This is a genomic window from Gilliamella sp. BG1 (assembly GCF_046635625.1).
Taxonomy (GTDB): Bacteria; Pseudomonadota; Gammaproteobacteria; order Enterobacterales; family Orbaceae; genus Gilliamella; species Gilliamella bombi.
In genome coordinates this window covers 57,672-115,342 of the sequence record NZ_JBIDFG010000009.1, presented here as the reverse complement: position 1 = coordinate 115,342, position 57,671 = coordinate 57,672, and the positions used below count along the sequence as shown (strand labels likewise).

The 57,671-nt window shown below is 32.0% G+C and carries 58 protein-coding genes and 3 pseudogenes (2 of these 61 cut by a window edge); 32 read left to right on the top strand and 29 right to left on the bottom strand.

Features of this window, described 5'->3' with window-relative positions; genetic code table 11:
- Positions 1 to 729, bottom strand: the 5' portion of a protein-coding gene (gene rlmC, locus ACGH80_RS06430; RefSeq protein ID WP_411630712.1) for a 23S rRNA (uracil(747)-C(5))-methyltransferase RlmC. The gene continues 414 nt to the left of window position 1, outside the view; 729 of the gene's 1,143 nt are visible here — the first part of the coding sequence; it begins with the start codon at positions 727 to 729; its stop codon lies off the left edge, out of view.
- Positions 730 to 950: 221 nt separating this feature from the next.
- Here rlmC and map point away from each other — a divergent pair, with 221 nt between their 5' ends.
- Positions 951 to 1,739 carry a type I methionyl aminopeptidase gene (gene map, locus ACGH80_RS06425; RefSeq protein ID WP_411630710.1) on the top strand — a complete coding sequence of 263 codons (789 nt, stop codon included), beginning with the start codon at positions 951 to 953 and terminating at the stop codon, positions 1,737 to 1,739.
- A gap of 62 nt (positions 1,740 to 1,801) precedes the next feature.
- Here map and ACGH80_RS06420 read toward each other — a convergent pair whose 3' ends face one another.
- Positions 1,802 to 2,671, bottom strand: a complete 870-nt coding sequence (locus tag ACGH80_RS06420) for a co-chaperone YbbN (RefSeq protein ID WP_411630709.1) — start codon at positions 2,669 to 2,671, stop codon at positions 1,802 to 1,804.
- A gap of 27 nt (positions 2,672 to 2,698) precedes the next feature.
- Positions 2,699 to 3,469, bottom strand: a complete 771-nt coding sequence (locus ACGH80_RS06415; protein WP_411630708.1) for an SDR family oxidoreductase — start codon at positions 3,467 to 3,469, stop codon at positions 2,699 to 2,701.
- 98 nt (positions 3,470 to 3,567) lie between these two features.
- Between ACGH80_RS06415 and ACGH80_RS06410 the strand changes: the two genes are divergently transcribed.
- Positions 3,568 to 4,260: a 5'-methylthioadenosine/adenosylhomocysteine nucleosidase gene (locus tag ACGH80_RS06410; protein WP_065607417.1), complete on the top strand. Its 693-nt coding sequence runs from the start codon at positions 3,568 to 3,570 to the stop codon at positions 4,258 to 4,260.
- A 26-nt stretch (positions 4,261 to 4,286) separates the two neighbouring features.
- Here ACGH80_RS06410 and rnd read toward each other — a convergent pair whose 3' ends face one another.
- Positions 4,287 to 5,369 (bottom strand): ribonuclease D, encoded by a 1,083-nt coding sequence (rnd, locus tag ACGH80_RS06405; RefSeq protein ID WP_411630707.1) that lies wholly within the window; start codon positions 5,367 to 5,369, stop codon positions 4,287 to 4,289.
- A 28-nt stretch (positions 5,370 to 5,397) separates the two neighbouring features.
- Positions 5,398 to 6,543: a metallophosphoesterase gene (locus ACGH80_RS06400; protein ID WP_411630706.1), complete on the bottom strand. Its 1,146-nt coding sequence runs from the start codon at positions 6,541 to 6,543 to the stop codon at positions 5,398 to 5,400.
- Between the two features lie 72 nt (positions 6,544 to 6,615).
- Here ACGH80_RS06400 and cmoA point away from each other — a divergent pair, with 72 nt between their 5' ends.
- From cmoA to argE, 4 genes are all read left to right on the top strand, one after another.
- Positions 6,616 to 7,347, top strand: a complete 732-nt coding sequence (gene cmoA, locus ACGH80_RS06395) for a carboxy-S-adenosyl-L-methionine synthase CmoA (protein WP_065561420.1) — start codon at positions 6,616 to 6,618, stop codon at positions 7,345 to 7,347.
- Positions 7,348 to 7,384: 37 nt separating this feature from the next.
- Entirely contained in the window at positions 7,385 to 8,353 is a 969-nt protein-coding gene (gene cmoB / locus ACGH80_RS06390) for a tRNA 5-methoxyuridine(34)/uridine 5-oxyacetic acid(34) synthase CmoB (RefSeq protein ID WP_174798179.1), read from the top strand.
- A gap of 232 nt (positions 8,354 to 8,585) precedes the next feature.
- Positions 8,586 to 14,591: an alpha-2-macroglobulin family protein gene (locus ACGH80_RS06385; RefSeq protein ID WP_411630705.1), complete on the top strand. Its 6,006-nt coding sequence runs from the start codon at positions 8,586 to 8,588 to the stop codon at positions 14,589 to 14,591.
- Between the two features lie 239 nt (positions 14,592 to 14,830).
- Complete coding sequence (gene argE / locus ACGH80_RS06380) at positions 14,831 to 15,994, top strand: acetylornithine deacetylase (protein WP_208610420.1); 1,164 nt, start codon at positions 14,831 to 14,833, stop codon at positions 15,992 to 15,994.
- A 57-nt stretch (positions 15,995 to 16,051) separates the two neighbouring features.
- On the opposite strand, the gene rnz is transcribed toward argE, so the two are convergent.
- Positions 16,052 to 16,969, bottom strand: coding sequence for a ribonuclease Z (gene rnz / locus ACGH80_RS06375; RefSeq protein WP_065610792.1), 918 nt, complete (start codon positions 16,967 to 16,969; stop codon positions 16,052 to 16,054).
- Positions 16,970 to 16,975: 6 nt separating this feature from the next.
- A complete protein-coding gene (locus tag ACGH80_RS06370) occupies positions 16,976 to 17,203 on the bottom strand; it encodes a YccJ family protein (RefSeq protein ID WP_034910542.1) in 228 nt (75 codons plus the stop codon).
- A 73-nt stretch (positions 17,204 to 17,276) separates the two neighbouring features.
- On the opposite strand from ACGH80_RS06370, the gene yaaA reads away from it, so the two are divergent.
- Together yaaA and ACGH80_RS06360 are read left to right on the top strand one after the other, a co-directional pair.
- Complete coding sequence (yaaA, locus tag ACGH80_RS06365; protein ID WP_085164083.1) at positions 17,277 to 18,050, top strand: peroxide stress protein YaaA; 774 nt, start codon at positions 17,277 to 17,279, stop codon at positions 18,048 to 18,050.
- 7 nt (positions 18,051 to 18,057) lie between these two features.
- On the top strand, positions 18,058 to 19,014 hold the full coding sequence (locus ACGH80_RS06360; RefSeq protein ID WP_034910537.1) for an AEC family transporter: 957 nt from the start codon (positions 18,058 to 18,060) through the stop codon (positions 19,012 to 19,014).
- 13 nt (positions 19,015 to 19,027) lie between these two features.
- Here ACGH80_RS06360 and ACGH80_RS06355 read toward each other — a convergent pair whose 3' ends face one another.
- The 5 genes and pseudogenes from ACGH80_RS06355 to ACGH80_RS06335 all read right to left on the bottom strand — a co-directional run bounded on the left by ACGH80_RS06355 (position 19,028) and on the right by ACGH80_RS06335 (position 23,678).
- Entirely contained in the window at positions 19,028 to 19,939 is a 912-nt protein-coding gene (locus tag ACGH80_RS06355) for a carboxylate/amino acid/amine transporter (protein WP_411630704.1), read from the bottom strand.
- 158 nt (positions 19,940 to 20,097) lie between these two features.
- On the bottom strand, positions 20,098 to 20,880 hold the full coding sequence (locus ACGH80_RS06350) for a helix-turn-helix domain-containing protein (RefSeq protein ID WP_411630703.1): 783 nt from the start codon (positions 20,878 to 20,880) through the stop codon (positions 20,098 to 20,100).
- A 25-nt stretch (positions 20,881 to 20,905) separates the two neighbouring features.
- On the bottom strand, positions 20,906 to 21,460 hold the full coding sequence (locus tag ACGH80_RS06345; RefSeq protein WP_411630702.1) for a YbhB/YbcL family Raf kinase inhibitor-like protein: 555 nt from the start codon (positions 21,458 to 21,460) through the stop codon (positions 20,906 to 20,908).
- 101 nt (positions 21,461 to 21,561) lie between these two features.
- A pseudogene (locus ACGH80_RS06340) lies at positions 21,562 to 21,648 on the bottom strand (riboflavin synthase); the annotation flags it as partial.
- 269 nt (positions 21,649 to 21,917) lie between these two features.
- Positions 21,918 to 23,678: a hypothetical protein gene (locus ACGH80_RS06335; protein ID WP_296300903.1), complete on the bottom strand. Its 1,761-nt coding sequence runs from the start codon at positions 23,676 to 23,678 to the stop codon at positions 21,918 to 21,920.
- Between the two features lie 746 nt (positions 23,679 to 24,424).
- On the opposite strand from ACGH80_RS06335, the gene ACGH80_RS06330 reads away from it, so the two are divergent.
- On the top strand, positions 24,425 to 26,017 hold the full coding sequence (locus ACGH80_RS06330; protein ID WP_174798174.1) for an ABC-F family ATPase: 1,593 nt from the start codon (positions 24,425 to 24,427) through the stop codon (positions 26,015 to 26,017).
- Positions 26,018 to 26,119: 102 nt separating this feature from the next.
- Here ACGH80_RS06330 and ACGH80_RS06325 read toward each other — a convergent pair whose 3' ends face one another.
- The 4 genes from ACGH80_RS06325 to rhlE form a co-directional block, all read right to left on the bottom strand.
- Positions 26,120 to 27,553 carry a hypothetical protein gene (locus ACGH80_RS06325; RefSeq protein WP_296300905.1) on the bottom strand — a complete coding sequence of 478 codons (1,434 nt, stop codon included), beginning with the start codon at positions 27,551 to 27,553 and terminating at the stop codon, positions 26,120 to 26,122.
- 594 nt (positions 27,554 to 28,147) lie between these two features.
- On the bottom strand, positions 28,148 to 28,456 hold the full coding sequence (locus tag ACGH80_RS06320) for a hypothetical protein (protein WP_085164088.1): 309 nt from the start codon (positions 28,454 to 28,456) through the stop codon (positions 28,148 to 28,150).
- Between the two features lie 85 nt (positions 28,457 to 28,541).
- Positions 28,542 to 28,877: a YggL family protein gene (locus ACGH80_RS06315; protein WP_085164089.1), complete on the bottom strand. Its 336-nt coding sequence runs from the start codon at positions 28,875 to 28,877 to the stop codon at positions 28,542 to 28,544.
- 16 nt (positions 28,878 to 28,893) lie between these two features.
- Positions 28,894 to 30,210 carry an ATP-dependent RNA helicase RhlE gene (gene rhlE, locus ACGH80_RS06310; RefSeq protein WP_296300907.1) on the bottom strand — a complete coding sequence of 439 codons (1,317 nt, stop codon included), beginning with the start codon at positions 30,208 to 30,210 and terminating at the stop codon, positions 28,894 to 28,896.
- Positions 30,211 to 30,510: 300 nt separating this feature from the next.
- On the opposite strand from rhlE, the gene nikA reads away from it, so the two are divergent.
- From nikA to ACGH80_RS06280, 6 genes are read left to right on the top strand one after another with little or no spacing between them, the layout of a single operon-like run.
- A complete protein-coding gene (gene nikA / locus ACGH80_RS06305) occupies positions 30,511 to 32,076 on the top strand; it encodes a nickel ABC transporter substrate-binding protein (protein ID WP_296300908.1) in 1,566 nt (521 codons plus the stop codon).
- A 22-nt stretch (positions 32,077 to 32,098) separates the two neighbouring features.
- Positions 32,099 to 33,043, top strand: a complete 945-nt coding sequence (opp1B, locus tag ACGH80_RS06300) for a nickel/cobalt ABC transporter permease (RefSeq protein WP_296300909.1) — start codon at positions 32,099 to 32,101, stop codon at positions 33,041 to 33,043.
- Positions 33,040 to 33,870 (top strand): nickel/cobalt ABC transporter permease, encoded by an 831-nt coding sequence (gene opp1C, locus ACGH80_RS06295; protein WP_296300910.1) that lies wholly within the window; start codon positions 33,040 to 33,042, stop codon positions 33,868 to 33,870. The genes opp1B and opp1C overlap by 4 nt, the downstream gene beginning before the upstream one ends.
- Positions 33,867 to 34,721: an ABC transporter ATP-binding protein gene (locus ACGH80_RS06290; RefSeq protein WP_296300912.1), complete on the top strand. Its 855-nt coding sequence runs from the start codon at positions 33,867 to 33,869 to the stop codon at positions 34,719 to 34,721. Before opp1C ends, ACGH80_RS06290 begins: the two co-directional genes overlap by 4 nt.
- Entirely contained in the window at positions 34,722 to 35,501 is a 780-nt protein-coding gene (locus tag ACGH80_RS06285) for an ABC transporter ATP-binding protein (protein ID WP_085164094.1), read from the top strand.
- 3 nt (positions 35,502 to 35,504) lie between these two features.
- On the top strand, positions 35,505 to 36,830 hold the full coding sequence (locus ACGH80_RS06280; protein WP_296300914.1) for an MATE family efflux transporter: 1,326 nt from the start codon (positions 35,505 to 35,507) through the stop codon (positions 36,828 to 36,830).
- Between the two features lie 155 nt (positions 36,831 to 36,985).
- Here the strand turns inward: ACGH80_RS06280 and ACGH80_RS06275 are convergent, their stop codons facing one another.
- The 3 genes from ACGH80_RS06275 to ACGH80_RS06265 all read right to left on the bottom strand — a co-directional run bounded on the left by ACGH80_RS06275 (position 36,986) and on the right by ACGH80_RS06265 (position 38,397).
- On the bottom strand, positions 36,986 to 37,303 hold the full coding sequence (locus ACGH80_RS06275; RefSeq protein WP_296300915.1) for an MmcQ/YjbR family DNA-binding protein: 318 nt from the start codon (positions 37,301 to 37,303) through the stop codon (positions 36,986 to 36,988).
- A 189-nt stretch (positions 37,304 to 37,492) separates the two neighbouring features.
- The gene (locus ACGH80_RS06270; RefSeq protein WP_065589791.1) at positions 37,493 to 37,924 is read right to left on the bottom strand and encodes a hypothetical protein; all 432 of its coding nucleotides are present in this window, start codon (positions 37,922 to 37,924) and stop codon (positions 37,493 to 37,495) included.
- 266 nt (positions 37,925 to 38,190) lie between these two features.
- Positions 38,191 to 38,397 carry a hypothetical protein gene (locus ACGH80_RS06265; protein ID WP_034910630.1) on the bottom strand — a complete coding sequence of 69 codons (207 nt, stop codon included), beginning with the start codon at positions 38,395 to 38,397 and terminating at the stop codon, positions 38,191 to 38,193.
- Between the two features lie 316 nt (positions 38,398 to 38,713).
- Between ACGH80_RS06265 and ACGH80_RS06260 the strand changes: the two are divergent.
- Together ACGH80_RS06260 and ACGH80_RS06255 are read left to right on the top strand one after the other, a co-directional pair.
- Positions 38,714 to 39,085: pseudogene (locus ACGH80_RS06260) on the top strand (DDE-type integrase/transposase/recombinase); the annotation flags it as partial.
- A 112-nt stretch (positions 39,086 to 39,197) separates the two neighbouring features.
- Complete coding sequence (locus ACGH80_RS06255) at positions 39,198 to 39,446, top strand: hypothetical protein (protein WP_174798168.1); 249 nt, start codon at positions 39,198 to 39,200, stop codon at positions 39,444 to 39,446.
- Between the two features lie 260 nt (positions 39,447 to 39,706).
- Here the strand turns inward: ACGH80_RS06255 and ACGH80_RS06250 are convergent, their stop codons facing one another.
- Complete coding sequence (locus ACGH80_RS06250) at positions 39,707 to 39,937, bottom strand: hypothetical protein (RefSeq protein WP_411578554.1); 231 nt, start codon at positions 39,935 to 39,937, stop codon at positions 39,707 to 39,709.
- 102 nt (positions 39,938 to 40,039) lie between these two features.
- Here ACGH80_RS06250 and ACGH80_RS06245 point away from each other — a divergent pair, with 102 nt between their 5' ends.
- The 4 genes from ACGH80_RS06245 (at position 40,040) to ACGH80_RS06230 (ending at position 42,946) form a co-directional block, all read left to right on the top strand.
- The gene (locus ACGH80_RS06245) at positions 40,040 to 40,360 is read left to right on the top strand and encodes a hypothetical protein (protein ID WP_411630701.1); all 321 of its coding nucleotides are present in this window, start codon (positions 40,040 to 40,042) and stop codon (positions 40,358 to 40,360) included.
- Between the two features lie 580 nt (positions 40,361 to 40,940).
- Positions 40,941 to 41,354: a hypothetical protein gene (locus ACGH80_RS06240; RefSeq protein ID WP_034915862.1), complete on the top strand. Its 414-nt coding sequence runs from the start codon at positions 40,941 to 40,943 to the stop codon at positions 41,352 to 41,354.
- A gap of 217 nt (positions 41,355 to 41,571) precedes the next feature.
- The gene (locus ACGH80_RS06235; protein ID WP_411578553.1) at positions 41,572 to 41,949 is read left to right on the top strand and encodes a DUF805 domain-containing protein; all 378 of its coding nucleotides are present in this window, start codon (positions 41,572 to 41,574) and stop codon (positions 41,947 to 41,949) included.
- A gap of 559 nt (positions 41,950 to 42,508) precedes the next feature.
- Positions 42,509 to 42,946, top strand: coding sequence for a hypothetical protein (locus tag ACGH80_RS06230; protein ID WP_034915509.1), 438 nt, complete (start codon positions 42,509 to 42,511; stop codon positions 42,944 to 42,946).
- Positions 42,947 to 43,188: 242 nt separating this feature from the next.
- Here the strand turns inward: ACGH80_RS06230 and ACGH80_RS06225 are convergent, their stop codons facing one another.
- Both ACGH80_RS06225 and ACGH80_RS06220 read right to left on the bottom strand, forming a co-directional pair.
- On the bottom strand, positions 43,189 to 43,770 hold the full coding sequence (locus ACGH80_RS06225) for a hypothetical protein (RefSeq protein WP_411578552.1): 582 nt from the start codon (positions 43,768 to 43,770) through the stop codon (positions 43,189 to 43,191).
- A 129-nt stretch (positions 43,771 to 43,899) separates the two neighbouring features.
- Positions 43,900 to 44,529, bottom strand: a complete 630-nt coding sequence (locus ACGH80_RS06220; protein ID WP_411630700.1) for a TetR/AcrR family transcriptional regulator — start codon at positions 44,527 to 44,529, stop codon at positions 43,900 to 43,902.
- A gap of 178 nt (positions 44,530 to 44,707) precedes the next feature.
- On the opposite strand from ACGH80_RS06220, the gene ACGH80_RS06215 reads away from it, so the two are divergent.
- The 6 genes from ACGH80_RS06215 (at position 44,708) to ACGH80_RS06190 (ending at position 49,619) form a co-directional block, all read left to right on the top strand.
- On the top strand, positions 44,708 to 45,916 hold the full coding sequence (locus ACGH80_RS06215; protein WP_085164729.1) for a Tm-1-like ATP-binding domain-containing protein: 1,209 nt from the start codon (positions 44,708 to 44,710) through the stop codon (positions 45,914 to 45,916).
- Between the two features lie 16 nt (positions 45,917 to 45,932).
- A complete protein-coding gene (locus ACGH80_RS06210) occupies positions 45,933 to 46,763 on the top strand; it encodes a phosphoenolpyruvate hydrolase family protein (protein WP_085164731.1) in 831 nt (276 codons plus the stop codon).
- 404 nt (positions 46,764 to 47,167) lie between these two features.
- Positions 47,168 to 47,905: a hypothetical protein gene (locus ACGH80_RS06205; protein ID WP_411630699.1), complete on the top strand. Its 738-nt coding sequence runs from the start codon at positions 47,168 to 47,170 to the stop codon at positions 47,903 to 47,905.
- 445 nt (positions 47,906 to 48,350) lie between these two features.
- Positions 48,351 to 48,860, top strand: a complete 510-nt coding sequence (locus tag ACGH80_RS06200; RefSeq protein WP_296302540.1) for a hypothetical protein — start codon at positions 48,351 to 48,353, stop codon at positions 48,858 to 48,860.
- Positions 48,861 to 48,923: 63 nt separating this feature from the next.
- Entirely contained in the window at positions 48,924 to 49,325 is a 402-nt protein-coding gene (locus ACGH80_RS06195) for a hypothetical protein (protein ID WP_411630698.1), read from the top strand.
- 9 nt (positions 49,326 to 49,334) lie between these two features.
- Positions 49,335 to 49,619 carry a hypothetical protein gene (locus ACGH80_RS06190; RefSeq protein ID WP_065589784.1) on the top strand — a complete coding sequence of 95 codons (285 nt, stop codon included), beginning with the start codon at positions 49,335 to 49,337 and terminating at the stop codon, positions 49,617 to 49,619.
- 139 nt (positions 49,620 to 49,758) lie between these two features.
- Here ACGH80_RS06190 and ACGH80_RS06185 read toward each other — a convergent pair whose 3' ends face one another.
- Both ACGH80_RS06185 and ACGH80_RS06180 read right to left on the bottom strand, forming a co-directional pair.
- Positions 49,759 to 50,649 carry a DUF4261 domain-containing protein gene (locus ACGH80_RS06185; protein ID WP_411630697.1) on the bottom strand — a complete coding sequence of 297 codons (891 nt, stop codon included), beginning with the start codon at positions 50,647 to 50,649 and terminating at the stop codon, positions 49,759 to 49,761.
- 92 nt (positions 50,650 to 50,741) lie between these two features.
- Entirely contained in the window at positions 50,742 to 51,623 is an 882-nt protein-coding gene (locus ACGH80_RS06180; RefSeq protein ID WP_411630696.1) for a DUF4261 domain-containing protein, read from the bottom strand.
- A gap of 178 nt (positions 51,624 to 51,801) precedes the next feature.
- Between ACGH80_RS06180 and ACGH80_RS06175 the strand changes: the two are divergent.
- The 5 genes and pseudogenes from ACGH80_RS06175 (at position 51,802) to ACGH80_RS06155 (ending at position 53,917) form a co-directional block, all read left to right on the top strand.
- A pseudogene (locus ACGH80_RS06175) lies at positions 51,802 to 52,191 on the top strand (DoxX family protein).
- A 194-nt stretch (positions 52,192 to 52,385) separates the two neighbouring features.
- Positions 52,386 to 52,604, top strand: a complete 219-nt coding sequence (locus ACGH80_RS06170; RefSeq protein ID WP_065589781.1) for a hypothetical protein — start codon at positions 52,386 to 52,388, stop codon at positions 52,602 to 52,604.
- A 151-nt stretch (positions 52,605 to 52,755) separates the two neighbouring features.
- Positions 52,756 to 53,112 (top strand): hypothetical protein, encoded by a 357-nt coding sequence (locus tag ACGH80_RS06165; RefSeq protein WP_065589780.1) that lies wholly within the window; start codon positions 52,756 to 52,758, stop codon positions 53,110 to 53,112.
- Between the two features lie 22 nt (positions 53,113 to 53,134).
- Entirely contained in the window at positions 53,135 to 53,362 is a 228-nt protein-coding gene (locus ACGH80_RS06160; protein ID WP_065589828.1) for a hypothetical protein, read from the top strand.
- A 222-nt stretch (positions 53,363 to 53,584) separates the two neighbouring features.
- Positions 53,585 to 53,917: a hypothetical protein gene (locus ACGH80_RS06155; protein WP_085164743.1), complete on the top strand. Its 333-nt coding sequence runs from the start codon at positions 53,585 to 53,587 to the stop codon at positions 53,915 to 53,917.
- A gap of 18 nt (positions 53,918 to 53,935) precedes the next feature.
- Here the strand turns inward: ACGH80_RS06155 and ACGH80_RS06150 are convergent, their stop codons facing one another.
- The 5 genes from ACGH80_RS06150 to ACGH80_RS06130 all read right to left on the bottom strand — a co-directional run.
- On the bottom strand, positions 53,936 to 54,553 hold the full coding sequence (locus ACGH80_RS06150; RefSeq protein WP_174795983.1) for a hypothetical protein: 618 nt from the start codon (positions 54,551 to 54,553) through the stop codon (positions 53,936 to 53,938).
- Between the two features lie 174 nt (positions 54,554 to 54,727).
- Positions 54,728 to 55,087 carry a hypothetical protein gene (locus tag ACGH80_RS06145; protein WP_085164747.1) on the bottom strand — a complete coding sequence of 120 codons (360 nt, stop codon included), beginning with the start codon at positions 55,085 to 55,087 and terminating at the stop codon, positions 54,728 to 54,730.
- A gap of 172 nt (positions 55,088 to 55,259) precedes the next feature.
- Positions 55,260 to 56,381, bottom strand: a complete 1,122-nt coding sequence (locus ACGH80_RS06140) for a hypothetical protein (protein WP_411592341.1) — start codon at positions 56,379 to 56,381, stop codon at positions 55,260 to 55,262.
- A 63-nt stretch (positions 56,382 to 56,444) separates the two neighbouring features.
- Positions 56,445 to 56,837, bottom strand: a complete 393-nt coding sequence (locus ACGH80_RS06135) for a DUF2750 domain-containing protein (RefSeq protein WP_085164754.1) — start codon at positions 56,835 to 56,837, stop codon at positions 56,445 to 56,447.
- A 278-nt stretch (positions 56,838 to 57,115) separates the two neighbouring features.
- On the bottom strand, positions 57,116 to 57,671 hold the 3' portion of the coding sequence (locus ACGH80_RS06130; protein WP_411630695.1) for a hypothetical protein. The gene runs 326 nt beyond the window's last position; 556 of the gene's 882 nt are visible here — the last part of the coding sequence; its start codon lies off the right edge, out of view; its stop codon occupies positions 57,116 to 57,118.

Sequence of the window (57,671 nt, the reverse complement as noted above, 5' to 3'; positions counted from 1 at the left end):
ACAAAACATATCCCAAATAGAATGAATAGGTAAATCTGTGACCCAGTCACTTGCTGTTTTATAAAGGCTGCTGGCAACATATGGATTTGTTTGAAAAAAGCTTTTAGGTTTAATAAAAAGAGGAGTGTTATTTAAAGTTATCGGAAGAAATGAATTATCAGTTAAGACTATTTCTTCTTCACCTTCTAAAATAGCCGCATGATTTGGTTGAATATTTATCGAGATTACGTCTAAGTTTTGAATTTTGTCTTGTAATTGTTTAATAGAATCATTTATTTTAGCAACAAACTTGTGTGATTTTAAAACAAATCGCAACATAAAGTTGCTCGTACTCTCAATTTTACTTTCAGTAATTATAACAAATTTCAACTCCCCTTTACGCTTATTAATATTATAAGGAATAAGCCCTTGTTTACGAATGAAAGTTCGAACAAGTTTTAAGATATTTTGCATACTGTTTGAGTAAAGAGGACAATCGCATAAATCAACGGCCTCATTCCCCGTTTGTATACCTAAAACGGACTTTTCGACACTACCTAACACTGCCATCTTTGCTTTATTACGAAAAGCGGTTTCATGACTAGCAAAAGGTTCTTCAACCTTGTTTGGTTTAAATTGGATTAATTTTTGTAATAACTTATTTTGTTTTTCTGCCAGTTGTACATGATAAGGATGTTCAATCCATTGACAAGATAAACACTTTTTTTGTTGGTAAAAGCGACATTGCATTGCGATTAAAGCCTTTTTTATAATGGGTATAATTATATACAGAATATCGAACGAATATAATAATAGTTTTGAATTTTATACTAAAACATATATTTTCCTGAAACTTTTTTACAAAAAAATTATAGGAATATAAGAAAAAGGTATAATTAATTCTCTGGTATAATTTGACGAAATAGTGCTGTATGATAGGATATTGTCATTAATATTAAAGGAAAAAATTAATGTCTATAAAGTTAAAAACCCCTGCTGAAATTGAAAAAATGCGTATAGCAGGCAAACTCGCTGCTGAAGTTTTAGAAATGATAGAGCCTTATGTTAAACCTGGTATTACTACAGGTGAACTAGACAAGATCTGTTATGAACATATCGTCAATGTCCAAAAGGCTATTCCGGCTAATATTGGTTATCATGGTTATCAACACACCAGTTGTATTTCAATTAATGATGTGGTTTGTCATGGTATTCCAAGTTTTGACAAAAAGTTAAAAGATGGCGATATTCTAAATATTGATGTGACAGTTATTAAAGATGGCTATCATGGCGATACCTCTAAAATGTACATTGCTGGTAAGCCAACTATCACAGGTGAAAAATTATGCCAAGTTACACAAGAGAGCCTTTACGAGGCGATTAAAATTATCAAACCTGGCATTCGTTTAAAGGAAATTGGTAAAACGATTCAAAAATATGTCGATAGATTTGGTTTTTCTTCAGTCCGAGAATATTGTGGTCATGGTATTGGTGAAGTCTATCATGACGAACCTCAAGTTTTACATTATGATGCTGATGACGGCGGTGTAATTTTAAAACCAGGAATGACCTTTACCATTGAACCAATGATAAATACGGGTGATTGGCGTACTCGTACCATGAAAGATGGCTGGACGGTTAAAACCAAAGATCATGGACTTTCGGCTCAGTATGAACACACTATCTTGGTTACTGAAAATGGTGTTGAAGTCTTAACATTACGTAGTAACGAAGATTTTCCCCGCATTATTGAACACTAAATAAAGTGGATTCAACAATAGTTTATTGTTGAATCCTTTCGCTTTATTAAATTTCATAAATCTTAATATAATAAAGTATACAATTTACGTCGATAACTACTAGCTAACGGATTACTTGTTCCTAATGCCGCCAATAAATCGAGTAATGTTTTCTTCACTTGCCCGTCACCAGCATTAATATCTTTTGTCAATGGTTTGAATAACAACTCTAATGCTTCCTCATGACGCCCTACATGCATTAATTGGGAAGACAATTGAATCATTAGTTCAACGTTATCAGGATGTTGAGCAAATTCTGCCTGTAATTGTTGTAATTCTGGAGAATTAGCAGCTTGTTCAAGTAATTCAATTTCGGCTTGTAATCCATGATAGCTTGAATCTTGATCTTGTAGCGGAATAGTTGCCAGCACTTCTTTTGCTTCACTTAGCTGTTTAAGTTCAATTTGTGATTTTATTAGCATTAATGCAATATCGGTTCTTGGTTTACCCAAATGATCGGTTAGTGATTTCCAGGTTTGCCGTAACAGTGGTAATGCTTCTTCATATTTAGCCTCATGAAATAAATTTTGAGCTTCAATTAATTTAAGCTCATCTTCATTTGGTAGCACTTTTTCTAAAAAAGTTTTAATGGTTTCTTCGGATTGAGGACCTTGAAAGCCATCAACAGGTTGACCATTTTGAAATAAATAAACAGTTGGAATGGCCCGCAAACCAAATTGAGCAGCCAGCATTTGCTCTTCATCGCAATTAACACTTGCCAAAATAAATTGACCATGATGTTCATTAGCTAATTTAGTTAAAGTTTGAGTCATTGCTTCATAATTGGGACTTCTTGATGACCAAAAATAAAACAACACAGGGGATTGAGAAGATCTTTTTATAATCTCTTGAATATTTTGTTCACTAACATCAAAAATAAATTGATTTTGCATATTATGTCCTAAGAATACTTTGATTCATTATTTATTTTTTAAAATTCTATCCATTAATCTATCAGGAAGCAAACGTTTAGCAATAGCCGCTATTTTTGTTACTTTTGTTACCCTGTAACGTATTTTGGGTTTTTTATGTTCAAGTGCATGGAATAAGTAAGGCAACACAGCCTCAGGCGGTAACGTAAATCGTTTGGCAATAGGTGGATTTTTTACAATATTTTCTTTTTCTATTTGATTAACATTATTTGAAAAATACGTTTTTAATGGCCCAGGTTCAATTAAACTAACTTTGATATTGGTATTAGCTAATTCTAATCTTAGTACATCAGACCATGCTTCTAAAGCATATTTACTTGCTGAATAAGCTCCTCTACCAGGAGTGGCAACAATGCCAACAATTGAGCTGGTTTGAATAATACGTCCTTCATTTTCTGTAAGCATTGCAGGAAGTAGTAACTGAGTTAACTGATGTACAGCAAAGAAATTGGTTGAGAATTGAGACTCTAACTGCTCTCGGCTAATTGTTGCTAATCGCCCATATACTCCAAAGCCGGCATTATTAAATAATGCATATAATTGTCCGCCTGTCATAGTTAACACTTCTTTAGCGGCTAAATTAACAGAATCAGGATCATCTAAATCAAGTAATACGGTTTCAAATCCTTGTTCAATTAATTTTTGCTGGTCAGACTTTTTGCGACAAGACGCAATAACGCGATAACCACGTTTTTTTAATGCAATGGCTGAAATAAGTCCTATTCCACTTGAACAGCCTGTAATAAAAATTGTTTTCAATTTTTATCTCCGTTTTATTCATATATTGTCAAGCTAATCTTCTGCAATTATGATATCACACTTAAATAGAAGTTACCCAAACTAAGCCAGAGGATCGTATGAAAATCGCTATTATTGCTGCAATGGAAGAAGAAGTTGCCATATTAAAAAGTAAAATTACCCATTATCAAGTTGAACGCCATTTAGGTTGTGATTTTCACCTTGGTCAAATTGCCGGTTGTGAAATAGTTCTACTTCAATCAGGCATTGGTAAAGTAGCCGCAGCTTCAGGCACAACATTATTATTAAATAATTACAAGGTTGATGCCGTTATTAATACGGGTTCAGCTGGAGGACTTTCAACCGAACTCAATATTGGTGACATTATCGTATCAAAAGACGTATTTTATCATGATGTCGATTTAACCGCTTTTGGTTATAAACCAGGGCAAATGTCCGGTTGCCCAGTTGTATTTGAAGCAAGCCAACAATATCAATCATTAGCCAAATCATGTATAAAAAAACAAGGTGTTAATGCAGTTGAAGGCTCAATTGGTAGTGGTGATGCATTTATTAATGGTAAAGATACATTAGAACGAATCAAACAAACCTTTCCAAATGCCATAGCGGTAGAAATGGAAGCCGCAGCAATTGGGCATGTCTGCTGGCTATTTAAGGTACCGTTTGTAGTGGTAAGAGCAATCTCAGATAATGGTGATAATGAATCTGCAATGGATTTTCAGTCATTTTTAAAACTTGCAGCGACACAATCGTCCTTAATTGTTGAATCAATGTTAAGCGAGCTAGCCTAAACTCTTTTCAAAATAGCATACTGATGTCACAAACAATATTCATTAAACAAAGGTTGACGCCAACCAGTTAGTATTTCTGGTACGTCACCTTTTTTATCAATTTTCCATTTAATATATTGATTAATTAATCGCCGTGAAAGTAACAAATCTTGATTAAGCCCTGTTTTTGATGAAATGATTTGAGCCGCTTTTTTTAATTCATCCGAGATCTTCTTGAAATCGGGATAAGTATTAATTCTACGAATAAGTGGTACCTCGGGTATCGGTTCAGATAAAATATCGAGAATTTTTTGCCCATATAAACGAATTTCTTTACCTTTCATCCCTAATTTATCAAGTTCAGCTAATGAAGACGGTAAATAACGTGCTATTTTCCACAAAACTTCTTCGCGTATAACAAAATTTAAAGCGATATCTTGCTCTTTGGACAAATTATATCGCCAACTTGCTAATTTATACAATTGACCTAGACTTTTCCCTTTCAATTGCCAACTATTTTTAATATTTAGATAAGCGTTGTTTGGATCTATCACTGTACATTTACGAACCACCGCCATTTGGCACTCTTGATAAGCGGCTTGCAAATAATCATTTTCGGTTAATTGTGATTTTAGAATGTTTACCAATGGAAAAAGATATAACACATCATTAATAGCGTACTCACACTGTTTTTCGGTTAATGGTCGTTTTAACCAGTCTGTTCGAGTTTCACTTTTATCTAGCTCTACTTCTAAATATTTTTTTACTAAACTGGCATAACCAGAACTTAACGGATTATCTAAAAAAGAAGCCAATATTTGGCTATCAATAATAGGAGTCGGCACCATTCCAAAGTAATAAAGGAAAACCTCGATATCTTCACTGCACGAGTGGAAATACTTTTCAATTTTAGGATTTTTTAAGATCGTTAAAAAATCTTGCCAATCACTAATAGTGATTGGATCAATTAATGCAGCATGTTTTCCATCAAAGACCTGCAATAGCCCTAAATGTGGATAAAATGTACACGTACGTACAAATTCTGTATCTAATGCAATCGCTGAGCTTTTTTCGATTTTTGAACAAAACTCAGCTAGCTGATCATTATTAACAATAAGTTGATAAGACAAAGTAAAATTCCTATTTAGATAAATCTATTTATTGTGTACTTTTTTTAAATACAACATCAATCACCACAATTTCAGAGCGAGTCATTAAGCGAATAGGTGGTCCCCAAAAACCATATCCACTACTTACTATGCTAGTAAAGTTATTATCTTCATTTTGATACAAACCATAAGCGTTTTTATACATTAATTTTTCAATAAGGTTAATTGGAAATATTTGCCCAGCATGAGTATGCCCAGAAATCATTAAATCAACACCTAACTTTGCTGGTTCAGTAAGATCTTTGGGTTGGTGATCTAATAAAATAACGGGTGTATTTTTATCTGCAAACATCATCAAATCAGCTAATTTGGATCTTTTCACATCATAAAGCACAGAAGAAAAATCATCTCGCCCAATTAATGTAATTCCTATATCATCAAGATATACAATATCATCTTTTAAAACCTTCATTTTTGCTTGCTTAAAAGCATTAATAATATTCTCTTCACTATTATTTTGATTTCTAATATTTAAATATTCGTGGTTTCCAAAAATAACGTAGGTACCATGTTTCGATTTTAACTGCTGAAATTGCTTATCAAAACCTAGTTCTGTAAAGGGCGCCAAACGTTTATCTAATGTATCACCTGTAATTACAATAAAATCTGCATTTAATTGATTTACTTTATCTATCATTTGCTGAATAAATCCACTCGAAGTTAATTCATTAATATGAATATCACTAAGCTGCACAATACGCAGATTTTCAACATGAGCAGGTTTATCTATTTTTACTTGATAATAAACGGTTTTCGGACTAATTGCCATTTCATGGCTGTAATAAAATAGTGAAAAAACTAAACTTACATAAACAATTCTAAGCAGTAAGTTAGGCTTTAATTTTTTTTTGCAGAGCAAATAGATCGCATCAAAAAGCAATAAAATAAAAATACTACACAAAAATCCAGCAAAAATAATATTAAAAATCAGAGATAGCTTATTAAAAATACCATCTAATGCCCTAGAAAGCACCAGTGATAATCCAGCAATTGCAACAATTAACCAATAGATGATTTTAGAATAACCAGTAAAATGAAAATTGAACCAAAATGCCCATCGTTTACCTAAATAAGCAATCATTAAAATACTGATCACTATCATCATAAATAAAATAGAAAAATAAATAAAACTCATAATTATCTGAACAATTGAAGACGAATAATGATATGATAACAAAATTATTTTTTTTCGTACCAATAACTTTTTATGGATATTAAAAAAGACCAATTATTCATCACACCTATTGAAAAATTGGGGGATTGGACTTTTGATGAGAAAGTTGCCGAAGTTTTTCCTGATATGGTGCAGCGATCTGTTCCTGGTTATTCTAATATTATCTCGATGATCGGCATGCTAGCTGGAAGATTTGTACAACCTAATTCAATGATTTATGATTTAGGTTGTTCATTAGGCGCTGCTACATTATCTATTCGACGCAATGTCAATCAAGAAAATTGCCATATTATTGCGGTTGATAATTCTCAGCCAATGGTTGAACGTTGTAAGCGGCATATTGAATCCTACAAATCAAGCACACCTGTAGACGTAATTTGTGATGATATTTGCCATATTAACATGCAAAACGCATCAATGGTTGTACTCAACTTCACCTTACAATTTTTAACTCCTGAAAATCGTCAACGTGTTTTAAATAATATCTATAATGCGTTAAAACCAAATGGCATTTTAGTCCTATCTGAAAAATTTAGTTTTAGTGATACCTGCATTGATGAATTACTATTTAATATGCATCATGATTTTAAACGTGCTAACGGCTATAGTGAGCTTGAAATCAGTCAAAAACGTAACATGCTGGAAAACGTCATGCTAACAGATACTATCGAAACACATAAACAGCGACTATCTAAAGCTGGTTTTAAACACATTGACACTTGGTTCCAATGTTTTAATTTTGGATCTATTATTGCCATAAAATAACAGATTAATTTAAGCGTAATTGATAAAGGATAACAGAATGATTGATTTTGGTGATTTTTACCAGATTATCGCAAAAAATAGACTTAGTAGTTGGCTTGAAGTATTACCTGCACAACTCGCAAATTGGCAAAAACAAAACATAGATAGTCGCTTTAATCAATGGCTAAACAGTATTAAACATTTACCATCCATCTCACCTTATCAAATTGATTTATTACATAGTGTCACAGCGAAATCAAAAGAGCCTCTTTCTACGGGTGAACAGCAGAGGATAACACAATTATTAAAAAATATGATGCCATGGCGCAAAGGTCCTTTTCACTTGTATGGAATTGATATTGATACAGAATGGCGTTCAGATTGGAAATGGGAACGCTTAATTAATCATATTGATTGTTTAGAAGATAAAATTGTTTTAGATGTGGGTTGTAACAGTGGTTATCATTTATGGCGAATGATTGGCGCTGGAGCAAAACTTGCTGTCGGAATTGATCCTATGGCGCTTTATCTATGCCAATTTGAGGCTATTCGTAAACTACTAGGTAACGATCAGCGAGCACATTTATTACCACTTGGAATTGAACATCTCCCTAAACTTAATGCTTTTGATACCGTATTTTCAATGGGGGTTTTATATCATCGCCGCTCGCCACTTGACCATTTATTCCAATTGAAGGATCAATTGGTTGAAGGTGGACAACTAGTACTTGAAACTTTGGTTATTGATGGAGAATTACATCAAGCGTTAATGCCAGGTGATCGTTATGCACAAATGCGTAATGTCTATTTTATACCTTCTACTCCTACAATGATTAATTGGCTGGAAAAATGTGGGTATTCAGATGTAAGAATGGTTGATATATCATTAACTAATTTTGATGAACAACGCAAAACTGAATGGATGACATCAGATTCTCTGGCCAACTTTTTAGATCCAGATGATTCAACCAAAACAATTGAAGGCTACCCTGCCCCAATGCGAGCTGTTTTTATCGCAAAAAAATAATAATATAATAAAAAAAGCGTTATTAGCTTTATGAATTAAGGTTCCGCTACAGGTTGCCTTGAAATGTAAAAAATCATAGTATCTTAAGTTATATTTGGTTTATTTTTTAATTGACTAACATCTATCACTAAAAGACAAAAAAAGTGTTGTCAAAAACTTTCAGGTAACTATGTGTTTAAATATAATTATTTTATATAACTCATTAATTTTTTTTAGAAATAGGAAATAAACAATGGAGTTGTTCAAATTTATTTTGCTGTTACCTTTTAATATACTGCAAAAGGCTTGGGAAATAATTAGTACCTTTCTTATTTTTTTATTTATTTTAATAAAAGGAATTTTTTGGCTATTTAGCCCAATTATTGGCGATATTAAATGGTCAACACCAAGTTGGTTACCTGATGCAAAAAGATTTTACTATGCGACAGGTTCTGTATTAAAAAAAATAAAAACTATAATTAGCGCAAGTATTATTTTAGGATTTATTGCTTATTTTTCAGGAAATTATGCCTATCATTGGTATTTAAACCGCCCAAAACCGATTGAATCTGCTCCTATAACGATTGAACCTGCTCCTATAACGATAAATCGTTATGGAACTTATTTACATTCACCAGATACAAGTAATGATATATTATCGATCAAATTTACCGGCCCTAGCCATTCACCAGCACCATTAGATCTAATCGGTAAAGGCGAAATAACCGAAGGTGTTAACATTTTACCAAAAATTGAAGGCAAATGGACATGGTCGGATGGTTCAACAATAAAGTTCATGCCAAAAGATAAAACATGGCCACTTGGAACTAATTATACTGTAGTATTAGATCCCTCAAAATTATTCGCTGAAAATTGTGAACTAATAAGAACTAATAAAACATTTACCTTTACTACTCCTAGCTTCAAGTATGATTTCAAAAATTATGGAGAAGTTTATATAAATCCTACCGAACCCGATATGAGGAATATTATAAATACAATTCAATTTAGTCATCCTGTTGATAGAAAAAGTTTTGAGGAAAATATTATTTTATCGCTTTATAAAGGTGATGTATTTCTAAAGAAGATAGGTTTTACAGTTACTTATGGTGATAACGACAAAATTGCCTACGTAAAAAGTGAACAAATTCCTTTGCTTGATAAAAAGGGTTTTTTATTAATAGCAATTAATAATAAATTTACTTCAACTTTAGGAGGGAATCCATCAGATTTATATATATCTAACACAGTAGATGTGCCTGATAAATATCATCTAAACATTACTAAATCTGAGCTTACATTGGTTGAAAAAAGTAATGAAAAGATACAACAAGTATTAGTTTTATCATTAAGTCATGCGGTTAAATCTGATGATTTATCGAAATCAGTTAAAGTTTGGAAATTACCTAAAAATCCAGAAAGTCCATATAAAGAACGATATTACAGCAGATATTCTAGTAGTTATGAAACAAAACTCAACATAACATCAGAAATACTTAAAAAAGCAACGCCTCTATCAATAAAACCAATTGATACTGAACTTGCTTATCAAAACCAAATTAGTTTTGAATTTAACACAGAACAAAATTCTGAGTTATATATTGAAGTTAATCAACCTTTATCTTCTCAAGAGGGGTATTTTTTAAAACAAGATTATCAGACAATATTAACAGTTCCTAGTTACCCAACTTATCTTGATTTTGCTGCGCCTGGGTCATTATTATCTCTATCAGGCGAGAAAAAACTACCTATAGTATCGCGTAATGTAGAGCAGATGAAGTTAGAAATAGATCGCGTTATCCCTTCACAGCTTCAACATTTGGTAGCTTTTAATCAAAGTTACGAATTTAGCGATATGAATTTTGGCGAATTGGATAATGATCATTTTATTGAAAAATACAGCATAACTAAAGACGTTACAGGTGCTCCTGAAGAAGTTAAATACACAAATGTCGATTTAACTCGTTACTTAACTGCTAACACAAATGGGAATAAGAATCGTGGTGTCTTTTTGTTAAGACTTTATGGAAAAGATAAAAAAGATACTAAATATGAGTTCATGGCTTCACGCTTTATTGTCGTTACGGATTTAGGAATTATCGCCAAAAAGTCACTTGATCAATCCAATGATCTCTTTATTCAATCAATAAGTTCAGGTGCCCCCATTAGCGGTGCTAAAGTTTCAGTTCTAGGCATGAATGGAATTACTATTACGTCTAAAACTACAGATGATAATGGTCATGTTCGTTTTGCTCCATTGTCTGAATATTATCAAGGCATCAAGCCTCTTTTATATGTTGTTGAAAAAGACCGTGACCTATCATTTTTACCAATCAAAAGTTATGAAAGAAATTTAAATCTATCTCGTTTTGATATTGGTGGCATTCGTGAAACCCTTGATGGTGGGGCGTTACGATCTCACATCTTTTCAGATCGAGGTGTTTATCGCCCTGGCGACACATTCCATATAGGTACCATAGTTAGAGCTCAAAAATGGACTAATTCCTTAGAAGGTATCACCGTAGAAGCAGAAATTTACGATCCAAAATCCAATCTAGCACTCAAAAAATCGATTGTACTAAATAAATCAGGTTTTAATGAACTTAGCTATAAAACTAACTATGAATCCCCTACTGGCGATTGGTATATTAATTTATATTTAAAAAATGATGATGAAGAATCGCGAATCCTATTAGGCTCAAGTTCGGTTGTAGTTCGTGAATTTGAACCAGATAAAACTGCTGTTTCTCTTAAGTTGTTGCCAGAAATAAAAGATGGTTGGTTAAAACCTGAAAATATCCAAGCTGAGATTAAAGCCAAAAACCTAATCGGTACTGATGCAACTAATCGTCGAGTCACAAATACATTAATTCTTGAACCATCAACACCTTATTTCAAAAAATATGAAGATTACTATTTCTACCAAAATATTTCTGGTGAAAGAAATAGTTTTAAAGTTGAATTAGATGAAAAAACAACAGATGAAAACGGTATAGTAAAACTCAATCTCAATGACAATATACAAAGCTTTGAAGGAAACTACACGCTAAGAATGTTAACCGATGTTTTTGAGCCTGATAGTGGACGAAGCGTTGCGACAACTGCAAGCACCTTTATTTCACCAAATGATTATTTAGTCGGAGCTAAAGCGGATGGCAATTTAAGATATATTAACAGGGATTCAGTTCGTCATATTGATTTTATAGCGATAAATCCGACTTTAGAAAAAATAGAGTTATCTGATCTAAAACTTGTTTTAATTGAAGAAAAATATCTATCGGTATTAGTTAGACAATCTTCAGGAGTTTATAAATATGAATCACGCCGTAAAGAATCGGTTCTATCTGAACAACCATTTAAGATTAATCAAGATAAAACTAGGTATCAATTAGATAGTAAAAATCCTGGTAATTATATTATTCAAATCAAAAATAATGATGACAAATTACTTTACCAAGGTAAATACTCTATTGTAGGTAAAGCGAATGTTACTCGTAATTTAGACCGTAATGCAGAGCTTTCATTAAAAATTAAAGACGCACAATATAATCCAGGTGATGAAATAGAAGTCTCAATCACAGCTCCTTATGTAGGTAGTGGTATTATTACTATTGAGCGCGACAAAGTGTATGCTTGGAAGTGGTTCCACACAGATACAACAAGCTCAATACAAAAAATAACCCTACCAAAAGACATTGGTGGTAATGGTTATATTAATGTCCAATTTATTCGTGATCCAAATTCAGATGAAATTTTTATGAGTCCACTTAGTTACGGTGTTATACCTTTCAAAATTTCAAATGATCAATTTAACGATAAAATCGTATTACAAGCACCATCACTAATAAAACCAGGAGATACACTACCAATTACTATACACACAAATACGCCACAAAAAGCAGTTGTATTTGCCGTAGACGAAGGAATTTTGCAAGTCTCAAATTATAAACTGAAAGATCCATTAAATAGCTTCTTACGCAAAAAAGCACTATCTGTAAGAACGTCGCAAATTTTAGATCTTATATTGCCAGAATTTCGTCATTTAATAACAGCTTCAGCCCCTGGTGGTGATGGTGATAATGATGATGTCTTATCAAATCATTTAAATCCATTTAAACGGAAAATAGATGAACCAGTAGCTTATTGGTCAGGTATTATCGATGTCGATGGCGATAAAACCATTGAATATAAAGTGCCTGATTATTTTAATGGCAAAATTCGTATCATGGCAGTATCAGTTGGTGACAAAACAATGGGACATACTCAAATGTCAACAACAGTACATAATGATATTGTTTTACAACCTAATGTCCCATATTTTGCTGCACCAAATGATGAGTTTGAAGTTTCACTAAACGTAACTAATCTTATTGAAAATATTGGTGATAAAGTAATTCCTATTAATGTTAAAGTTTCAACCACTCCTAATCTATCAATCACGAGTGATAATAAAAAAACCATCGAATTGGCTAATGGCAAAGATGGGGTTTTAAAATTTAACTTTAAAGCAACAGATCAGCTTGGTAATGGCGATCTTCACTTTTCCGCCAACTATAATGATATAACAATTACTCGTGATATTAGCCTTTCAATACGGCCATTAACTGAATACAGATTAATCACAAGAATGGGAAGAATGGCTGATCATAAACAAACGTTTACTGATTTTAGAGACATGTATAATAATTTAAGTAAACGTGAAGCTGCTGCAGCTTATTCACCATTCATACTAAGTAAAGGCCTAAGTACCTATTTGCAGGATTACCCTCATTATTGCTCTGAACAGATTGTTAGTCGCGCGATTCCTATTTTGATCGCTAGTAAATATAAGGAATTTGATCTGGCCTCAAAAGAAGGAATAGCTCCATTATCAGAATTATTCCAAGTGCTGCAATCTCGCCAAAATAGTGAAGGTGCAATTGGTTTATGGTACTCAACTTATAATGTTGATCCATTTATTACATTATATGCAGTAAACTTTATGCTTGAAGCAAAAGAAATGGGCTATCAAGTTCCCCAAAAAATGCTTGATAATGCTAATAAATATTTGCAAACAATTGCTGAATCTAGTGATACTAGTACTTATGGTTTAAGAGTACGTGCTTATGCTATCTATTTATTAACAAGGCAAAATCAAGTTACAACAAGCTATTTAGCCTCTACCATTAGCAATCTTAATCGAAAAGATGATTCATGGAAAAAAGATATAACAGCAATGTATTTAGCTTCATCATATAAAATGTTAAAGATGGATAAAGAAGCAAATAAATTAATCAAACCTGTTTGGCAACAATTAGAAGCTGCATATGATCGTGCTTGGTGGCTAAACAACTATTATGATCCACTGGTCGTTAATGCAGGAAAAATCTATTTAATTAGTAAACATTTTCCTGAAAAAGCAAAAGATATTCCTGCACAAGCATTAGAAAATATGGTTATCATGCTAAATAAACAAAAATATACTACTCAATCAGCAGCAATGACAATATTGGCTTTAAGTAGTTATTCGCAGAGCATTGAACAATCAAATTTATCTAAAGATACTCTTGAAATTAATGCAATATCAAAGGATGCAGAAAAACAAAGAATTATTGCAAATTTAAGTGGAATTTTAGCTAAAGGCAAGTTTAATGATCAAGATGCACAATTAAGCATAACTAATAAATCAAGCTTACCTGTTTGGTATATGCTGTCTGAACAAGGTTATGACAAAGATATCCCTAAAGAGCCAATTAAAAGGGGGCTTGAAGTATATCGTGAATTTACTGATCTTGATGGCAAACCTGTTGAACAAGTCAAACTTGGCGATAAAATTAACGTAACAGTTAGAATCCGAGCACTAGCAGATGAAGGTGCAACTAATATTGCCATTGTTGATTTACTACCAGGTGGTTTTGAAGTAGTACAACAACCAATAAATTCTCAGGAAAAAGATTATGACGAATATATTCAAGATAATGAAGAATATGATGACTATGAAGAAGATGATTATGATGAAAATTATGGCTGGATTTCACCAATTAGTATAAAAACAGGAAAATACACTTGGTATCCTGAATATACAGATGTACGTGAAGATCGTGTTATTATTTATGGTTCAACTTATAATAATAAAATACAAGAATTCACCTATCAAATAAAAGCAACTAATGTAGGAATCTATAGCATTCCACCTGCATTTGGTGAAGCAATGTATGATCGTGATATTCAAGCCGTATCAAAAGGTGGGCAAAAGATAAGAATCATCCCACAACAATAGTTGTTTTTACAGTTAATCAATCACTGAAACGGGCTTATAGCCCGTTTTTATCAAAGATAACGATAATAATAAAAAACATATTCTAAACCTTGCTTTTAATATTCAAACGATTAAATTAATTTTATGCTTAATATAAAACAGAAAATGAAACAATAAGGTTATTGATAGGCAAATGAAAAGGTAAATGCTATGCTTATAGCATTATAAAATAATATATTTTCGTTTAACATTTAAAGGTAATTTTTATGGCCCTACCGTCTTTTTTAACAATATATAACGAACTAATTTCAATACCAACAATTAGTAACGTTACTAACAAGAAATTAGATTATTCTAACAAAGCACTCATCGACAAGTTAGCCTGTTGGTTTGAAGATTTAGGTTTTGCTATTGATATCCAACCTGTTCCTAATACTCGTCATAAATATAATATGTTAGCTACTTATTCAAATACCGAAAATAAAACCCAAGGTGGTTTATTGCTAAGTGGACACAGTGACACTGTTCCGTTTGATGATGGGCAATGGAGTAAAGATCCCTTTAAATTAACGGAAGAAAATAATAAGTTATATGGACTTGGCACCGCTGATATGAAAGGCTTTTTTGCCTTTATTTTAGATGCGCTGCGTGATATTGATCTTAAAAAGTTAACTAAACCCATTTATATCCTTGCCACCGCCGATGAAGAAACTTCAATGGCTGGTGCCGCATTTTTTGCGAAGAATACTAAATTACAACCCGACTGTACTATTATTGGCGAACCAACATCGTTAATCCCCATCAGAGCACATAAAGGATTTATCTCTAATTCCATTAAAGTCATTGGTAAATCAGGGCATTCTAGCGATCCCGATAAAGGTATTAACGCTATCGAAGTGATGAATTTAGTCATTGAACGCTTGTTAGTACTAAAACAAAAATTTAAAGAACAATATCATAATGACGGGTTTAGCGTTCCTTACCCTACTCTAAATTTAGGTGTTATTCACGGGGGGGATGCGGCCAACCGTATTTGCGGTTGTTGTGAGCTAGTGATTGATATTCGTGTATTGCCCGATAACGATGTTGATTCACTTTATCATGCGCTTTGTGAAGCACTGCAACCCGTTATGGATAAATATCCAAATCGAATTGCTATAGAATACGAAGTTGCCCCAATTCCGGGCTATGAGTGTAAAAAAGATCATCCAGCATTACAACACATTGAAAAATTAGTCGGTCATAGTGCGCAGACTGTCAACTACAGCACAGAAGCCCCCTACCTAAACCAAATTTCACCAACGATTGTATTAGGACCTGGTTCAATTGAACAAGCACACCAGCCCGATGAGTTTATTTCAATGGACTTTTTAAAACCAACTAAAATAGCAATAGAACAACTAATTAAGGATTTTTGTCTTTAATCTGTTTTTTATTCGCCGATAAAATAACCTCGGCGAAATTTTATAAAATAAATCTAACTAAATGGAAAAAGTTGCAAAATCGGTAGCGATTTCAGTATTTGCAAAAACACTTTTTGCTTCATTAACTAACTTTTTATTGTTATTCAAATTATATCTTGGGCTTATATGAGTCATTATAAGTCTTTTGGCATTAGCTTGTTTGGCAATCGTTGCCGCATGTACAGTGGTGGAATGACCACGTTCAATAGCCTTATCAACTAAAGCATGTTCTTGGGTTGCTTCATGAACAAGCAAATCAACATCATTAGCAAGATCAATTGAGGTTTGGCAAGGAATAGTATCACCTAAAATTGCTAACTTTCGGCCCTTTTTAATTTGACCTAAGTAATCTGTGCCATTAATTATTCGCCCATCATCAAGTGTAATTGTTTTACCATTTTTAAGATCGTTATAAAAAGGACCAGCCTGAATATTATCTTGCTTTAATTTATCGATATTAAGCTGAGCTGGTAGATCTTTTTCGATAATACGATAACCAAAACACGGCACACGATGTTGTAATAATTTTGCTTCTACTTGAAACTGATTATCTTCAAAAACGGTACAATTTTCTTCAAGCTCAATGATGTTAAGAGGATAGGTTAACCAAGAATAACTAATTTCAATAACAGTTTCGATAAGGATTTTAATTCCTTTCGGAGCGATCAATGTTAAAGGAGATTGATTCTGCATCAAGGAACGGGAAGTTAAAACACCTGGTAGTCCAAACAGATGATCGCCATGTAGATGTGTTAAAAAAATGATCTCAAGTTTAGCAAGACTAAACTTGGCTTTTTGCATTTGCATCTGAGTTGCCTCACCACAATCAAAAAGCCAGAACTTACCCCGCTCTTGCCTAAGATCCAATAAAATACTGCTCACATTACGTTGTAATGTTGGGGAACCAGCACTTGTCCCTAAAAAAGTCAAATTCATAAAGATTTAAACATTTTTACGTTCAATAGTCTGTTCACCCCAGAACAACTTATCCGCTTTGGTTTTAGAAAACGCAATTTTCAACACTTCATCACTGCCTTCTGACCAAATTTGTTCGGCAAGTTTTTCATCATGGTTAGCTAGCTCAAAAATAGCCTCAGCAATTTCAATCGAGGTTTCACGAACAGAAGCCCAAGATTTAATATCATGTATTTCTTTTTTATCGATGTTCATTTTGCTACTCCTTTGAGTTGAATTAGAGGTAAAATAAACCTATTTACTGCAAAACACAATAGGCTAAATACGTATGATAACAATTATTTCTCCGGCGAAAACTTTGGATTACCAATCTCCATTATTAACCCAAAATTACACACTTCCTCAATTTATTGACTCAACTAAAAAACTTATTCAAGATTGCAAAAAACTAAGTGTTGAGAATTTAGCTAACTTAATGTCTATTAGCAAAAAATTAGCCGAACTTAATTATGAGCGATTTAAAGATTGGCATAGTGATTTTAATCTTGAAAATGCAAGACAAGCTATACTTGCTTTTAAAGGTGATGTTTATGAAGGATTACATGTTGAAGATTTTACTGATAAAAATCTAAAGTTTGCACAATCCCATTTAAGAATATTATCAGGTCTTTACGGTATTTTAAGACCACTTGACCTAATTCAACCTTATCGGTTAGAAATGGGGATCCGCTTAAAAAATGGTAGTAACACTAATCTTTATCAATTTTGGGGCGATAAATTAACTCAACACCTTAATAGTGAACTAGCCAAAACATCACATCGCACATTAATCAATTTAGCCTCAAACGAATATTTCAAAGCGATCAAACCAAAACAATTAAATGCAACTATAATTCAGCCTATTTTTTTAGATCAAAGCAAAGATACCTATAAAGTTATCAGTTTTTATGCAAAAAAAGCACGCGGACTAATGAGCCGATACATTATAAAAAATTGCATTGAAAAGAGTGACGATATTAAAAGTTTTAATCTAGAAGGCTATCAATTTGATTCGAAACGATCAACTGACTTAGAATGGTATTTTATACGCAATCATCAATAAAATAATAATGATGGAATTTCTTACTACATTATGGGCACAGTTTTTATCTACTTTGCCTTTATTTATCTTAATTTTATTAGGATATTTAGCTGTTAAAATTGGTCGTTGGCAAAAAACTGTGACCGACAGCTTAACCAAATTTACCTTTTATATAGCGTTTCCGATTATGCTGTTTCAGATCATGAGCCACTTTTCTGAACAGTCACAGATCGATATAAAAGTGTTATTTGTCTTTTTTGGTGGATCATTTATCGTCTTTGCGTTTGGTTGTTTGGTTGCATCAAAATTATTTAAATTAACAGGTTCAGAAAGTACACTTTTTGCTATGGGTGGTATCTATACTAATACCGTCTTTGTTGGCATTCCCATCATCAAAATGCTACTTGGCGAGAAAGCAATCCCCATTGTAGCCATTATTGTTATATTTAACGCTCTGATTTTATGGACACTTGCTACCGTATCAATTGAATTTGTTCAAATGGGTAAATTTTCTGGACGGAGCTTTATCAAAGCATTAAAAAACGTATCAAAAAATCCTATTATTATAGGTATTTTCACTGGGATTGTCGTAAATTATATTGGATTACCTATGCCCAAATTTATCAATCAGTCAACAAAAATGGTCAGCGATATGACTGCACCACTTTCATTAATTGTGCTAGGTATGGGACTGGCTGAATATAAAATTCGCGACAAATTACTTATTACGACCTCTATCTGTATTTTAAAATTAGCTGCATTGCCAATTGTTACTTACATTATGGGTAAACTATTAGGTTTACCAACTTTGGAATTACAGGTAGTGGTATTACTTAGTTCGGTTTCAATTGCAATAAATTGTTATATGATGGCAAGACAGTTTGAAGTGTTACAAGGACCTATTGCTTCAAGCTTACTAATATCAACGACGCTGTCTTCTATTACAACGCCGCTAATTTTATCGATTATGACACATTTACCTTAACTGCTTATTGTGCTTAACTCAATGATCGATTTTTAATTTTGTAGTGTAGCAATAGTGCCAACACAATAACTACACTACCTAATATAAAGCGTAACCAGTCTAATGATTGATGCCAAATAACCACATTCACTAAAATCCCTGTTGGGATAACCACATTATTCATAATAGCTAAAGTACCCGAATCAACTTTTGTCGCGCCAAAATTCCATAAAAAGTAACACACACCAGAAGCCACTATTCCAAGCCAAATAATAATTCCCCATTGCAAATTAGTTGTTGGTAATTTTGATGCATCACCAAACAGCAGCCAGCCAAAGCTGGCAACAATCACAGCTCCAAAATAAACCCAAGCAAAAGCCTGATGTTGAGGCATTGGATAAACCTCCATAATCCTTTTATACCCTACTTGACCTAAGGCAAAAACAATATTAGCCCCTTGAATTAATAAAAAACCAATAATAAAGTTTGCACTAATATGATCATAACGAATAATAGCGGCACCAATAACGGCTATTATTGCCGTAAAAAGGTAACTCAATCGTAATGGATGACGTTGCAGTAAATCATAAATAACCGTGACATAAATTGGTGTAAAAATGGTAAACAACAGCACTTCAGGTACTGAAATATATTGGAAGGAATTATAATAAAAAAAGTACATAACCCCTAATTGACAAGCCCCAACCCCCATTAAAAGAAATAGGGTTTTAAGCTTAATATTTCTAAAGTGTAAAAAAGGCAAAAAGGTAATAAATGCTAACACAACACGCATAACCACAGCAAACCAAGTATCAACCTGTCCACTGATATAAACACCAATAAAACTAAACGAAAACGACCAAATAATTGTCACAAAAATAAGATAAAGCATAATTGATGAATATAAAAAATAACTAGATACAGATCGTATCAATTGGCTTAACACTTGTAAACTTTATATCATAAAAATTGATTACTATGAGAAAATAATTGACAACCTGTAAGAACAATTGTCGCTATATACAGTAATTTGAGAAACCACGGTAATGAACACGCATAAAAAAATTTAATAAATAAAATTAAATGTTAGTGATAAAAAATTGACTAACGTAGCCTCTTTGGTGAAAAACCAAAACGTTGTTTAAAGTAAAAAGCAAAACGAGAGCCTGATTCATATCCCACTTCTTGGGCAATTTGTAGGATCGTTTTTTGGGTAGTTTGTAACAGCATTAAACCAAAATTCATTCTTATATCTAAGATAATTTTGGATAAATTATATCCTTCTAAAGCAAGATGTCGTCGTAAAGTTGATTCGCTCATAGCAAATTGTTTAGCAATTTCTGCTGCCTGCCACTTTTTGTCTGGCTGCTGGTTAATAATTTCGCGAATTTTTTGGCTAATTTTTGGGTTATTATTCAGGGGAAAATACACACCAAATGCAGATAATCTAATTAATAATTCAATAAATAAATGTTTAACAAGATTAGAATTGCATTGGTTATGTGTCAATAATTCTGTTTTAATCTGTATCAATCGAGTAATAAAAGTTTCAGGTAATATTGTTTCAACTTTAATTTTTTTAAGAATTTGACTACTCTGATAAAGATGAGATAAAGCAAATTGGTCTAGTAACTGTGCATGCCAAGAATAACAGATGGCTTGATAATCCTTATCATCAATATAAAAATTATTGATATTCATTAAATTACCTGCTGGAATTAGGACTAATTGACCTGTTTTTACCTTAAAATATTCGCCCTCACATTCAATCTGTTTTTCGCCATTTATGACATAGACAATCATTGGATCATTGCTTTGAATCTGCTTTAGGGTTTGATTACAACGTTGTGTTATATAAGTCACTCGACCAATTGAAGCAAAATCCATAATCCTAATAGCCTATTAACCAATATCAACGTGAGTAGGAGTAAATCATATCTGCCTTCGCTATTTGATGCGAATTAGCAATAAAACCAATTAGAGCTGGTGTGGTTTGTTCATCAACCTCAATGTGATCAATGTCTAGTGCATAAAGTGTAAATTGATATCGATGAGTCGAATTTAGCGGAGGACATGGACCACCGTAATTTATCACGCCAAAATCATTACGTACTAACCTACTTCCTTTAGGTAATAAATTGGGATTATTTCCTGCTGATTGTTTAATAAACGACGTTTGTACAGGAATATTAACAATCACCCAATGCCACCAACCAGAACCCGTTGGTGCATCAGGATCATACATAGTTAATACTAAACTTTTAGTCGCTTTGGGTAGATTTTGCCATGAAATTTGCGGGGATATATTTTCGCCTTGACAACCAAATTGATTGGATATAAACCGAGCAGTAAACCCGCTATCGACAAGATCAGTGCTAGTTAATTGTAATTGTGCCGCATTACTGCAACTTGTACTCAATAATAATGTACTATAAATAATGGCTTTCGCTTTGTACAAAATACGCATGTTAACCTCTTTTAACTATTAAATAAAAGCCATCATAAGGAATTTTCAATCTATAATCAGCACAAATTAGCTTAAATATGACACAAATTCGATTAATATTATCATTCTCTTGCGGCTAATACTCGTTCAACCATATCAACAATGGCTTGAGTTTGTGAGTCAATTTCAATTTTGACTTTGTCTCCTACTTACTTGTCAAAAAGGCAAAAGCTTCAATCGGGCTTTCTTTAATACGTTAAATGGTTGGGCGAATGACCATAAAGCTTTTAGCCAAATCAGTGACCGTTTATGATATAAGCGCCATATCTCTTGTCTGTAATAAGGCGTTAGTTTTGTTTTTTATGTATATCCATTACAGCAATTTTTCAAATTACTGTAAACAATGCTAGTAAATCCTAGAGATAAACAGATTTCACCAGCAACTATCCTGTGCAAAGGATTTGCCATTAATGTCTTTTTATGGTGTAACACAGACAGCGCGATAAGTTGAATAGGAAAAATCCCCGAAAACACGAGGTGCACCAACATTCGATATTACCCACATTCCTTTACCTTTATAATCACCACTTAATGACACATCTGCACTCCAATACATATAGCTATCCCAATCGGTTCCAGTATAACCATTGCATTTGGATGCACCACCAGAGCCTGCAGCATTCCAGTCATTGACTATACATCCCCATTCATTCAATATTCCCCCTATCCATCTTCCTCCAGTTTGGTAACTCAATTGACGAAGAGCAGCCCATTTATTCCGTCCAGGTATCCCACCTGACCAACCTCTCCTATTAGTGTTCGTATAATCATTCATATCAGGTATTCGATAACCGCTTCCTAAACTGTGACAATAATTCCTTACAGCTGTTTGAGCATCTGTGCCATTTCCTGTTCCATTATACACAACATTAGGCTGTGCTATATACCAACGCATTAGCCTGAATTCATATAATAATTTGTTCTTACTGCTATCAGCATACAGTTTAAAAGTTACAGGGTTAAAACTTTTATCATTTGAGTTATAACGCGGCCCTTTTAACGTTATCTTCAAACCTGGCTCGCTATACCCATATGGTTTAGGTCCATAATACTCATGCCTCCATCTTGGCGTATTTTCGGTGCTTAATATTAAACTGACATTTCCCCCCTCTTCTGCACTAACTAGATTACCATTGGCTGCTAATACTTCTGCTGGCGTTATACCTTCAAATAACAAATAAAAATACAATCCATGCGATCCTGTACTTGGAAAGTTATTTTCTTTTATGCTTGAGTCATTTTCGTAATTTCCACTATTTGATGCACTCGATACTTTGTACCCCTTCCAAGCAACCCATGTCTCACCATTTGAATTTTCATTATAATAGTCGCCATAAGCAGTGTCATCATGGGCCAAATTGGGTTGTGCATATAATACAGAACAAGGGGTTATATTATTTTTATGTGGTTTAATATAATAAGTGTGCTCTATTGCATTAAAAGTACTTTTTTTAGGTGAACCATACCGTGTTGATAATTCGCCTGAGGTTGCTTTTATCGTTAATTGATAATTTGCAGCACATGAAGTACTTAATAATTCGGTTGGGTTTGCTTTTACGTTTGCTGTTATATCGTTACCCATATTATCTTGCCACTTTACAGTTATACTTCCAGTGGCACTTATATCACCATCGCCATCATCATCGCCCCAATAATTGTATGGAGTACCAATTAAATTATTTAAATCAAAACTTGGATAATAGCTATTCCCTGATGTTGGGAGTGGCACCACTGTTTTTATATCACTAAACTTTTTTATACTTTGTGGTAGCTCTATCGGCTTTATGATGCTTGATACATCTTCATTTGCTTTTATCTCCATTTCATCTGCTAAAGTTATTGCAAGTAATGCTTCGGTATTTTCTGCCTTAGTTAATCCACCATCAAAGGTTAGATATGGTGCACTACCATTGATTACATTACTGGTTGTCGCACTTAACGCATTTGCTATATTGATATTGGCAGTTAATAATAGACTTATAACAATAAATAATAGTGTGATGGAAAAATGAGATAATAAAAACCTTGAAGATTTTATAAGTAAATTAAAATTCGAATTTAATCCTAAATGAAAAGGCAATAGCGAATTGGTAATGCTTACCATCAATAAATTACGTCTTGTTTTCAATCCAAAAAATAAACTCAAGTGATAGCTAGCTATTAAACAACATGTTAACATGTTTCTAATTCCTTTGTTTCAATATATATTTATTTTAATTTTATATACTCAATATAAAGTATAAATAGGTTAAACGGTTTTTTCAAATTTGAAATTAGGGTATTTGTTAAGGAGTGTAAAAAGATAATTATTGATTCATTAGGGCGCTTTTGTCTGCGATGAAAACCCTGAGAATGTTGTCAAAAAGTTTCAGGTAACTATGTGTTTCAGTATAAAAAATAATTAAGTATAAAATTTAAATTTTGTTGGGATTGATTTGTCGATAGTTTTCAACGACAAATCAATCACTTCAGATGTTTAAAAGATTAGTGCATGTTACAATAAAAATCTCTCAGATAGAATGTTGATTTAAATGAATTTTTCACTCAAAAGGTTTTAAGGGAAATCAATGAGTTATTATGGTAATATCAAGTGATGATATTTTTCCGCTATTAACCTGGAAACAAAAATAAAAATAAATTTTAGAAATGATTCACGTTGTTTAAAGCAATTTGATAAACGGTTAACATCTTGTAGAATTTAGGGAATTATTTTAATCATAAAGAGTAAATATCACTGATTTTTCATATGTTTTACAATATATTAATAATTAAATATCTCCTCCTTAAATGCCGTTATCTAAAACAAAGATCCTCAAAAATGATTAATTATGGCATAATATGCGCCAATTCATATTTCCGCGACTTCACTCAAAGGCTAATTATTACTTATATGAGTGAAACGCATGTTAAAGAGAGTAAATTCTAGTGTTAAGTACAAATAACATCACAATGCAATTTGGCAGTAAGCCATTATTTGAAAATATCTCAGTTAAATTTGGTAATGGCAATCGTTATGGTTTAATTGGCGCCAATGGCAGTGGTAAATCAACTTTTATGAAAATTATTGGTGGTGATTTAGTGCCAACCTCTGGCAATGTTGCTTTAGATCCTCATGAACGATTAGGTAAGTTACGCCAAGACCAATTTGCTTTTGAAGAGTTTACCGTACTTGATACCGTAATTATGGGACATACCGAATTATGGCAGATTAAGCAAGAACGTGATCGCATTTATTCACTTCCCGAAATGAGCGAAGAAGACGGCTTTAAAGTTGCTGATTTAGAAACCCAATACGCCGAAATGGATGGTTATAGCGCTGAAGCTCGTGCGGGTGAATTATTATTAGGTGTTGGTATTCCAATTGAGCAACATTATGGATTAATGAGCGAAATCGCACCAGGCTGGAAATTACGAGTATTATTAGCCCAAGCCTTATTCTCAAATCCCGATATTTTATTGCTTGACGAACCGACCAATAACTTGGATATCGATACTATCCGTTGGCTTGAAGACACCTTAAATCAACGCGAAAGCACCATGATTATTATTTCGCATGACCGCCATTTTTTAAATATGGTCTGTACCCATATGGCAGACATGGATTATGGTGAGCTTCGCATCTACCCTGGTAACTATGATGATTATATGACAGCATCAACGCAAGCGAGAGAGCGTTTATTAGCTGACAATGCCAAAAAGAAAGCACAAATCAGTGAGCTACAATCTTTTGTTAGTCGATTTAGTGCCAATGCGTCTAAATCAAAACAAGCAACTTCGCGCGCAAAACAAATTGAAAAAATTAAACTTGAAGAAGTCAAGGCCTCTAGTCGTCAAAATCCATTTATTCGTTTTGAACAAGATAAAAAACTATTCCGTAATGCGCTTGTTGTTGAAAACCTGACCAAAGGTTTTGATAATGGTCCACTATTTAAAAACTTAAACCTAATGGTCGAAGTGGGCGAAAAAGTCGCTATTTTAGGGACTAACGGTATTGGTAAAACTACATTAATAAAAACACTAATGGGCGAGCTTACTCCCGAACAAGGCGATATAAAATGGTCTGAAAATGCCAATATTGGTTATTATGCACAAGATCACGAATACGAATTTGAAGGCGACTTAACTGTATTTGACTGGATGAGTCAATGGAAGCAGCCAACCGATGACGAGCAAGCCGTACGTAGTATTTTAGGCCGATTGTTATTTTCACAAGATGATATTAAAAAGCAAGTCAAAGTACTATCAGGTGGTGAAAAAGGACGTATGTTATTTGGTAAATTGATGATGCAACGCCCAAATATTATTGTTATGGACGAGCCAACCAACCATTTAGATATGGAATCTATCGAATCACTCAATATGGCATTAGAGCTTTATCAAGGCACGCTATTTTTTGTTTCACACGATCGTGAATTTGTTAGTTCGTTGGCAACACGAATTATTGAAATCACACCTGAAAAAGTGATTGACTATACAGGTAATTATGAAGATTACTTGCGTAGCCAAGGGATTGAATAATTAACCATACTAAAAATAGCCACAAATACGAATGTGGCTATTTTCTGTATATTAATAATTTTTATTGTTTTTATACAATGCTAAAGTAGCTTTTTCTCGATACTATTTTCGACAAACAGGAGTGCATCCATCATATTTAAGCAAATTATAACCTACATAACCATTTTGGATATCAATGCCAAATATAAGTTCATTTGTATACGCCTGACTACTCCAAGTGCATCCTTGAGATAAATCAAAACCATTCTTAGGATAACCTTTATATAAATTCCCCCATTCACCATAAAACGTCCCATCTATATCTCGAGATAATCGGGCTTCCCGATTATGATACCATTCAGGAAATGATCCAGTTCCATTCCCGCTTACAGCTGTTGCTGCACTTGGAGCATTGCTGAGTTCCATTGGTGAATAAAAATAACTTGCCGCTTCTTCTGCACTAATCATCCCTAAATCACGTCCAGCACAAGCATTAGCTGCAGGGAAAATACCATTTCCAGTATTTAAATACTCCTCTGTTTTATATTGTGTTGGAGGAAGTGCTCGTATCCATTTTTTAATGGTAAAAGAATAAATAAACGTTTTTGAAGGCCTTATTGTATTGGGTTTTGTCTTTGCTGTTAAAATTACATTAAAAGGTAAATTGGGATGAACGGATGAATTAAAGGTAACAACACCTTCACTTCCCGCTACATTACTTATTGAGACTAAATTCGGATTACTTGATGTATAAATATAATCACTTTGTTCATTACTCATTCTTAAAGTAAATTTTGCTTGATCAAAAGCCGTTGTGGGGAATTTAGTAGGAGCCAAAGCCGAAAAACCCTCATTAGGGAAGAAAACTCTAGGATTATAACCACCAATAAATTTGCAATTTGTTGTATTGGTACAAGTGTTTTTGTTAACGCCAGAAGCATCATAAATTTGTAAACTAGCAGGCTTTATATAGCAAACTTTGAAATCATCAACTTTTATTGTATACGTTTTACTAAGACTACCATAAGCATGTTCAAATGGTATACCATATTGAGATTGCGCTTTAACACCATTAGCGCTAATCGTCAATTGATATGGGCTTTGGCATGAATCTAATTTGTTTTTTAATTCATCAGCAGATAACGTTCTTATCGTACCATCTGACTGTCGATAGCGCCAAGTAGCAGTTAATGTACCTGTTATTCCCATAGTTGAATGAGCGAAATCACCATCATCATCACCATAACTTACTCCCACAATATTTGATAAACGTTTTGGTTGTCCATCAGCAACAACTTTTGTAATAAATTGATTAAATTTGTCCCCATTATGCGCATAAATTACTTTATTTATCGATGGATAAATTACTACATAATTAGAGGAACTATCAGGTTTTTGAAAACTCAATAAATCAGCCAGTTCATTAATAGCAGAGCCATTTAATTTTATATAAGGGGCTGAACCTTCAATTGTTTTTATTGTCTTTGCAGATAAAGCAGCATAACTATTAGTAATGGTCAATAATGTCATAAAGATAAAAAAGATGAAATTTATCATCTGAATTTTTCGTATTTTTATCAATCTAAGATAATAAATAATGTATTTATGGCAATTTTTATAAACAAAGAATGAATTTTTGAGGAATTTACTTGATAATATTTTTTTACACAAAGAATAAATTAATGTTGTGTTGTGTTGTGTTGTGTTGTGTTGCTTCTTTTTTCATTCTACCATAACCTATTCAATATTTCAAGTAATTGTTTAATATAATATTTTTATATAGTGTATCGATTAATTTTTATAAAATCATTTTTGTTTTAGATAAAAAAGAAATATAGTAACTCACTAAAACAAGCCTATATTGTAAATAAAAAATAACATCATTTAAATATAAAATGCTGACCTTTTTGTTAAGATTTGTAAATATTAGCTTGGATATCTTTTACTTACAGTTGGAAAGAAAATTATAAAAAAGCAATGCATATTAAAGTTGTAATATCATCCGTTGATAATCTATCATTGAAAAAAATAGCTGTACCAATATATAAAGCGATTTACTATTAAATAATTTAAAAAATTTTAGTAGCTATAATATAACCGCTAATGTAATTATTTTTATATACCAATAATTTTTATAAATTCTTATTTATGTTAACGGCTTGCATAAATGGAAATAACATCGCCAGAATCAATATCTATATCAACATTTATATCATCTATAACTATTCCGCCTGCCCCAATGTCCATCCAATTATCTTGCGTTATCTCTTTCGAATAAAAACTTATTGTATAACAGCTAAATCCATTATTTATTCTTATATAATTATTAAAAGATATATAAAAATGATCGATATCGTATTTATATTTGGTCACAAATTCGCTTTTCTTTGCTGCTTCTATCGCTTTGAATAAAAAAGGCGTATACTTTTTATCAAGTTTAAAAATAGTACCTTCGTTCATTATATAAGTACTCCTTACCGAAATACTATATTGTACTTGAATAGCCACACCAGTGACTATTTTCTATTTAGAGATCACCAATAGATTAGAATTCTAATTCATCCCACCAAATATCGATAAGTGGGCTAGTTTTAACACTTTTTAGACCGTGTTCGTTTAGCCATTTTGTGACAATGTCACGATGTTCTTCGGTACAATTGCCTAGTTTTTGGGTGCAAATAATCCCTTTCCAATTTAAATAACCACTACCCTCATAAGCTAAACCATTAGGTTGAACAGCCTCAAGAATAAACTGATCGACAATATTATCTAAAGTTTCTTCAGTTGTACCTTCTTCAAACGACCAACTAACGGTAAAACCTAATTCTTTAAACTCTTCAATGTGTAATTTTTTTCGTAAACGTCTGCTGCGATTTACCATAATAATTTCCTTCTTATTAAATATAAGTTTGCTTATTTTTAGTGTGATTATGTTTATTGGAAGTTTTCACACCATTTTGATTGGATTGCGACGATCGATTTGAAGATGAACTTCTTTTTTTTGCTGGCGCACGCCTTGGTGGCGATTTTTTTACAGGTTCAGCTTTAATTTTTGGATCAACTTCAAACCCTTTGGTTGTTAATTCTGGAATCTTTTTTTTAATTAATTTTTCAATTGCTTTTAATTGTGGCAATTCATCAATGCACACAAGCGAGAGAGCTTGCCCTTGATTCTGCGCTCGACCTGTTCGACCAATACGATGAACATAATCCTCAGCAACTTGAGGGAGCTCATAATTAACAACGTAAGGTAATAACTCTATATCAAGACCTCGAGCGGCAATATCTGTGGCAACCAATGCCCTAATTTGTCCGCTTTTAAAATCAGCTAATGCTTTTGTACGAGCTCCTTGGCTTTTATTCCCATGAATAGCTGCTGATTTAATGCCATCTTTCGTTAATTGTTCCGCTAAATGATTTGCACCATATTTGGTTCGTGTAAAAATTAACACTTGTTGCCACTGATTTTTACCGATTAAATAAGACAGTAGCTCACGCTTACGACGTTTATCAACTCGATGAACATATTGAGTAATTTGATCTGAAGCACTATTGGTTTTTGCTACAGCAACAGATTCAGGTGACTGCAAAATAGATTGAGCCAAAACTTTTATTTCATCCGAAAAAGTTGCCGAAAACATTAAATTTTGCCGTTTTTTAGGTAGCTTGGCAATCACACGACGAATATCATGTATAAATCCCATATCTAACATGCGATCAGCTTCGTCCAACACCAGTATTTTAATCGTTGACAGATCCACCGCATTTTTTTGCTGTAAATCAAGCAATCGCCCTGGTGTTGCAATTAAAATATCCACACCACCACGCAATTTCATCATTTGTGGATTAATACTCACTCCACCAAAAACTACTAATGAACGAATGGGCAAATAACGACTATAATCGCGAATATTTTCACCTATTTGCGCAGCCAGCTCACGCGTTGGGGCTAAAATCAAGGCATATAAAGGACGTTTGCCTTTTTTAGATTTTGGATTATTAGCTTCTTTTGCTTGCTGTTCAATAAGCTTTTGTAATATTGGTAAACCAAACCCTGCCGTTTTACCTGTTCCTGTTTGTGCACTCGCCATAAGGTCTTTACCAGATAAGATTACAGGTATAGCTTGTTGTTGAATGGGAGTTGGATCGGTATAGTTTTGTTCTTGAATTGCTTTTAAAATCTCAGTATCTAAACCAAGAGAGCCAAATGACATGAAATGTATCCTAAATAAACAAAAAATAAATTATTCATATGCATTATAAAGCAATTCAATAATATTTGTTTGATTATTTTGTAAATTTACTTATCGACTATTATGTATACTAATCCAAATTTTAAAATATTACACAAATCTTTACTTAAGATTATTGGAGCACCTTTAATATATAAATATGTTATAAAAAAGAGTATTGATTTGAATTGTGTTTACCTATTAAGATAGATAAATGATATTTATTATCATTTGCAATTATGTTAATATTTGACTCTTTAATAATAATTTACTGGATTAAACATGCTTTTAAACTTTAGCCACATTAAAAAGTTATTAATTGTCTCAATTTTATCGCTTTTTAGCTTTAATTGTTTTGCAAAAGATGATATCACTTTTGCAAACTTCCGAGATATACGCGATTTGAATCCACACCTTTATGGAGGTGAAATGTGGGCTCAAAATATGCTCTATGAGTCGCTTGTTCATTATAATCAAGATGGCACATTTTCTCCTTGGCTTGCCGAAAGCTGGACTATTACAAACCAAGGAAAAACCTATACGTTTAAACTGAGAAAAGATGTTACCTTTAGTGATGGTGTTAAATTCGATGCTCACAGTGCAAAATTAAACTGGGATGCTGTCCTGTCAAATAAAGTGCGCCATACATGGCTTGAAATGGTACGTTTAATTACTGAAGTCAAAGCGGTAGATGATTATACTCTTCAAGTTAATCTGTCAGAGCCTTACTACCCGTTTTTGATTGAAATTGCAGTAACCAGACCCATGCGCTTTATTTCACCGAATTCAATGATCGATGGTGAAACAAAAAATGGCGTTAAATCTTATATTGGTACAGGCCCTTATATTTTAGGTGATCATAAAAAAGATCAGTATGCTGTTTTTAACGCAAATCCTAACTATTGGGGTGAGCAACCAAAACTGAAAACTGTTACCATGAAAGTTATAGCAGACAACCAAAGCCGTTTAATGGCACTTGAAAAAGGTGAAATTGATTTAATTTATGGTAAAAATATGGTGGATGCCGATTCATTTGAACGTTTTTCAGAAATTGATAAATTTCAAACATTAATGTCAAAACCTGTATCAAGCCGTATCGTATTGATGAATACCACTCGACCCGCTTTAAGCGATGCTAATGTGCGCCGAGCAATCGAACATATCATAAATAAAAAAGATATTTCGGAAGGTATCTTCAATGGTAGCGAAGCGCCAGCTGATACATTAATGGCTACTAATATTCCTTATGCAAATATTGGGTTAAAACCTTACGAATATAATATTAAATTAGCCGAAGAACTACTTGATAAAGCAGGTTGGCTAAAACAAAAAGGTCAGAATTACCGTCAAAAAGATGGCAAATCATTTGAAATAACTCTTTATTATGATAGCAATACTGCATCTCAAAAAACTATCGCACAATATATGCAAGATGAGTTTGAACAGGTTGGTTTAAAACTTAACATTCATGGAGAAGAAGAACAAGGTTATCGTGATCGCCAAAAAACTGGTGATTTTGATATGGTATTTGATATTTCTTGGGGAATGCCTTATGACCCACAATCTTTTATGTCTGGCATGAAATTACCAGTATATGGTGATTATATGGCACAACAAGGATTGAAAGAGAAAGCTCAAATTGATGCAAGCATTAGTAAAGCATTAATTTCAACTGATGAAAAAGAACGTCAAGATCTTTACCGTTATGTGCTTGAAACATTGCATAACCAAGCGGTCTATATTCCGTTAACTTATGAACGCAACCGAGCTATCGCCATAAAATCACTAAAAGGTATTGAATTTGCTCCTTCGCAGTTTGACATTCCCTTTGAGAAAATGCATTTTTAATTTATTTTGTTAGTTAGTAATAATGTTAAATTACTTTTTTAAACGTTTAATTATGATGATACCGATTATTATCGGTATCTCGTTTATCGCTTTTCTACTTATTAATTTAGCCCCTTCTGATCCTGCTGAAGTAGCATTACGTTTAAATGAAATTATGCCCACGCCTGATGCTATTGAAAGTATGCGCCTAGAGTTAGGTTTAAATGAACCATTTTGGAACCGTTACATCAGTTGGTTATATAACGTTTTTCAACTTGATTTTGGTCGTTCTTTTGTACATCGAGATAGGCTAGTATTAGATGAGATCATACGAAGCTTACAACCAACACTGCTTTTAGCATTATCTTCATTTATTTTTACGTTGATTATTAGTCTGATCTTAGGCATTTTATGTGCCATTTTTGTTAATTCAGTTTTTGATCATATTTTACGTATTATAATTTTTTTAGGCACGGCTATGCCGAGCTACTGGCTGGGGCTTTTATTTATCTGGTTTTTTGCTAATTATTTAGATTTACTTCCAACTAATGGATATGGCACATGGCAAAATCTAATCCTACCAACTTTAACGCTATCATTCGTTTATATTTCAACCTATATTCGTTTTATTCGTAATAACATGCTAGAAAACATGCGTAACTACTCCGTTTTTTATGCACGTAGCCGAGGACTAAAAGAACGAACAATTATTCTTAAGCATGTATTAATCAATTCGTTACATACCACTATTACCGCATTAGGGATGACAATTCCGCAATTAATTGCTGGCTCATTTGTGGTTGAATATATATTTTCCTGGCCAGGACTTGGACGGTTATGTATTGCAGCTATTATGAATCGAGACTACCCCGTTATCCAAGCTTATATTTTAATTATGGCAATATTATTTGTGGTATGTAATTTTATTGTCGATGTTATTCAGCATTTACTAGATCCTCGTTTACGTGATAATGGTGGTTTGTCATGAATGTACTTAAGCAGGTTTGTAAAAATAAAACTGCATTATGTTGTTTAATTATCATTACAACTATCATTATATTAGGTATTTTAGCCCCTTATATTGCACCATTTGATCCCAATAAAGTACGTATTATTCGTAAATACGCCCCAATGTCTGCTCAGCATTGGTTAGGTTGTGATCATCTTGGACGTGATATTTTTTCAAGACTACTTTATGGCATTCGCTCCACGTTATTTTTGTCATTATTAACCATGATTATTACCATTGTTATTGGTGCAATAATTGGCCTAATTTCAGGTTATAAACGAGGTAAACTTGACGAGTGTATTATGCGTTTATGCGATATTATGCTCTCTTTTCCTAGCCAAGTAATGATTCTTGCTATTGTAGGCGTACTTGGTGTGGGTATTGAGAACGTTATTATTGCCAATATTATGGTCAAATGGGCTTGGTATAGTCGTATGATTCGCAGCTCGGTTATCAAATATAGCCGTAAAAACTATATTTTATTTTCCCGAGCAATTGGCGCACCACATTCATTTATTATTCGCCGTCACTTATTACCAAATGTAATGTCAGAGTTAGTTGTGTTAGCCACACTAGATACTGGTTGGGTAATTTTAAATATTTCAGCTTTATCTTTCATAGGGCTTGGCATACAAGCACCAACTCCAGAATGGGGACTAATGCTAAGTGAAGCAAAAAACGTTATGATGCAGCATCCTATGCAAATGCTCTACCCCGGAATTGCAATATTAATTGTGGTTGCTGCATTTAATATGCTTGGCGATTGTTTACGTGACATTCTTGATCCTAAGGAAAAAACAGCATGAATAATAAATTACTTGAGGTTAAGAATCTTACTGTAACACTGGATAATGGCAAAACACTGCTTAATGATATCTCCTTTTGCCTTGAGCATCATCAATGTTTAGGTATTGTGGGCGAAAGTGGCTGCGGTAAAAGTTTAACTAGCAAAGCTATTATCGGTTTATTAGAGCCCTACTTTTCGGTTCAAGGCAAAGTTTTATTTAACCCTAAACAGTCTAAAATAGCATTACAATCAAATGGTGATTTATTAAAACAAAACCATGAAACATTACGCCATATTCGTGGCAATGCTATTTCGGCTATACTACAGCATCCAATGAATGCTTTTGATCCGCTTTATTGTATTGGCAATCAAGTGGTTGAAACGTTATTGGCACATCTGACAATTAGTAAAAAACAAGCTATTGAAAAAACATTAACTATGATTGCTGACATTGGTCTTAATGATCCAAAACAAATCTTTAAGAAATACCCGCATCAGTTAAGTGGTGGCATGTTACAACGAATCATGATCGGAATAGCATTAATGCTTGAACCTGAATTAATTATTGCCGATGAACCAACCACAGCGTTGGATTCTATTAGTCAACTTCATATTCTGCAATTATTAAAAAATATCAAACAAAAATCGAAAACAGCAATGATATTTATCTCGCATGATTTAAGTGTTATTCACCATATCGCTGATCATATTATTGTAATGAATCAAGGCCAGATTATAGAACAAGGTAGTTGCGATCATATTTTTTATCATTCTAAAAATGATTATACACGTTACTTAATTGATACTCGTAAACAGTTATTAGCCAAATTTAACGCCGTTATCCACCCAAATAGATTGGAGACTATCTAAATGACGCCGTTATTACAAATTAATAATCTCAAAAAATCTTTCTTACAACCTAATCAAGGTTTATTTAATCGCAAAAAAACGCCAATTATTAAAGATGTTTCTTTGTCTTTATACCAAGGCGAATGTTTAGGTATTGTAGGAGAAAGCGGAAGCGGTAAAAGTACACTTGGAAAACTAATTTTGGGGCTTGAAAAACCTGATAGTGGCAAAATTTATTTTAATGGGCAAGATATAGGACAACGTGCATGGCGAAAATCTCCAATGCGACGAGAAATAAGCGCTGTGTTTCAAGACTACAACACTTCAGTTAACCCTTATTTTACCGCTGCTGAAATTATTGCCGAACCCATTTATATTTATGACAAACTTACTGCAAGCCTACTTAAAAAGCGAGTAATTGAACTATTAGAACAAGTAGGATTAAATGAATCATTTTATCATCGATTTCCCCACGAAATGAGTGGTGGACAATTACAACGTATCTGTATTGCACGAGCAATTGCCTGTTCACCTAAATTTGTTTTATTTGACGAGGCAGTAAGTTCACTTGATATTACTGTTCAAACTCAAGTTTTATCGTTATTAGTTGATCTGCAAAAACAGTTAAATTTAACAACCATTTTTATTACACATGATTTAGCGACTATCACTTATCTTTGCGATCGGGTGATCTTCTTTTATCAAGGACAGATTGTCGAACAAGTTGATAAAATAGCCAATTTAAATCAGGTTAATAATGTTTACTCTAAACAACTTCTTAAATCTATTTTAGGTTTTTAAATTATGGCAACTCAATCTATCGTTAATAAACAATATCGTTTTAAAGATTACTTAGCGCTAGTTATTCCGTTTATTATTTCAACTATTACAACTCCATTACTGGGCGTGGTCGATACCGCATTGGTTGGACATTTACCCAATCCAGCCTTTATTGCAGGCATTGCTGTTGGCGCTGTTATTTTTAATACTATTTATTGGCTTTTTGGCTTTTTACGAGTTAGTACCACTGGTTTTGCAGCACAAGCATTAGATGACCCGTTACTGTTGCGGGCATCTTTAATTCGCCCTTTATTTATAGCTATATTTTTAGGAATTATTTTTATTATTTTTCAACAGATGATATTTTCTTCCTCAATGCACATTATCAAACCTAATGAAGAAGTAAAGCATTACGCGGATATTTATTTCTCTGTCTTAATTTGGGGAGCACCGTTTGTCCTTATCAACTACGTTTTAGTTGGTTGGTTAATGGGAATGTCTAAAGTAAAGGCTGTGCTATTTCTACAAGTATTAATTAATCTGCTTAATATTATTATGGCAGTAATTTTTGTTTGGGGCTTTCATTGGAATGTGCAGGGAGTTGCCTTTGCAACACTAATTGCCCAAATAATTTGTACTTTGTTAGGCATTTGGTTTATTTATCGTAATTTACCGAAATCCAATCAACAAACTGATTTAAAATCGATACTATCTTGGCAATCATTAAAAGGAGTGATTTTAGTTAATACCAATTTGATGATTCGTACCATTTGTTTATTAATCGTTACCAACCATTTTATCTCGATTGGTTCGAGTTTTAGCACCGAAGTGTTAGCTGCTAATGCCGTTTTGTTTCAAATTCACTATTTAATGGCTTATTTGTTTGACGGGTTTGCCAATGCCTCAAGCGTATTTAGCGGTAAGGCGAAAGGTACTAAAGATATTAAGTTATATAATCAAACCTTACATTGGTCACTGCAAGCTTGTATTATTTGTCCTCTAATATTAATTGCTTTATGGTTTGGATTTAATACAACAATTATTAAATTATTAACCAATCAAACCGAAATCATCACAATCTGTTTGCAATATCAATATTGGCTTACTATCTTTCCTATTGTGGTTGCTGGTGGTCTTATCTATTATGGCGTTTTTTCTGGGATCAGTTACACTTCTTCTATTCGTGATTCTATGATTCTTGCCTTAATTTTATGGCTGATATCACAATATATCTGTGTACCAATATGGGGAAATAATGGATTATGGCTTTCTTATATTTTATTTAGCTTAGGTAGAACTTTATTTTTAGTAATGTGGGTAAAAAAATCTAAAAGATATATACTAAACTAAATAACCAATTATCTTTTAAAAGTCTAAAGTATTTATACCGTTCAAAGCATTAATTAGATAGTTTATATAAAAGATAATACAAAGCTTTTGTTTCTGAATTAACCTGTTGTGTAAGCAACTATACCATTTTGTATTTTTAAAATATATCGTATATTTTAAATAGTTAAATCATAGCTATGGTTTAATAAACTTACGATTTGTTCAAACGGCACAGAACCGTCAAGCATTATTGTGATCCAGTGATTTTTATTCATATGATATGCGGGTAATATATCTGAATTAATTTTTATTATAGAAATTAATTCAGGATCAGATTTAACATTAATTATTTCCACCATATCTTTTGAATTTAGACCTAACTTATTCTTTTCCACTGACATAATTAACCCCAACCATTTAGCATTAGTTTTATGTCTAATAACCTGATAGTTAGGATAATTTTCAAAAGGGTAGTCAATTTGAATGTTGTTCAAAGTATGAGCATATTCAATTAATTTATTCTTAAAGCTTATTGTTATTTTTCTTTTTCAATTCACCCAATCTAATACAATAATATAAACAGCTTATTTAATATATAACATGCTAATTAAGCCTTATAAAATCATTGTTATACATAATAATATCAAAATAAAGTGTCAACAATAGCTATAAATTTAACCTATTTATTTTTGTTCTTTACAAATTTCATCTATTGATAACGTTGCTGGCACATTACGATCATCATTGAATTGAAAACGAAATAAAAACCGAATATCATAAGCACGTAATACTTCAATCACGTCTTGCTTATTACAAAATTGAGCATTAAGCCCAAGCCTGATATTTTCTGTAATGTCTACTATTGATACACTTTGGCTATCGGTCGGCATATTATATTCAAAAACAATATTATTAAGGTTACCAAAAATGTTAGTTATTTCATAACCCGCATCCACTTTAACCGGAAATTCGCCACCTTCACCTAATATCGACCTTTTTGCACTATCAGCAAAAGCTTTAGTTATGTTTGCTGATGGTGGTAATTCAGCACTATACGCATTCGAAATTGTAAAAAGAGCAGAAAGTAACACTACCAATTTCATTAGCTTTTTCACTTCAATATTCCTTACTTTTAGATTTAACAGTCATATTGATTTTATTATAAAAAACATCTAAATGAAAAACAAATCAAATAAATTCACAACAAAATAAGCGGTTTATAAAATAACTATATGAAAGAATTGATATTTATACTTAATAGTCATATCGTTATACATACGTCACAATTAATTGCTGACAACTAAAAAATATCATTTTAAATCGATACAATCAAAAAAGGTAACCATATTGGCTACCTTTTAATAGCATTAACTGAATAAAATTACTTTTTATGTGGATGAGGATCTTTAACTGAATCACCCTGTCCAGACATAATATACCAACCATTTTTGCTGTGCGGTTTTTTATTATAATCAGGGCAAGGAGGTAACGATTTCTTACTTTGGTTAGAATAAATATAGCCACAGTCAGCGCACTTATAAGTGCCAGACGAAACATCACTACCGTATGGAGCAAATTTTTGTACCATTATAAGTCCTCCTAATAAATTAGTGATAAACCCAATGCTTATCACTGTTATATCTAACCGCTGATTTAAGAAAAAAGCAAGTGTAGTTTTTTAAAAATTGCTCAATAAACATGTCTTTTTAGGTGATATAAAAACCATCAGGTAGAGTATTGATTTTATTAAATTTTTATTTATCAGTTGCCAAGCTGTTTGTTAATATTTCCAATTCTACAGATATATCTGAAATAGAAATCAAACAAGTTGTGTAACTATCCCCTAAAATAGTACAACAAAAAAGTAGAAAATTCTCTATGATAAAAGAAAAGGGGATTTAATAATGGATTTTATGTGTGACAGTAGTCGTAATCAACGTCGCTTTAGAACATTCAATGTCATCGATGACTTTAATCGTGAGGCGTTAGGGATTGATATTGCAGTAAGCTTACCAGCAGGAAGGATTACCCGCTACTTAGATAAACTGGCTGAATATCATGGGTATCCATTAAAAATACGGGTCGATAATGGGCCAGAATTCACCGGAAACACGTTTACTAATTGGGCAAAAACATGGTATAATTATAGATTACATCAAACCCGGTAGCCCTTATCAAAATGGCTATATTGAACGATTTATAACACCGAAAGACCGCATGAGACATTAAATAACATGACACCGATTGAGTATAAAAAACTAAAACAAGCAGCTTAATTTTCTACGTGAATTGTATACTAAGTTTGGGATATTTACAATATCATTCCATCGTATCCAATGTATGTAAAAGATTATCAGGTTGCTCTATCAAAAAAAAGGTACTAGATTAATGAGTATTATATTTCCTGATTGGTATGACGATTTGTATCAATTTGAATGCGAATCTAAAGGTGTTATATTGAATTTTGAAATTACAGTAAATGGAAATACACGCACGTTCAATTTTTATGATCCGATACGGTTTATTCAAGATATGGAAGATGAAATAGCTGATATAGGATATTTTAAAGATGAATATGCTGTAGTTCTTAAAAAAGTAACAAAAGACAACATTATCAAATATTTATTGTCAATTTGATTTGTATGCTCGGATAACCATGATATTTGACCAGTTTATCTAGATAGTAAATAACACTACCAGCTGATAAACTCACCGTAGTATCAATATCTAATACTTCTCTTTTAAAGTCATCAATAATTACGTACTAAAACAACGTTAGCTTCGACTTCTATCATCCAAATTCATTGACCAACATTCACCTTGTTTGTTGGATAACGATTACTTTTCTAGTGTTCGAGGTAGAGTACGCTTTTTACGCTTTATTTGAAAATTAAGTTTTAACTCACAATACACCCAATAAACACGTTTGCAACTCTATTTATAGCGAGCTTTCCGATACAATAAAAAATTTCAGCCCCCCAGCGTAAATGTTTTTCAGCTATATCACTTAATATCAAAATAATCATTGAATCATCCAATAATTTAGTTGGATAATAGTAAGTACAACGACTTAATACCACAATAGCGCGACTGATAGTAATTGATTTACAAAGATAATTATGGGACATTTTATCTTTAGAAAAATCTAAGATATATTCAATTTTGATGGTACACTTAATGAATAATAAATAAATCCACAGTAGCAAAAAGAAAGAACCCGAATTGTTGAAATGAACTTACATATAAAAAATAAAATGTTAAAAAATAAAGATGATTCAATTAAAGATACTTTTTGCTATTTATTATTTGAGATAGGTTTTTTTCATGCCAATCTAATTGAAATTACAATAAAAAATGCAGAAGAATATCTATATCTAGTTAAAAATGATATTGATATAAAAAACCTTTTAATTTGGATTTGTCAATGTGTAGACCAATGTTTCATTTCTCACCATGATAAGGATGATTATTATACTATAAAAAACTATTCTTCTGAAATTGAAAGCAAATGGAATAATGGCTGGAAACCAAGAATACAATCATTAATTTAAAAATTATAAAATATCAAAAAGTTACATCATAATTTAGTAATTTACATTACTACTCTTATTCCAACTAAAACAACTGTCCAGAAAAACTGACCGATGCTAATAGAGAAATACTGTCAGAATGTAGCTATCAGCTTTGAAGTAAGCACATTAAGGAAATTGGACACGAATCCATAGAGCAACACCTCAGATATTAGGGACAATATTTAGACAAATAAACTGGCTTACATTACAATAATTTCAGATACAATGATCTGGAAATAGAACGCTTTATTCTGGCAAACCTGATTAGATTATTAGCTGGCTTGAATCTGTGTGCACCTAATGAATTTTAATTAGGTTTTGGTCTATTGTTGGGGAATTGTAATAAATCATAGATAATTAGAAGTAAAATATGCAGTGAACTAAATGCAAAAAGGCTCTTGTAACTGTACAAAATAAAACAGGTACAAAGGAACGTATCATTAGGATGATTTTAGTTGGAATGCGAAAATTGGAGCTCAGAATTCTAATGGCATGCATTTGCAGATTTATACTTATAGCGATCCTATGGCGGTGAAATTATTAGGATATTTTATTAATTATGAATAAGAGAAAATACAATAATCCTTACCATCCATTTCCCTATGAAATGAAAGGTCAATTCTTTGAAAGATTGGAAGAAAATAAAACTCGTTTTATTGAGATTTATTCTATTGAATATGAGAAACCTGAGGAAGAAGATGACGAATGGGAATTTTCCTTGTATTCACTTTATATAGATCAACTTATAAGACCAATAATAGATGAGAAAGAAGTGTTTTTTTTATATAAGCTGCGTACATATTATGCAGACCCCACATTAACGGATAATAATAGTGCATTCAATCAATCAATAACTTCATTTGAACAATATGTTTTTTCTAATTTCGATGAGTTATTAGAATATGTTGAACAACGATGGAGAATAGGATTAAGTGATTTTGTTCCAATTAATGAAACACATATACCTTATTGATAAATAAATTGATAATACCTATAAGTAATACAAACTAATTATAAATAACAATATTATCAAAACCAAAAAATAATAGTGGCAGGCATTTAATTGATGAAAATCAATTTTATTAAATTATTCTAGCTATTTCTATTACATTATCAATATAAAATATTTGAGATAACGTTTAATTTATTATATATTTACAAATATTTTAATAAATAAGGAGTATTAAGTGTTGAGTAAAGCAATTAATTCATGGCTTGATGGCTATAGAAAAATGTTTCGTTATAAAGGCCGTTCAACTCGTAGTGAGTTTGGATTTTTTATTCTTATTCAATGTATATTAGTATGGTTCTCTTTTGTACTGCTATTCAGTATGGACAAAATATTACCAAGTACTATATTAGGAATTTGTGTAATGTTAATTTTTATCGTTACTTTTCTTACAATATTGTCTTACAATGTTAGACGATTACATGATATAGGTACAAGCGGTCTGTGGTGTTTTGTTTATCTTCTCTGTCCAGGAGCTATAATAGGTGCATCTTTAATAATAAAACCAACTTCAGGAGAAAACCAATACGGACCTAACCCAAGAATATTGTCAAATTAGTAAAATACTCCTTCACTCCGCATGGTGAAGGGAGTACAGTTTTCCCTATATTCAGCTCTTTGTTCTTAACTATTTTATCTACCCCCTCTTATTCTCAGTTTTAACATAACTTTCAACTAACATTTTAATGATTATAAATATCCTATTTTTAGTACAAAACTAACGTAGATAATGATATTGTTTATTTTCGTGTTTTATATTCAATAAATGCCATATTTAATACATCTTCCTAAAAATGAGCCCAGTCACAGTGACTTAGAAAACCAATATTACAGTGCCGGTTTCAAACAGTGATTGTTACAATATGGACTAAGGCAAAGTATGAGTCGAAGATGAAGCTGCTTTGATAATGCGGTTGTTGAAAACTTTTTCATATACTCACCCCCATATTATTCATGATTGTTACTATAAAAACAGGAAGCTGACTAACAAAGCACTATTTGAATATATTGAAATCTATTATAATTATATACATCATCAAGGTGGGCTCTGTCTAATATTTTGGTGAGAATCTAATTAATTGAATTGGTTAAATTTTTAAAAATACTGGAGAAAATAAATGGATTTAACTGATTTTCTTAGGACTGGGATATATTTGGGATTAAAAGTAGAATTACCAGAGAAAGAAATATATTCTATTTTTCAAAAAAAAGATTTGGGTAAAAAATATTATTTTGATAAATTTAAAAAAAGTGAAGGTTTTTCTTATTTTTACGATTCACTGGAAATAATGGTTGTTAATTCCAAGATATATTCAATAGGATTTGATTTAGCTCGTCATCCAGTTACTTTATTGAATAATATAATCATATATTCTGAAACAAGTTTTGAACTTATTATGAAATATCTTGATATTGCTGATATAAATTGGTCTTTTGAAAAACAATATTGTTATAGTCGCGAATTAACAATCAAAACCGAAGGAAATGTTTTAATTGGTTGTGTATATGATAAAGGCAATTATTGGCTATCAAAATTCAAAACATTCAAAAAGTAAAAGGGGATTTTCTACTTTTTGACTGTACTATTTAAGGGAATAGTTACAATTGCAAAGATGAGTTAATAGCCAAAGCAGAAGAAATTGGTGTCTATGATTAATGCCGACAAGTTAAGGGATTTATTAATATTTATAATACAGGTAATCCCATAAATCGATTTTGGGGAAAACGCCTAATGATATTTTTAAAGGATCATTTCAACCATGGAGAGTAAACTTGCCGATGTTTTTCTACAGGCTTTTTAGCAAGGACCAATTAAGCAACCAACCATCGCCATAGGAATAAAAATTGGAAATATAATCAAACCAATCATATCGCCCTGGATGTCAATATCTGATTCTTTTTCATGATTTGATTTAACAAATACAGTAATTGATTCTGGTAATAAATATTGATCAGATAATGTATTGGATTGCTTATAGAAGTTTCCTTTGGTTTTAAATAGAACTTGATAATAACCATCTCTCAAAATCGATTTTGATTTATATTTCGCTAATAATTTTTTATTGTTTAAGGCTTTTAGCTCAGGAATAAAATTACTATATTGAGCAACAATTTCATCACTTAAATTTTCTTGATAAAATGTAATTGATACACTTTCAATATCATCTTTATTTTCAGCTAAAAAATCATGGTAGCTTTTAAGTTCTAGTATGGCTTCGGGACTAGTAAATTGATATGAGTATTCCTTTGATTCAGCAATAATCCCTACACTTTTTTCAACTTTTAATTTTATAATTGTGTCATTACTAGGCAAAATTTGCGTTTGCTTATTTGCACAACCACAAAGACAAAAAATAAAGATAAAAACAAGTTTTTTCATTAGGTCCTACTTCAAATATTTAGATAAGGATGAATCATTATTTTATGTTATCCCATTTTCTGTAAACTTATTGATTTTTTTAATATACAAGAATAAGTAAAATTAAAGAATAGACTTTTTGAGCTCCAATCAAATTTTCGATGCTTCTTGTTTGGCTTGATGAATGATGGCTTTAGCTATCCATTGCGATAGTGATATTACATTTTGATCATCAAGTCCCCAGATATCCTTGAGTACCATAAATATTTCAGAACCGTAAATAATTGAAATAGCATAAACTACTTTATCATAAAGCTCATTTGGTAGTTCAGCTTTGAGTGGGGATAATATTGTTGTAAGAGTTTCTTTACGATTACCTCGTACCAATTTTTCGGTTTGTGGTGATAATGATGACCGTTCTGTTGCCCACTGTTGTAATGAAACCCTTAATGCTGCACGTAGCGCCCCTTCATGCTTTAGCATTTGAGGAAAAGCAAAAGCTAAAAAATCATTAATACGTTCTTCTGCATTTTGTTTTTTTGATTGCCAACTAAAAATAGGTTCTAATGAACTTTCTACCACAGCTGTAATTAGAGCACTTTGTGTTGGAAAATAGCGGTATGCTGTTGCTCTAGATATACCCGATTTATCAGCAAGTTCAGTTATGGTAAGCTCACAGCCTTGTTCTAATGCTTCTAATGCAATATTAATTAAACGCTCATAAGTCCGTTTTTTTAAGCCAACATATGTTGGGTGCGATACTAAAGTTTTCTGAGTCATTAGGAATATATTTAATTTATCGTAATTTTAAATATGATACTGCATTTTAATAAATTAGTTAAAATTTATCATTTCCTAAAAAATGAGACTTAAATCTCATTTTTGATATATAATGTATGACAATTAATCACCCTTTTGTTACAAATATTTACCTAATTAACTCATTTAGGAGTAATAAATGGCATCAACTAGTACAATTTATTTGGTTACTACATTAGACACCAAAGGGCAAGAAATCGTTTATATTAAAAATATTCTTGATTTAAAAAATCTCAACTGCAAAATTATTGATGTTTCTACACAATCTCATCAATTTAATCATTTAGCAACTATCACAGCAGAAACCGTCGCTAGTTACCATCCAGACGGTAAACAGGCTGTTTTTTGTGGCGATAGAGGTAAAGCAATTGTTGCAATGGCCGAAGCTTTCAAATTGTTTCTGATGACTCAAAACGATGTAGAAGCCATACTAGGTTTAGGTGGTTCGGGAGGAACTGCATTAATTACTCCAGCCATGCAATCATTAGCTGTAGGAATTCCTAAACTAATGGTATCAACAATGGCATCTGGTGATATTTCTGGTTATATCGGTGCAAGTGATATTGCAATGATGTATTCAGTTACTGATATTGCTGGAATTAATGTCATATCTAGGAAAGTTTTAACCAATGCAGCTAATTTTATTGCTGGCTCAATTCTATTTAAAACCCAAGATACGATTGAAGATAAGCCTGCAATTGGTTTAACTATGTTTGGTGTCACAACTAAATGTGTTCAATCTGTATCAACTAAATTAAACGGGCAATATGATTGTTTGGTTTTTCATGCAACAGGCAGTGGTGGCAAAGCAATGGAAAAACTAGCTGATAGCCATTTATTGCACGGTGTGCTTGATATTACAACAACGGAAGTATGTGATTATTTATTTGGCGGTGTTTTAGCCTGCGATGAAGATCGTTTTGGTGCCATTGCAAGAAGCCAAGTACCTTATATTGGATCGTGTGGTGCACTTGATATGGTAAATTTTGCAAGCCCTGATACTATTCCTCAAAAATATCAAGATCGCCTATTTTATCCACATAATCCACAAGTGACATTAATGCGAACAACGCCAGAAGAAAATCAAAAAATGGCTAATTGGATAGCAAATAAACTTAATCAATGCCAAGGTTATGTCACTTTTATTATTCCTGAAGGTGGTTTTTCTGCTTTAGATATTGAAGGTGGTGCTTTTTGGTCACCAAAAGCAAATCAAGCATTTATTGATGAATTTGAAAAAACCTTTATTCAAACTCAAAAAAGAAAGTTAATAAAAACCCCTTATCATATAAACTCACCGCAGTTTTGTGATCTTATCATCAATGAATTTACAAAAATAATGAAATAAATATTTGGAGAATATTATGGGTAGTCAACGCACTCAATTGTTAAAAAAATTCCACGACATGATAGCTAAAGGTCAACCAATTATTGGTGGTGGAGCTGGTACAGGATTATCAGCAAAATGTGAAGAAGCTGGTGGTATCGATCTTATTGTTATCTATAATTCAGGGCGTTACCGTATGGCAGGTAGAGGTTCATTAGCAGGATTACTTGCTTATGGCAATGCTAACGAAATTGTAATGGATATGGCTAAAGAAGTATTACCAGTAGTTAAAAATACGCCAGTACTAGCGGGTGTAAATGGCACAGATCCATTTTGTCAATTTGACCAATTTTTAGATAAATTAAAAGAAACGGGATTTGCTGGCGTGCAAAACTTTCCAACTGTTGGACTCATTGATGGCAACTTCAGAGCAAACCTAGAAGAAACAGGAATGGGATACGCTTTAGAAGTCGAAATGATCCGCAAAGCACATGAAAAAGATCTACTTACAACACCTTATGTATTTAGTGAACAAAATGCGATCGATATGGCTAAAGCGGGTGCAGATATTTTAGTACCTCATATGGGACTAACGACGGGGGGGAGTATTGGTGCAGAAACAGCATTAAAACTAGCTGACTGTGTGCTACTAATCAATCAATGGGCAAAAGCGGCTAAAGCAATTCGCCCAGACATTATTATTTTATGTCATGGTGGTCCTATTGCTACCCCTGAAGATGCTGAATATATTTTAAAAAATTGCCCTGAATGTAATGGATTTTATGGAGCAAGTTCAATGGAACGTTTACCAACAGAAATTGCACTAAAACAAACGACAGAAAGATTTAAATCAATTCAACGACACTAACAATAATATAAGCAATAACAGCGCAACTAATGTATCGCGCTGTTATTTTTTTAAGAGAAGTGAAATTCGTTAAACTTTATTCTGATCGAAACATTATATTATTAATATCTACGCATATTTGTTATATGGCAATTTAAATTTAACAGAAACCCTAATCCCATGTAAAAATATGCATAAAAGCTTTAACAAAACAGTAAATAGCAAAACCACCAACCACTTTCAAAATTATCTTCGATTTGAAATAATTGTTTAATAATACTATTTTAAATAATAAAAAATGAGATTAGTCTAACAATTCCTTCTCAGAAAGATTAAAATTGATAAATATTATTGATAAACTGGCAAATATTTTTACCAGTTTAGGCTTAAATTAATCGCAAAGTAATAGTACTAAGCAGGAACAGATGAACACTCCCCCAAAATGGTTAAGGTTGTTAATTGATGAGAATTGCTCATTTGAACGACTATTAGCCAAACTTACGAAAGCCTTTAACTGTACATTTACTTATAAAAATGATAGTGGTATTGCTAAAGCTAAGTTAGATGATTTTACTATAATAATTCATGACAAAATTGATCGTACTTTTGACATCGTCCTTAATCCATCTTATATTCTTACATTCATGATTACAGAGGATAAATCTCCTAATTACCACGTTGAAAAGCATATTCAAACAACCTTAATCAATCATAGTATTATCTATCAACACTCACAAGCCAAAGATCATGCCTATCCCATTGAACTTCCTTTTTGGCAAGCCCCCAACGATGACATTGCCATAAATTCCAAAGGCGATACGTTAACCGCCTATTGTAAAATATGGTATAAACCTGCCAAGTATTCTAAATTTACGGGTATATTTCAGTTTTCTAATGTTTGGGCAATGCGTTTTGAACGAAACAAACAGCTTGCTTACTATAGCCATTGTGATGGTGATGATTTTAATACTTGTTATTGGATTATTCCAGAATCATCATGGCTTGAACAATTAAAAAATGAACGACAATCCCATTTTCCTGATTGGCAACATTATGATCGCGGTGACTATTGGCATTACATTATTCAAAGTGATTCATTCTACGTAGAAATCATCGCTAAACAGATCAAAATATCAAAAAAGCAATTAAAAGGTATTTTTTAAGATAAAATGGCAATATATAAAGGTCAAATCATAACTTGATATTCAATATACTATGAATCATCTAAATTTTTTTATAAACAACTTTATAAAGAAAGATAAAAAACAACGATATCACTTTCTCATTAATGGAAAGAGGCAGAAATTTACCAATAATATCAAATATCTTGATAAACATTTGAATCACCATTGTATAAGAATTGATAACAATGCTTTTGAAAAATTTACTCAAATTATAAAACACTATACCATTAAATCAGGATATTATTATGATGCCTATACCAATGGGATGGAAATATCAACCCATTGTCTAGATAATATTCATGATGATAGCCTACTTATCTGCCCTGATAACAATATTGCATTTTATTTTCATCATGATAATTGGATATGGTTTTGCCAAATAAAACCTTAAGCAGCATTATAGATAAAACAGGTAACCCAAAATATGCACTCATTCAATGATATAAATCAACTTTTAATCGACTGCATTAATCTACAGGATAATTTATTAAATAAACTCTATTTATTAGCTAATCAGCCTAAAGCCGTTGAATTAATTAAAACACATTTAACCCAAAAGTTTGATCCCTTGTTATTACACTTGATCAAACAATTTCCAGAAGCAATCAAAATAAGCTTATTACCTGAAATTATCAACATTATGCAATATTTAGATGGCAATACAAAATTATGCCAAGAGATTATTTTAAGTATCAATACACAGTGGCTAGAAAAACATCTTTGGAATTATATTATACCTATTTTAGGGCAACAGAATTATGAAACATTTGGTATATTGATGTATTTATTCAATTCATTTAGCCAGAAGTTATCAAAAAAATTGGCTATTTTAGCTTTACAAAGTGACGATAAAGATGTGCAAGAAATCGGTGAGTTTTATTTATCAAATAATAGATGCCTTTTGGATGATGCTCGAAGTAGCTTGATATGCTGATTACAACAGAATCGTTAAAATCATTTTTTAAGTTAATTGTACAAAGTAAAAAAAAGATTAATCATGCAGGGGTTTTTTGATAGATTAATGCTTGGTGAACTAAAGGATGTAATGATCGCTGGCTATATTGATTATGCTACCCTACCGATTTTTCACCCATTTTATGACAGATTATATTTTATTATTGATGAAGTTATTTTTGAGTTATATCTCAGTGAAGCAGGTATTATACAATATAATGAATTAACAGAAATTAAAGCATGGTTAACTTTAGATGATGATGACCATTTTTCATTGATGTCAATTTATTCACAATTATTCAAAACTGAGCAGGCTGTAATTATCACCGATATAACATACTCATCAATACCCTTCTCCTCAATGAGTATAAGTTACGTCAATGGTCAAGACTGCGGTAATTTACTTTTTGACCCAAATCATTTTTTTGGTTTTACATTTTTATAAAGGTTATAAATGTTAGATATTATTGATTTTATTGAATCATCATATAAAGATAATTCAGAGTTAAAACACAAACTAGAATTAGTCAAAAAATTAATTACCTACTTGTCTGAACATGATATTGACAGAACTGTTGGTGAGATTATACCTATCTTGGGCTGTAATACAGGTTATAGTGAATATCGAATCATTAATGACTGTGAATCGGATAACCCTTCACTGTGGTCTGAGTACCAATATAATGGCGAAAAGGTAAGGCTGAATTCTGGCGATATTGTACTCACAATGAAAAAATAAATTTTTGATAATGGGTTAGCACTATCAATAAGTAAATTAAGCAATAAATTAAGTGATAAAATGAATATAAAAAAATAAACGCACTATTTAAAAATAGACGTTTATTTTATTAGATTAATTTTGCTGGCAAGTTAAGTATTTATGCAGTTGCATTATTGCTATTTATTTCAACCACCAAAACATGACCTTGATCTTTCAAAAAGTATTCATCATCTTGTGGAGCGCGTAATGACATCATTTTATCATCACCCACCTCCATGGTATCGCCTGGCCTCATTGTTGCACCGCTATCACGCAAATACTGTAGGATATTGCCAAACATTTCAAAATAATATTCCCCCTCATCATGGCTATTGGCTAATACAGCAAAATCAGGCAAGCCAAAAATATCCGCACCATAAGTACGCATCCATACCCCTTTAACACCCTCTACCTCATATTTCACAAATCCACAAAAGAACGAGGGTAAGCAATAGCGTAAACTATCAATTCCATCTTTATCTGTAACCAATTTGCGAATAGTATTTATCGGTAGCGAAGTATGTCCATTTCCGTTAATCACAGCTAAAGCATTAAACTCCTCCAAACCAGCTGCTAAACGGGTTAAAGCAAGGTATTGCTCAAGTACATCTTGCTCATACCCAACATAATATAAAATTAAATGGCTATCATTATTGCGAATTTGCGCTTTGATATCCTGATTATAATGTGCAGGTGCAACACAAGTTTCTAATACCTCTGCAGGATATGGAGCATTGATACCGAATAGCTTAATCACGTGTTTTCCCCAACCAACTAAGATATAGCATCCATCATCTAACTGCCCCAATGGCTGTTGGCATTGGATATCTTTCATAGAAGAATCTATATTACGTAATTTATTTAATAAATTATTTTCATCAAAACAAAATTGTCCTTTAAAAACGACTCCTAATGCTAACGGTTCTTTAATCTCTGGATTTTCAACCAGATTCCCGCTTGCTTGTTGTTGCTGTGCTTTTTTGCCAAATAGGCGTGAAAAAATATTCATTTACTATTCCTTAATATTAAGTTTTTCTAAAATCTATTATTATCAATAAGGATATTAACCATTATATTAATAAATCTGATTTATACTAAAGATTACTCAACAAAGTATTCCATCACCAATACCGTTCCACCATTTTGTAAAAAAGATTCTTGTACTAATGGATTACGCAATAACATTTTTTTGCCCTCAGTATCTTCAGTAGTATGACCTGCACGTATCATTGCCCCACTATCCCGCAAAGAAAGCAATAAAATATTGAACATGTTCATATACTTTTCTCCATCTTCATAACTATTAGCTAATATAGCAAAATCAGGAAAACCAAAAGCATCGGCACCATAAGTACGCATCCATACGCCATCAAAATGGTCAACATTAAATTCCTCAAATCCAATAAAAAATAAAGGTAAACAATTACGTAACAAATAAACGCCTTTTTGTTCGGTTGCCAGTGCACTGGCAACATGAGTTGCTAAAATTTGATGAGCTTTTGCATTAATAAGAGCGCACATATCACTATGTTCAAATCCAACAGCAAACTGTGTTAGAGCAACATATTGTTCAACTAAATCCTCTTCAAAGCCAACATAGTACAACATTATATGGCTTTGATGATGATAAACTTGTTGTCTAAAATCTTGCCTTTTTTGACTACTTTCAATACAAGGTTCTAAAATTTCGGCAGAACAAGGGGAATTAAAGCCAACGATTTTAATAATGTGCTTACCAAAGACTGCATGTATATCAGCTTCATCAGCTATTTGCTCAATTGATGATTGCAAACTAATATTTTTCATTGATGAATCAATTTTGCGTAATGTTTTTAATAATTTATGTTGATTAAAAGAGAGTTTGCCATTGAATAGAACGATCAAAGATAAAGGATTTTCAATAGAAGAATTTGGCACAAAGATGTCATCTGATTGCTGGATTTCATTATCACCACGCCTAAACAAGCGAGCAAATAACCCCATTTTATATTCCTTATTAAATTCATCTTCTATTACCTAAATAGCACAAGCCTAATTGGGTACGGTTTTGTATACATTATATTTATATTGTAGAGTATTTAAAATACCAAACGATCAATTTTTTAACAAACATATCTTGGATGATTTTTAAGCTCATCGACTAAAACATCGATTAAACAACATTGCATCACTTTTATTACGTATAGCGTTAGGTATTATGTTTTTGGCGCATGGGTTAACTAAACTTCTTGTTTTAACCCCCTCTGGTACAGCTCAATACTTTGAATCTATTGGATTTACAGGATTTGTTGGTTATTTAACAATTGCTTTTGAAATTGCTGGTGGCGCTTTATTACTTTTAGGAATTCTAACTCGTATAATCAGCTCACTCACTGTTATTCAGATGATTGTTATAAGTTTTATTCATTCAACAAATGGCTGATCATTTAGCAATACAGGTGGAGGTTGGGAATATCCTGCTTTTATGGCTTTGAGTGCATTTAGTCTTGTATTATTGGGGACTGGAAAAATTAGCGTATTACCTCAAAGATATCATTCATTAACAAAATAATATGATCCTTCTATTGAATTGAACTCTCTAAACAATAACTTCCAGTACAAATAAAAAATATAGAAATTGCTCGTATTGTTTACAGTAATTTGAGAAAATATTATAAACAATACAAGCAGTTCCCATAAATTATTGTTTATAACATTTTTATTATTAGCATGAAAAGTACAAAGAAGAATTACAGGTGAAATAGTATGAAAGAATATAGTTGGGTTTGGGTTTTTAAGAGAGACAATATTTCAATGGTATCTGCGGTGTTTTCGTCCCTTGAAAAAGCAGATAACTGGGTAAAGCTTAACAAATTAACAGGCGTTTTGACTAAAATGCCGATAGATATTGGTGGTTATGATTGGTGTATACAAAATAGTGCACAAATGCTTGAGCACTATCATTACCAAGAAGGTATTAGATAAAGTTATATTAAATTGTTAGGTTTGTTTAAACTCACTTTATTAGTAATAGCAAAATTTTATAAATACTATAATTGACATAAATCTTACCAAGAAAAATGATATTTAAGAAAATCAGAATATTAATAATATGATAAATAATGAAATAAAATTCTTGGCAACAAATATTAACTGTTATACCGAAGATCAAGTATTAATTATTGGTATCAGCAACGATCTAATATTTCCCAACAATTACTTAATATTATCTAGATTTGATGAAGATGAAGGTGATGTAGATGAATCAATAGGTATTCAAACTCATCTAACCGAAATCGAAGTAGCTAAAGCAGTTAAAAGTATCGTTTTGAAAAAAAATACACTTACCATAGAGATAAATAAACATAAAACCGAGCAAATACAGGCTAAAAAAATTATTATTGAATTTAATGAACTAGATAACACGTTGTTAATTAAATATATTAACGATATTTTCTCAGATAGTTCAGCAACTGTAATTATTAATGTATAAAAGAAGAAAAAAGAAAAATAACATGCTTTATCAACAAGAATTTATAGCTTGTATCACACAAAAAATATCTGAAAAACAAGACCTGTTAGACATTAGAAAATCACTTGTTTATTTTAAAAACAAAGGCATGTCCAAAAATTGTATGTATGTGTGCTTGCAAAACTTAACATATCCTAATAGTGAAGATATTATTTTAGAATTAATGGATTTTGTAACAGGTTTTTGTCATTCTGATTTGGCTGTATACTAACATCAAAAAGAATAGATGTAGCAATTATCAAGATATAAGTATTTACATCAAATCACCCACATTGCATAAAATGATACAAGTGCGTATGTAAATGTAATAAGCTATTCTTCTTCTGATTTAAATAAAGAAATATTTTCTATGAATCGGTTTATTAGAATTCGGAGACAGAATCAACCTTACCCTTTAAATAACAAATTCACAAAATCTAGGATGGGATCCTTAATGAAATTTATTTATAGAAATGATAAAACAAAATCGCTTCATTGGGAATTTTGTGAGAAAAATAAAGCTCCTTTTATAGAGTTAAGTATTATTAATCATAAATTCACTAATATCTTTTATGATATAAGCAATTATCATATCTCTTTAGAAGAAATTTCTGATGATATAAAAAAATTATATTTAGCTTACATCGAATTTTGTATGCTTTCCGATCCTATAATTGAAGATTCGTATAACCAATACTATTTTTTTAATTTAATCGTAAAAAGTGAGCATGCTAATTTTTTAGCAGAAAAATTATATGATTATCTTTTATTTAGATTAAGCAATTAAGTTAGAATATTTCCACTATTAGTCAGGTTTAATTAAATAGTAGTCAAAACAGTTAGGGCAATATTTTTCTAGCCAATTTTTGGCTCTTGCACTAATAAAACAGCCTAGTATTTCAATTCCCATAAAAAAATCAGAATCATCAAGTTCGTTGCCAACAAAAGTAATATATTCCGAAGGGTTTTGCATATCGATAAGTTTATTTTTGTTTAAATGAATTTGGCTTTCTATACTAGACAAGTAATAATCTGGCATATCCTGATTTAATTTTACATCATTAATGCCATCAAAAATTAAATCCACTGGTTCATATAGATCATCTAAATAATCAGTTATATCTTTATTCACATCCCATTTTGTCCAATCAAGATTAATAATTTTCTTTTTTTCTATTTCATACAAAAATTTAATGCCTTTTAATGAGGAATTTTCGATTAGTTCCTTTATTTCTTTTGTAAAAATAAAGTTATTACTTGAAAAATAAGCTTTTGGAGTAAAAGGTCCGGTACGTTCGATAGCAATAGACTGCTTATTTTCATCCCAAGGTGTTAACCCTGTCCAAAGTATATCGCCCCAGTCGCCCCAAGGGGCGGTTTTATTTTCAATTAAGAATAGGAAGCGCTGATCTTTTGATTTCATGATTATGTACCTTTACATTGATACCCAAATAAACGTGTTATGACACTAGAAATAACAGCCTATATTCCATAGATCACTTAAGCTTTTTGTCAGACAATTAATTTATTTTTTTATCAATGCTTATAGCGTTACAAAAACGGTTGCATAATTATTACATGCGCAGCTATATTTTTGTTAAAACATGGTCAAGCAAAAATCACTATCTATGAAACGATACTCTAGCCAGTTGCCAGATTTTTTACTGTATCCTTGTAATATAAAATTATTTTGTTCAAGCGATATTTTCTGAATATATTCAAAAAACTCTAATTCATGTTTGAATAACGTTTTCTGTTCAAAGCGATTATTCAAATGATTAACGATAAAAACATTTGCTTCAAAAAATGACCAATTAAAAATCGATAAACAAACATTAGTTATGTGTTGTTTTGTCTCTAATTGGTAAACTGATGCAAAATATATCTTAATTTTATGAGAAAATATTTTAGTATCCAAGATATTGCAATCAGCTGTTTCTATATGTTGTATATTCATTTTTTAGCAGCTTAGTTTGTTTTAAACAATAGATTGCTTTAAATCAACAATATTATCGTAAATATCTAAAGCGCTTATTACCTAATCATATAGAAGAATGTGATTGGTATAATATTACTTTATCTGGCGATATCATTGAGTCAATTAAGAAGATTTGCTTTTTTAACTTATCTTAATTTACTCTCAGTGACGGTTTATTAAGCTTTATAGTTAACTCTTTGATACATTCATTCGCCATTTTTTTGTATTTTATCGCATTTTCTTCAGAATAGTTTTCATCAACCATTTTTTCAAAATCGGCAAGTGTACCAAAAAATTCCATTGCTTGGATTGCAAATGCGCCATTAACCCAACAAGCAAAAATAATTTGCGAGTTATCTTCGCTAGTTTTACGATAAGCTATATTCTGTATTTGATCTATATCCAAATATATGCCACGACCAACAGATAAGTTTTCGGGTAATGATGTGATTTTGGTTGACTGTATATTTAAATGTTCACCAACAAATAAATTTTTAGGCAATGCTTGAATTTCTGTATTCGCTAGACTTAAATACCCGCCTACAGATAAATGTTCTGGTAATGTTTGGATTTTTGTATTTCTTAAATTTAAATAACCACTAACAGAAAATTTTTCGGGTAGTTGTTTGATGTTTGTATTTCTTAAATCTAAATCACCACCGACGGTTAAGCCTTCAGGTAATGATTGAATATTTGTATAGGCTAAATCTAGATCGCCACCAACAAATAAGTTTTCAGATAATTTGTTGATCTGACTATTGATTAAATATAAATCTCCACCAACCGACAAATTTCTTGGTAGTATTTCAATTTCTGAATTTTCTAGATTTAAATTACCACCAATAGATAGGTTATCAGGTAATTCTTTGAGCTCTGAAAAGACAAGATCTAAATCGCCACCAATTGATAAATTTTCTGGTAATGATTGAATGTCTGTATTTCCTAGATATAAATCACCGCCAATAGATAGATTGTTAGGCAGTTCTTTGATATGTGTAAACGATAAATATAAACTACCACCTACAGATAAATTGTCGGGTAATAATTGAATTGCTGAATCTGTTAAATCTAAATCACCGCTAACAGAAAAATTTTTAGGTAGTGCTGCAATTTTTGTATAAGCTAAAACCAAATCGCCGTTAATCAATAAATTATCGGGTAATACACAAATTCCTTTTTTTGTTAAATTTAAATTATTATTAACTATGATTTTATTATCGTTAATACAGTATTTTACGCCTTTTTTGTTTAATAACTCCAAAAACTTTTCCATTATATCTCGCATAAATAATAAAGGTTGTTATAATTTTATTCTTATTCTGATATTAATATAAAATTACATATAATTACTACATTCGTGTTCTAAATCAAGCAGTAAACTTTCAGCATCAACAACTGGGGTATTAGATAGACCTGGAACTGAGAAAATACCGACTTGAGTCCCTTTTGATGATAATTTAGGCAACAAATCATCCATTATATAATCAAGCGATAATGCTTTTGGTTTGTAATTCTCCCAACCATCTATAGCACAATTTGCAGCATATTCACGAGCTGGCCATAATATAAGAACTTCACTATTGTCACCATTTATGCCACTCAAGGCAAAACCATCATAATCCAAAACCCAAGCTTTTTCGTTATCAACAATTCTTTTTATAGAATAAATGTATCTCTCCTTGCTGCCTTTATTTGACATAGCTTCGATTTCTTTGGCTGATACTTTCATAATTAGTCCTCGTATTTTTTGCTTACGTTTGGTAAGCATAGGTAATAATAATTATCATGTCAATGTTGAAAATTTGTATAAATTAGAGTATTGAAATACAGTATATTGATATCCATGTTTTTTTATAACCTATTAAATTTTAAAATAAAATGAAAGAATAATTTGAAATGACTGTCCACTAAAATGAGGACAGTTCACATTATTTGGTAGTATTCGGCATTGTAGTCATTTTGCCGATCTTATTGGACTAATCAAGGTAGAGTGTTTTTTATTTTATCTTAATTTACTATCGGTAACGGTTTATTAAGCTTTGTACTCAGCTCTTTGATACATTCATTCGCCATTTTTTTGTATTTTATCGCATTTTCTTCAGAATAGTTTTCATCAACCATTTTTTCAAAATCGGCAAGTGTACCAAAAAATTCCATTGCTTGGATTGCAAATGCGCCATTAACCCAACAAGCAAAAATAATTTGCGAGTTATCTTCGCTAGTTTTACGATAAGCTATATTCTGTATTTGATCTATATCCAAATATATGCCACGACCAACAGATAAAGTTTCGGGTAATTCTTGAATTTCTGTCGATTCGATGTTTAAGTGACCATCAACGGATAAGTATTCAGGTAACCTAGTCATTTTGGTAAATTTCAAATCCAAATCACCTTTAATAGAAAAGTGTTCTGGTAATGCTTCTATTTCTGTAAATCCTAAGTATAAATTCCCACCAACTGATAAGTTTTCGGGTAGCATTTTGATGTTTGTCACTGTTAAATTGAGATCACCTTGGACAGATAGGTTTTCTGGTAGTGCTGTTATGTTTGTTTTTGCTAAA

Bases quoted from the DNA above. Each gene is read 5' to 3' on its own strand.
- map (WP_411630710.1), top strand. From the start codon at position 951: ATGTCTATAAAGTTAAAAACCCCTGCTGAAATTGAAAAAATGCGTATA.
- ACGH80_RS06420 (WP_411630709.1), bottom strand. From the start codon at position 2,671: ATGCAAAATCAATTTATTTTTGATGTTAGTGAACAAAATATTCAAGAG.
- ACGH80_RS06410 (WP_065607417.1), top strand. From the start codon at position 3,568: ATGAAAATCGCTATTATTGCTGCAATGGAAGAAGAAGTTGCCATATTA.
- ACGH80_RS06400 (WP_411630706.1), bottom strand. From the start codon at position 6,543: ATGAGTTTTATTTATTTTTCTATTTTATTTATGATGATAGTGATCAGT.
- cmoA (WP_065561420.1), top strand. From the start codon at position 6,616: ATGGATATTAAAAAAGACCAATTATTCATCACACCTATTGAAAAATTG.
- cmoB (WP_174798179.1), top strand. From the start codon at position 7,385: ATGATTGATTTTGGTGATTTTTACCAGATTATCGCAAAAAATAGACTT.
- ACGH80_RS06385 (WP_411630705.1), top strand. From the start codon at position 8,586: ATGGAGTTGTTCAAATTTATTTTGCTGTTACCTTTTAATATACTGCAA.
- rnz (WP_065610792.1), bottom strand. From the start codon at position 16,969: ATGAATTTGACTTTTTTAGGGACAAGTGCTGGTTCCCCAACATTACAA.
- ACGH80_RS06370 (WP_034910542.1), bottom strand. From the start codon at position 17,203: ATGAACATCGATAAAAAAGAAATACATGATATTAAATCTTGGGCTTCT.
- yaaA (WP_085164083.1), top strand. From the start codon at position 17,277: ATGATAACAATTATTTCTCCGGCGAAAACTTTGGATTACCAATCTCCA.
- ACGH80_RS06360 (WP_034910537.1), top strand. From the start codon at position 18,058: ATGATGGAATTTCTTACTACATTATGGGCACAGTTTTTATCTACTTTG.
- ACGH80_RS06350 (WP_411630703.1), bottom strand. From the start codon at position 20,880: ATGGATTTTGCTTCAATTGGTCGAGTGACTTATATAACACAACGTTGT.
- ACGH80_RS06345 (WP_411630702.1), bottom strand. From the start codon at position 21,460: ATGCGTATTTTGTACAAAGCGAAAGCCATTATTTATAGTACATTATTA.
- ACGH80_RS06335 (WP_296300903.1), bottom strand. From the start codon at position 23,678: ATGTTAACATGTTGTTTAATAGCTAGCTATCACTTGAGTTTATTTTTT.
- ACGH80_RS06325 (WP_296300905.1), bottom strand. From the start codon at position 27,553: ATGATAAATTTCATCTTTTTTATCTTTATGACATTATTGACCATTACT.
- ACGH80_RS06320 (WP_085164088.1), bottom strand. From the start codon at position 28,456: ATGAACGAAGGTACTATTTTTAAACTTGATAAAAAGTATACGCCTTTT.
- ACGH80_RS06315 (WP_085164089.1), bottom strand. From the start codon at position 28,877: ATGGTAAATCGCAGCAGACGTTTACGAAAAAAATTACACATTGAAGAG.
- rhlE (WP_296300907.1), bottom strand. From the start codon at position 30,210: ATGTCATTTGGCTCTCTTGGTTTAGATACTGAGATTTTAAAAGCAATT.
- nikA (WP_296300908.1), top strand. From the start codon at position 30,511: ATGCTTTTAAACTTTAGCCACATTAAAAAGTTATTAATTGTCTCAATT.
- opp1B (WP_296300909.1), top strand. From the start codon at position 32,099: ATGTTAAATTACTTTTTTAAACGTTTAATTATGATGATACCGATTATT.
- opp1C (WP_296300910.1), top strand. From the start codon at position 33,040: ATGAATGTACTTAAGCAGGTTTGTAAAAATAAAACTGCATTATGTTGT.
- ACGH80_RS06290 (WP_296300912.1), top strand. From the start codon at position 33,867: ATGAATAATAAATTACTTGAGGTTAAGAATCTTACTGTAACACTGGAT.
- ACGH80_RS06285 (WP_085164094.1), top strand. From the start codon at position 34,722: ATGACGCCGTTATTACAAATTAATAATCTCAAAAAATCTTTCTTACAA.
- ACGH80_RS06280 (WP_296300914.1), top strand. From the start codon at position 35,505: ATGGCAACTCAATCTATCGTTAATAAACAATATCGTTTTAAAGATTAC.
- ACGH80_RS06265 (WP_034910630.1), bottom strand. From the start codon at position 38,397: ATGGTACAAAAATTTGCTCCATACGGTAGTGATGTTTCGTCTGGCACT.
- ACGH80_RS06255 (WP_174798168.1), top strand. From the start codon at position 39,198: ATGAGTATTATATTTCCTGATTGGTATGACGATTTGTATCAATTTGAA.
- ACGH80_RS06250 (WP_411578554.1), bottom strand. From the start codon at position 39,937: ATGTCCCATAATTATCTTTGTAAATCAATTACTATCAGTCGCGCTATT.
- ACGH80_RS06245 (WP_411630701.1), top strand. From the start codon at position 40,040: ATGAACTTACATATAAAAAATAAAATGTTAAAAAATAAAGATGATTCA.
- ACGH80_RS06240 (WP_034915862.1), top strand. From the start codon at position 40,941: ATGAATAAGAGAAAATACAATAATCCTTACCATCCATTTCCCTATGAA.
- ACGH80_RS06230 (WP_034915509.1), top strand. From the start codon at position 42,509: ATGGATTTAACTGATTTTCTTAGGACTGGGATATATTTGGGATTAAAA.
- ACGH80_RS06225 (WP_411578552.1), bottom strand. From the start codon at position 43,770: ATGAAAAAACTTGTTTTTATCTTTATTTTTTGTCTTTGTGGTTGTGCA.
- ACGH80_RS06220 (WP_411630700.1), bottom strand. From the start codon at position 44,529: ATGACTCAGAAAACTTTAGTATCGCACCCAACATATGTTGGCTTAAAA.
- ACGH80_RS06215 (WP_085164729.1), top strand. From the start codon at position 44,708: ATGGCATCAACTAGTACAATTTATTTGGTTACTACATTAGACACCAAA.
- ACGH80_RS06210 (WP_085164731.1), top strand. From the start codon at position 45,933: ATGGGTAGTCAACGCACTCAATTGTTAAAAAAATTCCACGACATGATA.
- ACGH80_RS06205 (WP_411630699.1), top strand. From the start codon at position 47,168: ATGAACACTCCCCCAAAATGGTTAAGGTTGTTAATTGATGAGAATTGC.
- ACGH80_RS06200 (WP_296302540.1), top strand. From the start codon at position 48,351: ATGCACTCATTCAATGATATAAATCAACTTTTAATCGACTGCATTAAT.
- ACGH80_RS06195 (WP_411630698.1), top strand. From the start codon at position 48,924: ATGCAGGGGTTTTTTGATAGATTAATGCTTGGTGAACTAAAGGATGTA.
- ACGH80_RS06190 (WP_065589784.1), top strand. From the start codon at position 49,335: ATGTTAGATATTATTGATTTTATTGAATCATCATATAAAGATAATTCA.
- ACGH80_RS06185 (WP_411630697.1), bottom strand. From the start codon at position 50,649: ATGAATATTTTTTCACGCCTATTTGGCAAAAAAGCACAGCAACAACAA.
- ACGH80_RS06180 (WP_411630696.1), bottom strand. From the start codon at position 51,623: ATGGGGTTATTTGCTCGCTTGTTTAGGCGTGGTGATAATGAAATCCAG.
- ACGH80_RS06170 (WP_065589781.1), top strand. From the start codon at position 52,386: ATGAAAGAATATAGTTGGGTTTGGGTTTTTAAGAGAGACAATATTTCA.
- ACGH80_RS06160 (WP_065589828.1), top strand. From the start codon at position 53,135: ATGCTTTATCAACAAGAATTTATAGCTTGTATCACACAAAAAATATCT.
- ACGH80_RS06155 (WP_085164743.1), top strand. From the start codon at position 53,585: ATGAAATTTATTTATAGAAATGATAAAACAAAATCGCTTCATTGGGAA.
- ACGH80_RS06150 (WP_174795983.1), bottom strand. From the start codon at position 54,553: ATGAAATCAAAAGATCAGCGCTTCCTATTCTTAATTGAAAATAAAACC.
- ACGH80_RS06145 (WP_085164747.1), bottom strand. From the start codon at position 55,087: ATGAATATACAACATATAGAAACAGCTGATTGCAATATCTTGGATACT.
- ACGH80_RS06140 (WP_411592341.1), bottom strand. From the start codon at position 56,381: ATGGAAAAGTTTTTGGAGTTATTAAACAAAAAAGGCGTAAAATACTGT.
- ACGH80_RS06135 (WP_085164754.1), bottom strand. From the start codon at position 56,837: ATGAAAGTATCAGCCAAAGAAATCGAAGCTATGTCAAATAAAGGCAGC.